The following is a 56600-nucleotide window of genomic DNA, read 5'->3' on the forward strand; positions in this document are numbered from 1 at the left end:
GACGCCGATGGCCCCGCCGGTCAGCCAGGAGGCCTGCACGGAGCGCCGGCCGGGGTCGCGCAGGGCGGTGGCGAGCAGGATCTGCCCGTCCACCGAGAGCCGTTCGCCGGCGATCCGCAGTGCGGGCTCGGCCTGGACGGCGAGGTCGAGGCGGACGGGTCCGGCCGGGCCGTCGACGGTGCAGCCGATGCGGAACCCGCGCCGCCGCTCGCCGTCGGGCACGGCCCGGTCGGGGATCCTGGCCCGCGGGTCGGGAAACGCCTCCTCCAGGGTGGCCCCGGATCCCAGCGCGGCCAGGGCCTCGTAGGCCGCGAGGGCCTGGGACTTGCCGCTGCCGCTGGGCCCGGTCAGGAAGGTCACGGGCCCGAGCGGGAAGACGGCCGCGCGGTGCGCCCCGAAGGCGGAGAGCCGCAACTCGGTGACGACAGGCCGGTGGTGAACGACGGGGCGTGCGGCATCGTCCGCCGGCGCGGCGGCAGGGTCATCGGATAACGCGGCGGGGGCAGAGGCCTCCGCCGCGCCGAAGGTGGCGTCCATGCGCCGGACGGTACGGGCCGCCGGACCCCCGGTGGGCCCGGCGAACCGTTCCGCCCCGGCGACCTTCCTACGATCGGGGGACGGCGGCGGCCGCGATCCCCTCGACCTCGGTCCCGACGGGCGCCAGCAGGAAGACGTTCCGGTCGACCCGGTGCATCCCGCTGCCCAGTCCGAAGACCACGCCGCTGCTGAAGTCGAGGATCCGCTTGGCCACTTCGCTGTCCGCGCCGGTGAGGTCGAGCAGCACCGGGATCTGCGCGATCAGGTACTCGGCCACCTCTCTGGCATCGGCGAAGATCTGGACCCGGATCACGACGAAGCGCCGCTGTTCCGCCGCGACGGCTCCCGGCGCCGTGGGGATCGTGCGGTGGTCCACCCGGGAGGGCCACTCGTTGCGACTGCGCAGGGGGACCACCTGCGCGAGCCCCTCCCACTGTTCGTCCGTGACGTCGTACCTGCTCACCGGGCCGCCTCGGCCGTGCGCTTCATGTGCATCCCGCCATCCTCTCGCGTTTCACCCGTTCAGCCCAACAACGACACGAACGACGCGTGGTACTCCTGCGAAAGCGAATAGGTTAGGTTAGGCATACCTAAGTCATTCGCCCAGGACGATGGAGAGATCCGCATGCGCATGTCCGGTGCCGCCCCTGCCACCCCGGCCGCCGGCCGGCCCACCGACGCCGAACGGGTCCGGTCGATCCTGGTCGCCGCCCACTCCATGACCGTGGTCACCGACGGGCTGCGCAGCGAAGTCCGCCACCTCGACGGGGCGGACCCGATGGGCAGGCTGCACCTGCACCCCGCCGAGCCCGGCGGCGACGGCGAGCACCGGCCGTCGATCCGCCTGGAGTTCACCGACATCGCCCCCACCCCCGTACGGGACCGGGTGCGCGCCCGCGTCACGATCCTGGGCCGGCTGCTGACGCCCTACACGGACGAAGGCGCCGGCTCCACCTGCATGGAATTCGGCCGCGCCGTCCTCGAGACCGCGCAGGGCCGCTCGTACGTCGGCATCGAGGAGCTCGACGCGGCCTGCCCCGACCCCCTCGCGCCGTTCGAGGCCGGGATGCTCACGCACCTCCTCGACGACCACGCCGAACTCGTCACCCTCCTGCTGCGCCTGGTCCGCCCGCTGCCCGCGGGGGCGATCCTGCGCGTACTGCCGCTCGCCATGGACCGGTACGGGATCACCCTGCGCCTGGAGCAGCGGCGCGGGCACCGCGACGTACGGCTGCCGTTCCCCTCGCCGCTCGACGACGTCGAGCAGTCCGGGGTGCAGATCCAGGCCCTGTTCAGCGCGGCCCGGCGCAGCTCGCACCGCAACAGCCTGCCCGCGTGAGGAATACGTCCGTACGGGGTTTCCGTTGGGGACGATCATGAAGGCAATCACGTACAGCGCATACGGAACTCCCGCGAACCTCACGCTCGTTGACGTACCGCAGCCCAAGGTCGGCCCGGGCGAGGTGCTGGTCCGGGTCAAGGCCGCCGGCGTGAACCCGGTGGACTGGAAGCTCGCCGCCGGATACCTCGACCCGGTCCTCGAGGTGCGCCACCCGGTCATACCCGGCTGGGACGTCGCCGGAACCGTCGAGGCCGTCGGCCCCGACACCTTCGACCACGCGGTCGGCGACGAGGTCTACGGGTACGTCCGCAAGGAGTGGGTCGAGCTCGGCACCTACGCCGAACTGGTCTCGGCCCCCGTCCGGACGCTGGCCCGCAAGCCGCGCGAGCTGACCTTCGAGCAGGCCGCGGGCATCCCGCTGGCCGGCCTCACCGCGTACCAGTCCCTCGTCCGCGCGGGCCTCCAGGCCGGCGAGACCGTCGTCATCCACTCCGCGGCCGGCGGCACCGGCTCCCTGGGCGTGCAGATCGCCGTCGCGCTCGGCCTGCGCGTCATCGGCACGGCCGGCGCGCACAACCACGACTACCTGCGCTCGCTCGGCGCCGAGCCCGTCCTGTACGGGGAGGGCATGGCGGACCGGATCCACGCGCTCGCCCCCGAAGGCATCGACGCGGGGCTGGACTTCTTCGGGGACGGCGCCGTCGAGATCCTCCAGTCTCTCGTCAGGGAGCGCAGCCGGGTGGTCTCCATCGCCGACTACGAGGCCGCGGCCAAGGGCGCGCACCAGCTGTGGGTGCGCCCGGACAGCGCCGACCTGGCGTTCCTCGGGGAACTGGCCGACGCGGGGAAGCTCACGGTCAACGTGGAACACGCACTGCCGCTCGCCGAGGCCGCGAAGGCCTGGGAGCTCAGCGCGGCGGGCCGCACGCGCGGCAAGATCGTCCTGACGGTCTGACCTCCGCCTCCGGCGTCCTGCACCCGGCGGGACGCACGGGTGTGCCCCCGGAGCACCGGGCTCCGGGGGCACACCACACCCGCGTTCAGGAGGTGATCGGCGGCGCCGCCGGGCCCAGCGGCGGGCCGATCGCCCGCAGCGCCCCGGGCGTGCGCCCCTCCCCCCAGCCGATCTCGCGCCGGTAGCTGCCGAGCAGCCCCCTGCGCACCAGCTCCGCCTCGTCCCGTACGGCCGGATCCTGCGGCACGGGCCGGGTCAGCGGCGCCACGAACAGCGCGTCCACCGGGCAGTTGGCCTCGCACAGGAAGCAGGTCTGGCAGTCCTCCTGGCGCGCGAGCAGCGGAATCCCCTCGGGACCCCGTTCGAACACATCGGTGGGACAGACCTCCACGCATTTGTCGCAGGCGATGCAGCGCTGCGCCGAGACCAGTTCGATCACGTCCTCACCCCGGCCTTCGGGGCCGGCCTGGTCCACACCCGGTCCAGTCCGCCCACCAGGATCCGGTGGTGCAGCCGGGGGTCCTGGTCCGGATGGTCGAGGCGCTTGGCCATTCCGCGGGTCTCCGGCCGGGCCAGCGCGGCCGTGTACATCCATCGCGCGTGCGCCGTCATCGCCGCCGCCTGCCGGGCCTTGACCAGGTCCGCGCCCTCTCCGTGCAGCTCCCTGCGCAGGTCGGCCCAGCCCGCGTCGAGCGCCCGCAGCGACGCGGCCAGCCGGTCACCGCGGCGCAGGTAGTTCTTGTCGTACGGGAGGACCTCCTGCTGTACGAGTTCCACGGCCGCCCGGTGGCCGGCGGCCGCGGCCGGACGCCCCGTCGGGCGCAGGCCCGCTCCGCCCGCTCCGGTGACGGGCCGGCAGGCCGCCCGGCCCGAGCCGATGGAGCGGGCGTGGGCGGCGGCGCCGGCTCCCGCCCAGCTGCCCGAGGAGATCGCCCAGGCGGCGTTGTGGCTGCCGCCTCCGGTGAAGCCCCCGCAGATCTCCTCGCGGGTGGCCGCGTCCCCGGCCGCGTACAGGCCGGGCACGCCGGTGGCGCAGTCGTCGCCGGTGATCCGGATGCCGCCGGTGCCGCGCACGGTGCCCTCGGCCAGCAGCGTCACCGCGAAGCGGTCGGTGAAGGGGTCGATGCCGAGCCGGTCGAAGGTGAGGAAGAAGTTGGGCTGCGCGCGGCGCATCGCGGCCCGCGCCGTGTCGTCGGCGCGGTCGAGGCGCGCGTACACCTTGGCGCCGTCGAGGAGCGTGCGGGCGATGACCGAGCGGCCGCCCTGGCTGGCTGCGCCCTCCAGCACGCTGCCGTCCTCCTGGTAGAAGGTGGCGAAGGAGTAGAACGCGGTCTTGGTGACCGAGGTGCCCTCGGGGGCGATGCCGTAGGCGTTGGAGAACTCCATGCCGGAGAGCTCCGCGCCCGCTTCGGCGGCGAAGAGGGCGCCGTCGCCGGTGTTGGTGTTCGTGCCGAGCGCCCCGCTGAGGAAGGCGCAGCCGCCGGTGGCGAGCACGACCGCCCCGGCCCGGACGCGGTAGTGCTCGCGGGCCTGGCGGCGGTAGCCGGCAGCGCCTGCGACCGCACCGTCCGCGTCGGTGAGGAGCTCGGTGACCGGGCTGTGGTCCAGGATGCGGACTCCGGCGCGGCGGATCCGGATGCGCATCCGCCGCATGTACTCGGGGCCCTGGAGACCACCCCGGAGCGGCTGTCCGTCGGGGCCGGTGGGGAACGGGTACCGGCCGTCGGTGGCCAGCTCGTTCATCCGCGCGTACGTCTCGTCGAGGACGCGGGCCATCCAGCGCCGGTCGGCGAGGTACCCGCCGAGGCCTTCGCGGCTCGCCATGGCGGCCTCGCGGGCGGCGGGTTCGGGGGGTACGTACCAGACGCCGGTGCCGCCGGCGGCCGTCGCACCGCTCGTACCGCAGTAGCCCTTGTCGGCGAGGACGACACGGGCCCCGGCCCGGGCCGCCCCGAGGGCGGCCCAGGCGGCGGCCGGTCCGCCGCCGACGACGAGGACGTCGGTGGCGAGGTCCGTCACGAGGCGGCCTCCGCGTACCGGTTCGCCGGGCGCGGGAGGCCGTAGTTCTCGCGCAGGGTCGTGCCGGTGTACTCCGTACGGAACAGGCCGCGCTCCTGCAGGATCGGCACGACGTGGTCGACGAAGGCGGTCAGCCCGGTCGGCAGGACGGGCGCCATGATGTTGAAGCCGTCGGCGGCGCCCTGCGTGAACCACTCCTCCAGCTGGTCGGCGATCTGCTCGGGCGTGCCGGCGAAGACGCGGTGGCCGCGGCCGGCGCCGAGGCGGGCGATCAGCTCGCGCAGGGTGAGGCCGTCGCGGCGGGCCAGTTCGGCGACGAGGGTGAAGCGGCTCTTGTTGCCGTTGATGTCCCGCTCCTCCGGGAGCTCGGGCAGCGGGCCGTCGAGGGGGTGGCCGGTGAGGTCGGTGCCGAGCATGCCGGAGAGCTGGGCGAGCCCGTACTCCGGCACCTGGAGGTCGGTGAGCTCCTGCTCCAGGGCCTTCGCCTCGGCCTCCGTGGAGCCGATGACGGGCGCGATGCCGGGCAGGACGAGCAGGTCGGACCCGGTGCGGCCGTACTTGGCGAGGCGCGACTTGAGGTCCTTGTAGAAGGTCTGCCCGTCGGCGAGGGTCTGCTGGGCGGTGAAGACGGCCTCGGCGTACTGGGCGGCGAACTCCTTGCCGTCCTCGGAGGACCCGGCCTGCACGAGGAGCGGGTGGCCCTGCGGGGAGCGGGGCACGTTGAGCGGTCCGGCGACGCCGAAGTACTCACCGCGGTGGGCGGCGGGGTGGAGCTTGTCGGTGTCGGCGTAGATGCCGCGCTCCTTGTCGAGGACGATCGCGTCGTCCTCCCAGCTGTCCCACAGCTTGGTGGCGACGTCGAGGAACTCGCGGGCGCGGTCGTAGCGGAGGCTGTGTTCGAGGTGCTCGTCCTGGCCGAAGTTGCGGGCCTCGTCGACGGTGCCGGAGGTGACGATGTTCCAGCCGGCGCGGCCGTTGCTGATGTGGTCGAGGGAGGCGAACTTGCGGGCGAGGTGGAACGGCTCGTTGAAGGTGGTGGAGACGGTGGCGATGAGCCCGATGTGCTCGGTGACGGCGGCGATGGCGGAGAGCAGGGTCAGCGGCTCGAACCCGCCGAGGGCGTTGTAGCGGGCCTTGCCCCACAGGGCGAGCCCGTCCGCGAAGAAGATCGAGTCGAGCCGCCCCCGCTCGGCGGTCCGCGCCAGCTCCTGGAAGTACCGCAGGTCGGTGACCCGCTCGGGGCTGCTGCCGGGGTGCCGCCAGGCGGCGTCGTGGTGCCCGGCGTTCATGAGGAAGGCGTTGAGGTGGAGGGTCCGGGGTGCGGTCATGATGGTGTTCCTCGGGTCGGGGAGACGGATGCACGGCGGGGCGGGGACTGCGCGGGGCCGGGCGGGGGCCGGGCCGGGCGGGGCCGGCGAGGGCGTCAGGCTGCCGGAACGCGCCAGAGGCTGAGACGGCGTTCGATCGTGACCAGGAGCTGGTTGAAGCCCACGCCGATGGCGGAGATGGTGACGATGCCCGCGTACATCTGCGGGATCGCGAAGTTGAACTGCGAGGCGTTGATCAGATAGCCGAGGCCCGCCTTGGCGCCGATCATCTCGGCCGCCACGAGGACCAGGATCGAGACGGCTCCGGCCAGCCGGATGCCGGTGAACACGGCCGGTACGGAGGCCGGGAGGATCACCTTCTGGAACAGGCGGGGGGTGGAGAGGTCCATCGACCGCGCGAGCCGGATCAGGGTGGGATCGGCGTTGCGGACGGCGCTGATGGTGTTGAGCAGCACGGGCCAGACGCAGGCGTAGACCACGATCGACACCTTCGAGGTCTCCCCGATGCCGAGGAGCAGCACGAAGACCGGGAGCAGCGCGAGGGCGGCGGTGTTGCGGAAGACCTCCAGCAGGGGCCCGAGGAAATCGGCGAGGGGCCGGTACCAGCCGATGAGCAGTCCGAGCGGTACGGCGACGGCCACGGCGATCCCGAAGCCGCCGAAGGAGCGGATCAGGCTGGCCTGGGTGTGTTCGGCGAGCTGGCCGTCGCCGGCCAGCTCCCACCAGGCCACCGCCACCTCGCTGACGGGCGGCAGGAAGGTGGAGTCGACCAGGCCGGCCCGGGGGGCGATCTCCCAGAGGGCGATCAGGGCGAGGATCGCGGCGCTGCGCAGGCCGATGGCCTTCAGCACCCGTACGACGGCCCGCGCGCCGGCGACGGCACGGGTGCGGCCGGGAGCCGGGGCCTGGGCGATCCGGGGCTGGGCGATCGGGGGCTGGGCGATCCGGGCCGGGGCCTCGTCGACCGGGGCCTGCCGGGCCGGGGCACCGGCGGCGGCCGGGTCGGTCCCGGCGGTGGACCCGATGGTGGACCCGGACGGGGCCGGGTCCGGACTCGCGGCTGGCCCGGGCGCGGCCACGGCCCTGCGGGTCGCAGCGCCCTCCCGAGCGGGTTCGGCCGGGGCCGTGAGGCCTGCCGCGGCCAGGGCGGTGGTGTCGGTTCCGGTGGTCATGCCGCTGCCGCCTCCTTCTCCAGTTGCTGGGCTCGGGCCACCTCGTCGTGGAGGAGGTTCCAGATCTCGTGCCGGTAGCGGGCGAACTCCGGGCTGGACCGCAGGGCCTCCCCCACCAGTCCGTCGCTGTCGGCGAAGGAGACCGGGACGACCTCCTTGACCCGGCCGGGCCGGGAGGTCATGACGGCCACCCGCTGCCCGAGGTAGACGGCCTCCTCGATGCCGTGCGTGATGAACACGACCGTCTTGCCGGTGCTCTGCCAGATGCGGCGCAGTTCGTCCTGGAGCGATTCGCGGGTCTGCGCGTCCAGCGCCGCGAAGGGCTCGTCCATCAGCAGCACGTCCGGGTCGTACGCCAGCGAGCGGGCGATCGCCACCCGCTGGCGCATGCCGCCGGACAGCTGGTGCGGGTGCCGGTCCTCGAAGCCGGTCAGTCCGACCAGGTCCAGGAACTCCCGGGCGCGGGCGGCCCGCTGCCGGCGCGGGACGCCGGTGGCCTCCAGGCCGAACTCGACGTTTCCCTGGGCGGTCCGCCACGGCAGCAGCGCGTACTGCTGGAAGACGGTGCCCCGGTCCAGGCCCGGCCCGGTGACCGGCTTGCCGTCCAGCAGGATCCGCCCCTCGGTCGGCTTCGACAGGCCGCCGAGGAGGTCCAGGAGGGTGGACTTGCCGCAGCCGCTGGGGCCGACGACGACGAGGAACTCGCCGCTGTCGATCTCCAGGTCGATGCCGTCGAGGGCGGTGAAGTCCCCGAACGTCTTGTGCACTCCCTCGAACACGATCTTCGCCATTGCGGCCGTCACCCCTTTCCGTATGCGTTGAACTCGTTGGTGTAGAGGTCGGACGGCTTGAACTGCCCCTGCTTGATCTCGCCGCGCTCGCCGAGCCAGTCGAGCCAGAGCTGGAACTCCTTGTCGGGTATCCGGCCGCCGGTCTCCGCGATCCCGTAGGAGCGCCAGTACTGCAGGGCGGTGGTGTCCTCGTTGCGGCCCCGCTTCTTGACGATCTCGGTCATCCGGGCGACGGCCTCCTCGCGCGGGGTGGTGCGGGACCATTCGATGGCCTTGGCCACGCCCGTCACGAAGGTCCGTACGGTGTCCGGGTTCTGCTTGATGAAGCGCTCGGTCATGATGTAAGTGCCCGCACTGAACGGGCCGAGCAGATCCACATCGGTGAACAGCGGGCGGATGCCGCCGGCGGCGACCGCCTTGTCGCGCAGGATGCCGGTGAGCACCCCGACCTCGATCTGCTTCGCCCGCAGCGCCTGTTCGGTGTTGACGGGCGGTACGACCAGGGCCTCGACCTTGGCCGCGTCCGCCTTGGAGAAGCCGTTGCGGCTGAGGTAGGTGTCGAGCAGCGCCTGGTAGTGGGCGCCCAGTGTGTTCATGCCGACCTTCTTGCCGATCAGGTCCCGGGCGGAGCGGATCGGGCTGTCCTCCAGGACGAAGTAGCCGGCGTAGGAGTACTGGTCCGAGCCGTAGGAGGAGATGACCGCCTTGATCGGCGCCTTCCCGGCGGCGAGCTTGATGACCGCCCCGTTGAAGGCGCTGCCGAAGTGGGTCTGGCCGGTGGCGGCGGACTGGATGTCCTGCGGCCCGCTGATGGTGTTGCCGACCCATTCCAGGGTGACGTCCTCGAAGTAGCCGAGGTCGGCGGCGAGTTCGGGGAGCGTGACCGCGCCCACGGCGCCCTGGTACTTCAGGGTCTTGATCTGCGAGCCGGAGCCGGACCCGCCGCCGTTGGCGGTGGCCGTGCCGCAGCTCACCGCGGCCGCCGAGATGCCGAGCAGGGTGAGGAACTGGCGTCGGGAGGTACGCGTGGAGGTGAAGGCTGCGGGCATGGCGGTTCCTTGTCCGGTGTGCGGGATCGCGTGGTCGGGGGTGTCGTTACGGGGCGGTCGCGAGCGCGGCGCGTGCGGCGGAGGCCGCGGTGTCCAGCGCCCCGGCGAACTCGTCGACGGCCTGGAAGAGGTCCAGCTCCGCCTCGGGGCGCAGCCGGTCGGGGCCGGCCCCGCGCTCCACGGAGGAGTCCAGGACGAAGCGGCCGGCGGTGACGTGCCGGGCGCCGAGGGCGGCGAGTACCGGGCGCAGGGCGTAGTCGAGGGTCAGGACATGGGCGAGGCTGCCGCCGGTCGCGATCGGCAGAACCGTTTTGCCGGCCAGCCCGTCCTGCGGGAGCAGGTCGAGGAAGGCCTTGAGCAGGCCGGTGTACGCGGCCTTGTAGACCGGGGTCGCGACGATGATCCCGTCGGCGGCGGCGACGGCTTCGAGGGCCCGGCGGATCTCCGGCTCACCGCGGCGGGCGGAGAGCAGGTCGGCGGCGGGGAGTTCCCGTATGGCGAGGTGGGCGGTGTCGTACCCGGCGTGGGAGAGGCGGCGCAGGACGTGGTCGGCGACGACGGCGGTACGGGAGTGCGGGGAGGGGCTGCCGGAGAGGGCGAGCAGGGTGGGCACGGGGCCTCCTTGGGGCGTCGTACGGGTGGGGCGGGCGGAGCGGGGGGGCGGGCCGGGTGGGGCGGGTCAGGCGCCGGCGGATGCGCCGGAGGGGATGCCGAAGGACGGGTCGGGCACGGACTCCGGGCTGATCAGGTGGGACGGGACCCCGTCCGGGCCGACCGGGACGTCGCCGTCCACCGTCACGCGGCGCAGGGTCCGCTCGTGGTCGTCGGAGTCGTCGACGCCGTAGTGCTGGGTGGCCCGGTTGTCCCAGATCGCGACGTCGCCGGCCCGCCACTGCCAGCGGACGGTGTTCTCGGGGCTCTCGACGTGCGCCTGGAAGAGGTCGAGGAGGGCGCGGGAGTCGCGGCCGGTGAGGCCCGTGATCCGCTGGACGAAGTTCCCGAGGAGCAGGGTGCGTTCGCCGGTCTCGGGGTGGACGCGGACGACGGGGTGCTCGGTGAGGAACTCGGTGGAGGTGAACACCTCGCGGTACTGGGCCAGCGCCTCGGGGAGGGCGTCGGGCCTGAGGGCGGCGTAGTCGTACGCGTTGGAGTGCACGGCGCGCAGGCTGTCGGCGAGGCTGCGCAGCGGCTCGGGGAGGTTGGCGTAGGCGGTGGCGGTGTTGGCCCACAGGGTGTTGCCGCCGTACGGGGGGATCGTGACGGCGCGGAGGATGGAGAAGGCGGGGTAGGCGGGGACGAAGGTCACGTCGGTGTGCCACTGGTTGGCGCGGGCGCCGTGGTGGGAGTCGATGCCGAGGGCGTAACGGCCGTCGGCGGAGGGCACGGTCGGGTGGGCGACGGGCGTGCCGAGGAGCTGGGCGAAGGCTTCGTGACCGGCCTCGTCCAGGTGGTCCTGGTCGCGGAAGAAGACGACCTTGTGGGCGAGGAGCGCGGCACGGATCTCGGCGACGACATCGCCGCCGAGCTCCCCACCGAGCCGCACACCCCCGATCTCTGCGCCGATCCGCCCGCCGATCCGGGTGACGGTGAGCTGGGTACGGGTGGCAGTGCTCATGGGAACTCCCTTGGGTTGGTGTCCGTGGTGGAGGAACGGGCGCACGGGCGAACGTGACGACGGGCCGGGGCAGGCAGCCCTGGGCCGGGCCGGCTGGATGCCGGCCGGCCGAGGCCGTGGACGGGTACGGAGACGGCGCGGGCGAGGCCGGCCCCGCGCCGGTCGGCGGCGGGGCGGCCGCCGCGGGCCGGGGCGGGCCGGGAGGAGGCTGGTGAAGGGGAGGCCGGGTCAGCTGTGGGCTGGGTGGCGGGGACCGGGCCGGTGGCCGGTGGGCCGGGGCCGTACGGATCGGACGCCGGTCGGCCGGGGCCGACAGGCGGAAGGCCGGTGGGCCGTGGCCGGTCGGACCGGACGCTCGTGGAGCGGGGCCGGCGGGCGGTCGGCGAGAGGCCGCAGACGCCGGTGCGGAGCCGGGCGGTTGCGGGCCGGGTGGCCGACGGCCGGTTCGGCGGCAGGCCGAACGGTCATCGGTCGGGGCCCGGGGCGGCGCTTAGGCGCGGCGCGGGGCCGGACAGCGGCCCGGACACGAACCCGGCGCGGTACAGGAGCCGGGGGTGCGGAGCCGCGGGGCGGGAAGCTCGAACGCGGACATGGCTCGGAGACTGTCAGCGGCCCGGGCACGGGTCAAGCCCCGCCCGAACTGCCGCAGCGGCCTCCGCCCGACCCTCCCGGCCACCCCGACACGCCCGGCCTGACCTGGCCCTATGTCGCCCCCGGCACACGCCGTACGACACCCCGGGGCGGCCGAAAACCGTGGCCGGATTTCATGCCCCTGCAACGCGACCGCCACGCGCGCACGCGGGGCGCTCTTTCGTGCCCCCTCCCATCTCACATGAGAGGGGGAGATCACATGCTGTCGTTATAGTCGTTCCCAAGGTGACCCCCCTAGCATTCGAGCCATGACGGTCCTGCCTGATGACGGGCTCTCCTTGGCCGCCGAGTTCCCTGACGCGACGCATGAGCAGTGGCAGCGCCTGGTAGAGGGCGTTCTACGCAAGTCCGGCAAGGATGCATCCGGCGATGCCGCAGAAGACGCGTTGTCCACAAAGCTCGAGGACGGGCTCACCACCCGCCCGCTGTACACCGCGCCCGAAACGGCCGACGAGACCGGTTTCCCCGGGTTCGCCCCGTTCGTCCGGGGCGGCAGCCCCGTGGGCGGTTCCGCCGGCGGCTGGGACGTGCGGCAGCGGTACCTCGGCAGTGATCCCGCACGGGTGAACGAGGCCGTCCTCACCGACCTCGAGAACGGGGTCACCTCCATCTGGCTGTCCCTGGGCGGACCCGGCGGACTCCCGGTCGACGCGCTCCCGCGCGCCCTCGACGGCGTCTACCTCGACCTGGCGCCCGTCTCCCTGGACGCCGGAGCCGAATACGCCGACGCGGCCCGCGCCTTGCTGCGCCTGTACGCCGAGCGCGGGGTGGCCCCCGCGGCCGCCCGCGCGAGCCTCGGCGCCGACCCGCTGGGCCACGAGGCCCGTACGGGTGAAGTCCTGGACCTGGCCGGCGCCGTCGGGCTCGCCCGGGAGGCGGCCGCCCACTGGCCCGGCGTCCGCGCCCTCGCCGTCGACGCCCTGCCGTACCACGAGGCCGGCGGCAGCGCGGCCGAGGAGCTGGGGCTGTCCCTGGCCACCGGCGTCGCCTACCTCCGCGCCCTCACCGATACCGGTGCCGCGCCCGCCGACGCCCTCGGCGTCCAGGCCGCCCTCGGCCAGCTCGAGTTCCGCTACGCCGCGACGGCCGACCAGTTCCTCACCATCGCGAAGTTCCGCGCCGCCCGCCGGCTGTGGGCCCGGATCGCCGAGGCCTGCGGGGCCCCCGACGCCGGCGCCCAGCGCCAGCACGCCGTCACCTCGCCGGTGATGATGACCCGCCGGGACCCCTGGGTGAACATGCTGCGCACCACCGTCGCCTGCATGGCGGCGGGCGTGGGCGGGGCCGACTCGGTCACCGTGCTCCCCTTCGACCACGAGCTGGGCCTGCCGGACGCCTTCGCGCGCCGCATCTCCCGCAACACCTCCACCATCCTGCTGGAGGAGTCACACCTGGCCCGCGTCATCGACCCGGCCGGCGGCTCGTACTACGTCGAGCAGCTCACCGACGAACTCGCGCACGCCGCCTGGGAGTTCTTCCAGACGATCGAGAAGGCCGGCGGCCTGGCCGCCGCCCTGCGCTCCGGGCTGGTCGCCGACCGGCTCGCCGCGACCTGGGCCGAGCGCTCCAAGAAGCTCGCCAAGCGCCGCGAACCCATCACGGGCGTCAGCGAGTTCCCGCTGCTCTCGGAGAAGCCCCTCGACCGCGAGCCCGCCCCGGCGGGTCCCACCGGCGGGCTGCCCCGCGTACGGCGCGACGAGGCGTACGAGGCGCTGCGCGCCCGCAGCGACGCGCACCTGGCCGCGACCGGGAACCGCCCGCGGATCTTCCTCGCCGCGCTGGGCCCGGCGGCCGCGCACACCGCGCGCGCCACCTTCGCCGCGAACCTGTTCCAGGCGGGCGGCGTCGAGCCGGTCCACGACCCGGTGTCGGTGGACCCGGCGACGGCCGCCGAGGCCTACGCGGCGAGCGGCGCGGACGGCATGGCAGTGCTGTGCTCCAGCGACGCCCTGTACGAGGAGCAGGCCGAGGCGGTGGCCGCGGCCCTGCGCTCGGCCGGTGCGACGACCGTGTTCCTCGCGGGCAAGCCCGGCACGTCGGCCGACGCCGTGGACGAGTACGTCTTCGCCGGCTGCGATGCGGTCGCCGTGCTGTCCTCCGTACTCGACCGGATGGGAGTGTCCTCGTGAGCGGCACCGCAATCCCCGATTTCTCCGCCCTCCCGCTGGGCGGCGCCTCCGCGGCCGGATCCGAGGACCAGTGGCGTGCGGCGGTGAAGGAGTCCACCGGGACCGCCGCCGGCGACCTGCTGTGGGAGACCCCCGAGGGCATCGGCGTGAAGCCGCTCTACACCGGGCGTGACCTCGAGGGCCTGGACTTCCTGCGGACCTACCCGGGCATGGCCCCGTACCTGCGCGGTCCGTACCCGACCATGTACGTCAACCAGCCCTGGACGATCCGCCAGTACGCGGGCTTCTCCACGGCCGAGGAGTCGAACGCCTTCTACCGGCGCAACCTCGCGGCCGGCCAGAAGGGCCTGTCGATCGCCTTCGACCTGCCCACGCACCGCGGCTACGACAGCGACCACCCGCGCGTCACGGGCGACGTCGGCATGGCGGGCGTGGCGATCGACTCGATCTACGACATGCGGCAGCTGTTCGACGGCATCCCGCTGGACAAGATGACGGTGTCGATGACGATGAACGGCGCGGTGCTGCCGGTCCTCGCCCTCTACATCGTGGCGGCGGAGGAGCAGGGCGTCTCCCCCGAGAAGCTCGCCGGGACCATCCAGAACGACATCCTCAAAGAGTTCATGGTCCGCAACACCTACATCTATCCGCCCAAGCCCTCGATGCGGATCATCTCCGACATCTTCTCGTTCACCTCGCAGAAGATGCCGCGGTACAACTCCATCTCGATCTCCGGGTACCACATCCAGGAGGCCGGGGCCACGGCCGACCTGGAGCTCGCGTACACCCTCGCGGACGGTGTGGAGTACCTGCGCGCCGGGCAGGCCGTCGGGCTGAACGTGGACGCGTTCGCGCCGCGCCTGTCGTTCTTCTGGGCGATCGGCATGAACTTCTTCATGGAGGTCGCGAAGCTGCGCGCCGCCCGGCTGCTGTGGGCGCGGCTCGTCAAGCAGTTCGACCCGCAGAACGCCAAGTCGCTGTCGCTGCGCACCCATTCGCAGACCTCCGGCTGGTCGCTGACCGCGCAGGACGTCTTCAACAACGTGACGCGCACGTGCATCGAGGCGATGGCGGCGACCCAGGGGCACACCCAGTCGCTGCACACCAACGCCCTCGACGAGGCGCTCGCACTGCCGACGGACTTCTCGGCGCGCATCGCCCGCAACACCCAGCTGCTGCTCCAGCAGGAGTCGGGGACCTGCCGGTCGATCGACCCGTGGGGCGGCAGCGCGTACGTCGAGAAGCTGACGTACGACCTGGCGCGCCGGGCCTGGCAGCACATCCAGGAGGTCGAGGCGGCCGGCGGCATGGCGCAGGCCATCGACGCGGGCATCCCGAAGCTGCGCGTGGAGGAGGCCGCGGCCCGTACGCAGGCGCGCATCGACTCGGGGCGCCAGCCGGTGATCGGCGTGAACAAGTACCGGGTGGCGAACGACGAGCAGATCGACGTGCTCAAGGTCGACAACTCCTCGGTGCGCACGCAGCAGATCGAGAAGCTGCGCCGACTGCGCGAGGAGCGCGACGAGGCGGTCACGCAGGACGCGCTGCGGGCGCTGACGAACGCGGCCGAGCGGGGCGCCGGGCAGGGTATGGAGGGCAACCTCCTCGCGCTGGCGGTGGACGCGGCGCGGGCCAAGGCGACCGTGGGTGAGATCTCGGACGCACTCGAGAAGGTGTACGGGCGGCACGCGAGCCAGATCCGTACGATCTCGGGTGTGTACCGCACCGAGGCAGGGGAGTCCCCGAACGTGGAGCGCACCCGTGCGCTGGTCGACCGGTTCGAGGAGGCGGAGGGCCGCCGTCCGCGCGTGCTGGTCGCCAAGATGGGCCAGGACGGGCACGACCGCGGCCAGAAGGTGATCGCGACCGCCTTCGCCGACCTGGGCTTCGACGTGGACGTCGGCCCGCTGTTCCAGACCCCGGCGGAGGTGGCCCGCCAGGCCGTCGAGGCGGACGTCCACGTGGTGGGCGTGTCGTCGCTGGCGGCCGGCCACCTGACCCTCGTACCGGCGCTGCGCGAGCAGTTGGCGGAGGAGGGGCGCGAGGACATCATGATCGTGGTGGGCGGGGTGATCCCGCCGGCCGACGTGCCGACGCTGCTGGAGATGGGCGCTGCGGCGGTGTTCCCGCCCGGCACGGTGATCCCGGACGCGGCCCACGACCTGGTGACGCGGCTGGCCGCGGATCTGGGCCACGAGCTGTAGGCGCGGCCGATGCCTCCGAAGATCGACATCGAGGCCTACGCGAAGGGGGTGCTCGACGGGAAGCGCGCGTTCATCGCGCGCGCGATCACGCTCGTCGAGTCCACCCTGCCCGCTCACCGGGCGCTCGCGCAGGGGCTGTTGACGGAGCTGCTGCCCCACTCGGGGCGGGCCCGCCGGATCGGCATCAGCGGGGTGCCGGGCGTCGGCAAGTCCACGTTCATCGATGCGTTCGGCACGATGCTGACGGGGCTGGGCCACCGGGTCGCGGTGCTGGCCGTGGACCCGTCGTCCACCCGCACGGGCGGCTCGATCCTGGGTGACAAGACCCGGATGGAGCGGCTGGCCGTCGACGCCTCGGCCTTCGTCCGCCCGTCCCCTTCGGCGGGGACGCTGGGCGGGGTCGCCAAGGCCACGCGGGAGTCGATGATCGTGATGGAGGCGGCGGGCTACGACGTCGTCCTCGTCGAGACGGTCGGGGTGGGCCAGTCCGAGACCACGGTCGCGGGCATGGTCGACTCCTTCCTCCTCCTCTCCCTGGCCCGTACCGGGGATCAGCTCCAGGGCATCAAGAAGGGCGTCCTGGAGCTGGCGGACGTCCTCGCGGTGAACAAGGCGGACGGCCCGCACGAGCGCGACGCGAAGGCGGCGGCACGGGAGCTGTCGGGCGCGCTGCGCCTGATGCACCCGGCCGACGCGGCGTGGACGCCGCCGGTGCTGACGTGCAGCGCGCGGGAGTCGGCGGGTCTGGACGAGGTGTGGAACCGGCTGGAGCAGCACCGGCGGCTGCTGGACGCGGGGGGCCGGCTGGCGGCCAAGCGGGCGGCGCAGCAGGTGGAGTGGACCTGGTCGATGGTCCGCGACGAGCTCCTGGAGCGGCTGCGCGCCGACCCGTCGGTCCGGGACCTGGCCCCGGGCCTGGAGGCCGCCGTCCGCGCGGGCACCGTCACCCCCACGTCGGCGGCGGACCGCATCCTCTCGGCGTTCGGCCGGGGGTAAGCGCGCAGCGCCACCCGGCCGGGGTCAGACGGTGACCAGGGCGGCCGGGTCCGCCGAGGACAGGGTGCGCTGCAGGATGCGCCCCTGCTCCGCCGGATCCGTGGCGGCCAGCAGCGCCGAGAGGACCGCGATGCGGGCCTGCGGGGCGCGCAGCGTGCCCGTCGGGACCGCTCCCGCCGCGACCAGGTCCACCGCACCGCCGTGGGTGTAGATCTCCGTCACCGGCCCGGCGGCCACCCGCGTGGTCAGCGCCACCAGCACGCCCCGCGCGACGGCGCCCTTCACCGCGGCCACGATCTCCGGCGTGGCGTTGCCCGCGCCCGTGCCGATCAGGACGACGCCCCGCGCCCCCGCCGCGAGCGCCGCGTTCAGGAGCACCGGGTCGCCGTCCGCGTGGTGCATCACCATGTCGACCCGCGGCGGCAGCTCCGGCATCGCGGGAAGCGGCAGCGGCTCCGGGCGCTGCGGGGTGCGCAGCATGGTGACCTTGCCGAAGCCGATCTTCCCGAAGAGCTCGGCGGACGGGTCGGCGAACGCGTCCAGCGCCACCGCCTGGGTCTTCACGGTGCCGCGGGCCGCGTGGACCCGCCCCCCGAAGGCGATCAGGACGCCGAGCCCGCGCGTGGTGGCGGCGGTGAGCAGCGCGTCGTACAGGTTGCCCGGGCCGTCGCCGTCGGCGGTGCCCATGGGGCGCTGCGCACCGGTGAACACCACGGTGCGCGGGTCGTGGTGGTGCAGGTCGACCAGGAAGGCCGACTCCTCGAGGGTGTCGGTGCCGTGCGTCACGACGATGCCGTCCACGTCCGGGTCCGCGAGCACCTCGTGCACGGTGCGCAGCAGGGTGAGCTGGTGGGCGGTGGTCAGCCGGGGGCTGTTCACGCTGAACAGGTCCACCACCTCGACGGTGACGTCCTCGGGCAGCGGCGCGGTGGCCATGACCTCGCTGCCGTCGGCGTCCGCCGCGAAGCCGGAGCCCTGCCAGCGGCTGGCTATCGTCCCACCGGTGCTGATGACGACGATCCGTCCCATGACCGCGGCCGCCCTTCCCTCGGATCACTCGTACACATGTGCTGAAAGCAGCAATGATACGGACATCTACGCGCAATGCGATTGCTTCTTCAGCCCGGCGGCCGCCAACTCTGTAGGTGATAATTGCGTGATGGACGCGATTGACCGGGATATCTTGCGCGAGCTCCAGGCGGACGGCCGCCTCAGCAACCAGGAGCTCGCCGCGCGCGTGGGTCTGACCCCCTCCCCCTGTATGCGCCGCGTGCGCCAGCTGGAGCAGGACGGGGTGATCCAGGGCTACCGCGCCGTGATCTCCCCCGAGGCGGTGGGCCGCGGCTTCGAGGTGCTCGTCTCGGTGGAGGTGCGCCGCGACCGCGCCGCGGTGGAGGCCTTCGAGGCCGCCCTCCAGGGCATCCCCGACGTCATCGAGGCCTACCGCCTCTTCGGCAGCCCCGGCTGCCTGCTGCGGATCGCCGTCGCGGACCTGCGCGCGTACGAGCGCCTGTGGATCGAGCAGCTGACGGCCCTCTCCGGGGTCACCGAGGTCAACTCGCAGATCATCATGAAGCGCATCAAGGAACCGACCGGCCTGCCCGTCGAGCGCTGACGTCGACCCGGACCCATCGGACCAAGCGAAGGAAGCAGCACCCCATGGAACCTCTCGGCCCCGGCGACCCGGTCCGGCTGGGCCCGTACCGACTCCTCGGCGTGCTCGGCGCCGGCGGTATGGGCAAGGTCTACTTCGGGCGGGACGACGGCGGGCGGACCGCGGCGGTCAAGGTGCTGCTGCCGGAGCTCGCGCACGACCCGAACCTCGCCCAGCGCTTCGTCCGCGAGGCGCACACCGCGCAGGCCGTCACCGGCTCCGGCGTGGCCCGCGTCCTGAACGCGATGAGCGAGGACGGCAACCGGCCCTGGATCGCCACCGAGTTCCTGACCGGGCCCACCCTCGACGACGCCGTCCGCCGGTACGGTCCGTTCGGCCCCGACGGGGTCCGCGCGCTCGCCGCCTCCCTCGCCGCCACCCTGCGCGAGATCCACGCCGCGGGACTGGTCCACCGCGACCTGAAGCCGGCCAACATCGTGCTCACGTCGGGCGGGCCGCGCGTCATCGACTTCGGCATCGCCCGCCCCGAGCACGGGCTGACGCTCACCACCACCGGCCAGGTCCCGGCCACCCCCGGCTACGGCGCCCCCGAGCAGGTGCTCGGCCGGCGCGTGGGTCCCGCCGCGGACGTCTTCTCCCTGGGCGCGGTGCTCGCGTACGCGGCGACCGGGCAGCGCGCCTTCGACGGGACGCACGTGGCCGCCGTGCAGTACGAGGTGGTGCACGGCGAGGCCCGACTCACCGGCGTTCCGGACGCGTTGCGGGATCTCATAGCGCCCTGCCTCGCCAAGGACCCCGCGCTGCGCCCGACCCCCGAGCAGATCGCGGGCGCCTTCGCACCGCCGCGCGGGGCGGACCGCGTCTGGCGTACGGGGCCGCTCGCCCAGGACATCGCGCGCCGCGGGAGCGAGGCCGAGCGGCAGGCCGCCACGGTGATCGGCCAGGGGCCCGGAACCGGACCGTCCCGCAGGCGGGTGCTGCGCGCCTCCCTCGTGGCCGGCGGTGCGCTGGCCGCCACGGGCGGCGCGGCGGGCGCCTGGTGGCTGATGCGCGAAGACTCCCTGCCTCCGGCCGGCACGGCCCGCAACGCCCAGCCCCTGTCCCAGCTCTCCACGCAGTCCGGAACGCCCCCGAACCCGCTTTGGGGGCCGCTGCCGGTGGCTGCGCAGGCGGTGGACGGTGTGGTCACCACCCCGCTCCCGCTGCTCGACGTGGTCGTCTTCGCCGCGAAGGAGGGCGGGCTGGCGGCCCGGCTGACGGCCGACGGCAAGGAGAAGTGGCGGCTGCCCGGCACCGTCCCCGCGACCGGCCTGGTCGCCCTGCCGGGCAACCGGTTCGTCACCGGCGGTCCCGGCGGGGGGCTGCTCTGCTTCGAAGCCTCCACCAGCAAGCGGCTGTGGACGGTCGCCGCCGACACCCACCGCATCCTGGCCGCGGACGCGTCTGCCGTGTACCTGGTGACCCGGGACGGGCGGCTGCGCGCCGTGGACACCGGCACCCGCAAGGTCCGCTGGACCGTGGCGCTGGAGCAGGACGCCCTGCGGGCGCCCGGCTCGAAGGCCGCACCCGGCGCACGGGCCACGGCCGGCCCGGACCGGCTCGTGGTCTGCGGCGCGTCCGGCACCGTCTTCGCGGTCGACACCGCGTCGGGCGCCACCGCCTGGGAGGCCGTCGGTCAGGCGCGGTCCGCCGTACAGCCGCTGGTCGTGGGGGATGCGGTGTACCTCGGCGGCCGGAACCTGAAGGGCCTGAACATCCGGACGGGCACCGAGCTGTGGGACCCGACCGACGCGAAGGAGCCCCCGAACGAGGACAGTGCCGGCTGGGGGCCGCCGGTCCGGTACGGCGATTCCCTGTGGGCCATGGACGGTACGGCGATGAGCCAGGCGCGGCTCGCGACCGGGGTGCCCGCCGCGTACGGCCGCGCCGTCCACGGCCCCCTGCCGCACGTCCCCCCCGTGGTGCAGGCCCGTACGGTCTTCGCCGTGGAGGGCGAGGGGCAGGGCGTCTCGGCCTACTCGGCCTTCGGAGGCAAGCGGTACTGGACCTGGTCGCCCGAGTCGCGCGGGGTCTGGGCGATGGCCGGCGCCGGGAACCGCCTGTTCACCGTCAACAGCTGGAAGCTGACCGCTCTGCCGGTCGTGGACTGACGATCGCCTAGGCTCGGGCCCAGCAACCGAACCGGGAGACCGCGCACATGGAACGCCTACGGCAGGACGACCCCCCGCAGATCGGGCCGTTCACCACCCTGGCGCGGCTCGATGCGGAAGCCGCCGAGCGCTCCGTCCCCGAACGCCGGTACCTCGCGCGCAGCGCCGACGGGGAGCGCACCGTCCTGGTCGGCGTACCGCGGGTCGGCGCCGATCCCTCCCGGTGGGCGGTCGAGGCGGAGGGCGCCCGGCGGCTGCGGCTGCCGCGGTTCCTCGACGTCGCCGAGGTCGGCGGCACGGCCGGCTTCCCGTGGTACGCGGCCCCGTACACGCCGCTGCTGCCGCTGCCGGCGGTGCTCGCCGCCCATGGCGGTCCGCTGCCCGAGGACGTCGTCCGCGGGCTCGGCGCCGCCCTCGCGGAGGGACTGGCCGCCGCGCACGCCCAGGGGGTGGCGCACGCGGGGCTGTCGCCGGCCGCCGTGCTGGTCACCTCCGGCGGGCCGGTGCTGTCGTGCTCCGGCGCCGTGCGGGCCGCCGCTCCCGACGGGGTGCACCGGGCCGGGCTGCCGGGGCTCGACCCGGGCTGCCTGGCTCCGGAACAGGCCTCGGGCGCAGCCCCCGGGCCGCTCGGGGACGTCTTCGCGCTGGGGGCCGTACTGGCCTACGCGTCGACCGGCCACACGGTGCCCGAGCAGAGCGAACTGCCGCCCGGGCTGCGCGGGTTGGTGGGGGCGTGCCTGGCGCGCGATCCCGCGGACCGGCCCCGGTCGGCCGGGGAGCTGCTGCGCGGCCTCGTGGCGCCGGCGAGGGTCCCGGACCCGCGGCTGCCGCCCTCCCCCGGGCCGGCCACGGCCCTCGACGGCGCCGCTGCGCCGGTCGCGCTTCCGGGCCGCGTCGTCGCCGCCCTCGCCGGCCAGTCCGCGTGGCTGCTCGCCGCGGAACTCCCACCGGTGCAGCAGCTGTTCACGTCATCCGCATCACCCCGGAAAGTGCACTGACCCCGATGCCCCAGCTCCCGTCCCCGCTCGCACCGCTCACGCACGACGACCCGGAGCACCTCGGTGACCACCGGCTGCTGGCCCGGCTCGGCAGCGGCGGCATGGGCACGGTCTACCTGGCCCGTTCGGCGGGCGGGCGTACCGTCGCACTCAAGACCGTGCACACCCGGATCGCCGCCGACACCTCCTTCCGCACCCGGTTCCGGCTGGAGTCGGACGCGGCACGGGTCATCGGCGACCGGTACGGGGCGCGCGTGTTCGGCGCCGACCCGCTGGCGCCGACGCCGTGGCTGGCGACGGAGTACGTGATCGGCCCGCAGCTCGACGAGGCCGTCCGCCTCGGCGGCCCGCTGCCCGAGGCGTCGGTCCGGTCGCTGGGCGCCGATCTGGCCCGGGCCCTGGGCCAGTTGCACCGCTCGGACGTGGTGCACCGCGACCTCAAGCCCTCCAACATCATGGTCACCGCCGCCGGGCCCAAGGTCATCGACTTCGGCATCGCGCGCGCCCTCGGCGACGAGCGGCTGACCAGTACCGGGGCCGCGGCCGGCACCCCCGCCTTCATGTCGCCCGAGCAGGCCGGCGGCCTCGAGCACACTCCGGCCGGAGACGTGTTCGCGCTGGCGGGCGTCCTGGTCTTCGCGGCCACCGGGCACGCCCCGTTCGGCGGCGGCCAGGCCGCGGACCTCCTCTACCGGGTGCGGTACGCGGAGGCCGACCTCGGCGGCGTACCGGCCGGGCTGGCACCGCTGCTGGCCCGCTGCCTGAGCAAGGACCCGGCGCTGCGGCCGGGCACCGGCGAGCTGGCGGAACTCCTCTCCCCCGGCGGGGCGGCCGGCTTCGCCGACGGGCTGCCGCAGCCGGTCCTCGCGGACATCGCCCGGCGCGCCGCGGCGGTGTGGCAGGCGCCGCCGGCCCGGCTCGCGGCGCCCGCAGCGGAGCCGGAGACCGTCGCTGCGGCGCAGGTCGGCATGTCGCGGCGCCGGGTCCTGGCGCTGAGTGGCGGCGCGGTGGCCGCCGGGGCCGCAGTGGCCGCGGGCGGCGGCTGGTGGGCCTGGCGCCGCAGCCGGCCGAACGGCGCGGCGAAGAAGAACCCCGTCCTCCAGCCGCCGCCCGAGCCGCTGTGGTGGGTCGACGCGGCGATCCCCCCGGTCCTCCCCGAGCCCCTGTTCGCGGGCGACGCCCCGGTCGCGGTCATGGGGACCACGGTCCATGTCCTCAACCCGCGGACCGGCGGCAGCGTGACGGAGTTCCTCGGGTACGCGAACCGCTGGCGCGTCGGCACCGACGGCAAGGTCCTGTACGGGCTCGGGAGGCTCGAGGACGGCACCGCACCCGACAAGGCGGTCGCGGTCTCCGTGCTGCCCATGGAGTACGTGGAACCCGGCAAGGAAGCGCCGCCACGCCTGCGCCTGCCCGCGTACGACGGCACCCACCCCCTGACCCAGATCCTGGGCGCGAGCGGGGACACGGTGTTCCTGCACGCGAAGTCCGCGGGCGGCGAGCAGTGGTCCGTGGTGGCCGCGAGCCTGACCTCCGGCAAGGAGCTGTGGCGGCAGCCGGCGGCGGGCCCCACCGCGCACCAGGTCCGGCTGGAGCAGCCGGCCGTGGTGCGGCTCAAGGCCGTACGCGGCGGGGTGCTGCTGTGGCAGCGGGCCGAACTCGGCGACGACCTGCGGGTCTCCCTCCACGACGCGGCGACCGGCACCGAACGCTGGTCCGCGACCCCGGCGGCGCCGGGCGCGACCCCGGACCAGCCGGCCACGGACGACGACCACGTCTACCTCGGGGCGGCCACGGTCCAGGCCCTCCGCCTCTCGGACGGCACGCCCGCCTGGTCCTTCGGCGAGGGCCGTGACGTGGGCCCGGTCGCGGGCAAACGCCGCTACGGCATCCCGACGGTCCGGGACGGCGTGGTCTACGCCGTCGAGGGCACCCACGGCGTCGTCGCCCTCGACGCCCGCACCGGAACCGAACGCTGGCGCGAGACCGCCCTGAAGAAGTCCGTCGCGCAGGAGTCCACCCCCAACCGCGACGTGGCCCCGGTGGCCACGCCCCGCCACGTCTACGTCCTGGATTCGCTGGGCGTCCGCGCCGTCGACCTCGCCGCCCGGCGCCCGGTCTGGCGGTACGAGACCAAGGCCGCCACCCTGACCGCGGACCCGTCCGGAACCCGGCTCCACGTCCGCGAGAAGAGCCGGATGACGGCCCTCCCGGCCGACTGAGGCCGAGTCACCCCGGGCCGTTGGCCGAGCCCACCCCCGTGAAGCTCGACCCCGGCCCGGCCGGCATCGCCACCACTCTCCCGTCGACACTTCAGTGGTGACGAAGCGTTGGTAACGTACACCAGAGTAACCATCCGGCGTCAACCAAAGTGTTGCCGGGGCCGGCCCGAGAGGCTTCGAAAAACACTGTGGTGGGCAATGACTCGACATCACGCCAAGGAGGTCGTGTACGTGGAGGAAGACCAGTCGCCCACCTTCGCCCAACTCCTGGACCACCTCTTCCGCGAGGTGCACCCCCCGTCCCGGGGCCCCTACACCTACGCGGAGGTCGCCGAGGGAATCCGCAAGGCCGCGACGGGCGAGGGGCGCGGAGTGACGGCGAGTGCCATCCAGCAACTGCGCACGGGCGCCAAGCGGAACCCGACGCGGCACACCATCAAGGCCCTGGCCGACTTCTTCGGCGTCCCGGCGGGCTACTTCGTCGACAGCGCGGCGGCCGAACGCACCAAGGCGGAGATCGACCTCCTCGCCGCCATGCGCGACCAGGACGTCCGCAAGGTGGCGCTGCGCGCCAACGGCCTGAGCGTCGACAGCCTGAAGATGCTGTCCACCGTGATCGAACAGGCCCGGAAACTCGAAGGGCTCACCACCGACGACCCCGCGCAGGACCTCGACCTGGACGACTGAACCGCGCTCCGGGCGGCGATCACACGGTCCCGCCCCGAGACGACACCCCCCTGTGGCCGCTCATCGCCAGGGGGGCATCCGGCGTTTCCCGGCACAAGCCCGGCATCCCGATCCGCACGGCGCCTCGCGGCGGCACCCCCGCCCTCGAAGCGGGGTCGCGAACATGTCAGCATGGGGTCGCCGTACGGGCTTCCAGGGGAGGTTCGCCGCGGCCGAGCGCTCCCTGACCCGGCGTCACCAGAGTGAGAACATGGACCTTGAGCAGCTTCGCGCCGCGTGTGAGGCACGCGTCGAGGCGCTTCGACTCCCGCACCGCTTCAGCACGCGCGACCTCCGCGACGCCGTGGCCGAACAACGCGGACGCCCCATCATCCTGCGCCCCCTGAGCACCCTGGGCGCCATGGACGCTCCGTGCGGCATCCGTCTGGAGACCCCGGACGCCGACCTGTTGTTCTACGAGGAGGCCACCTCCCCCCTCCACCAGAACCACATCCTCGCCCACGAGATCAGCCACATCATCTGCGACCACCCCGGCAGCCTGGAACTGGACCGGGACACCCTGCGCGCGATCGGGTTCAACCCCACCCTCGTGCAGCGCATGTCCGGCCGGACCAGCTACACCAGTGAGGACGAACGCGAGGCCGAGGTCATGGCCAGCGTGATCCGACAGCTCATGTACCGGGGACGCGAAGGCCCGTCGAGCCGGCCCGCCAGCGGCGCCGAGAGCTGGGACGCGCTGTTCGCCGAGCCACACAGGAAGAAACGCCACCGGAAATGATCAACATCCTCTTCACGGGCACGGCCGTCGTGCTGCTGTGCTTCGCCGCCTACTGGGTGCGAGGACGCGGCGGACACCGCCCCACGGGCACCTGGGCGATGGCGGCACTGCTGACCTCGTTCGCCCTCGCCTTCGCCTCCTACGCCCCCGCCGTGGAGCGCGCGGTCGAATCGGTGGTCCCCCACGTCGCCCGACTCCTCAGCAACACCTTCACCCTGACGGCGGCCACCGCGGTCCTCGCCTTCCTCTTCCAGCTCAACCTGGACCGCGAACGGGCCCACCGGCAGATCCGACTGCGCGTCATCGCCCTCGCGATCTGCGTCGCCGGCATGACCGCCTTCTTCGCCGCCGAGCAACTGACCGGACGAAGCCCGGTGTTGTACGCGTGCTACGTACTCATCTACATCTCCTACCTGGGGTACACGGCCAAGGACTTCCTGCTGCAGACCTGGGCCCAGTCCAAGCGCTCGACCCGCCGCAGCCAGCGCTGGGGCCTGCGCACGACCTCGGTCGGCTGTGGTTTCGCCCTCGTCTACGCCGCGTACAAGCTCTTCGCGCTGGTCTCCATCGGCCTCGGCCTGGGACTCGTGCCCGACCACGCCCGGTGCTCGAGCCCGCTGACCCCCTTCCGCTGCACGTTCAGCGTGACCGCCCCCGCCGTCGCCGTCCTCCTCATCACCGTCGGACTCACCCTCCCCGCCCTGCTGTGGCCGCTCAGCCAGCTGCGCCGCCGCCGCTGGGAGCGGAACTCGTTCACCGCGCTGGAACCCCTGTGGCGGGAGGTCACCTCGGCAGTGCCCGAAGTCGTGCTCGACCCGGGCAACACGGAGGCCGACACCCACGACCTCGACTTCCACCTCCACCGCCGGGTCATCGAGATCAACGACTGCGTGCTGGCCCTGCGCCGGTACCGTCAAGCGTCGGTACGGGACGCCGCGGCCGCCGAGGTCGCCCGCCGGGGCGGGGCCGACACCCCCGAGGGCGAGGCCGAGGTGGAGGCGGCGGTCATCGCCGCGGCCGTCCACGCCAAGCGCGTGGGCCTCCCCCTCGACGGCGACGAGGCCCCGCCCGCCGCCGGCACCCGCTCCCGCAAGGGCGACCTCCCGGCGGAGACCGCGTGGCTGCTGCTCGTGGCGGAGGCCTACGCGCGACACCCGGCGCCCGAGACCGCGGGCGCGGCCTCGTGACCGCCCCGCGGCAGGACCCCCTGCGCGACCCGCGCTTCTTCGCCGACCCCTACCCCACCTACGACCGGCTGCGCGAAGGCTGCCCGGTCCAGCGCATCCCCACCGGCTCCGGCGGACACCACGCGTACCTGATCACCGGCCACCCCGAGGCCCGCGAGGCGTTCACCGACCCCCGCCTGTCCAAGGACACGGCCCGCTTCTTCGCCGACCGGCCCTCGAACCGCGACCTGCACCCGGCGATCTCCCGCAACATGCTGGCGAGCGACCCACCCGCGCACACCCGCCACCGACGGGTGGCGACCCGGCTGTTCACGACCGGCCGGGTCCGCCAACTGCGCCCGTACATCACCCGGATCGTCGACGACCTCACGTCCACATGGCAGCGGGGCACCCACATCGACCTGGTGGCGGACCTGGCCGTCCCCCTGCCGGTCACTGTCGTCTGCGAACTCCTGGGCGTCCCCGAAGCCGACCGCACCACCCTCGCCGCCCGATCCCACGACCTCTTCGACGCGACCGACACGGACCGCATCGACGCCGCGTCGCACCACATCGGCGACTACCTCACCCACCTGATCGACACAGCCCGCGCCACCCCCGGCGACGGCCCGCTCGACTCCCTCCTGCGCGACTGCGACGGGGCCGGCCTCGACCGGGACGAGACGGTCTCCCTGGCCGCCCTCCTCCTGGTGGCCGGGCACGAGACCACCACCCACTTCATCGGCAACGCCGTCCTGGCCCTGCTCCGGCACCCCGAGGCCCTCGACCGGCTGCGCCGGGACCCCGACCTGATCCCCGGGGCCCTCGACGAACTGCTGCGCTTCGACTCCCCGGTGAGCGTGGCCACCTTCCGCCACAGCACCGAGGACCTGCGCGTCGGCGGGGTCGACATCCCGGCGGGCTTCCCGGTGCTCATCGCCCCCGGCGCCGCGAACCGCGACCCGTCCGCCTTCCCCGACCCGAACCGCCTGCACCTCGACCGCGACGCCACCGCCCACCTGTCCTTCGGCCACGGCATCCACCGCTGCCCGGGCGCCCCCCTGGCGCGGGCCGAGGCGGAAATCGCCCTCCGCGCCCTGCTGACCCGCTTCCCGAACACCCGCCTGGCCGTCCCCGAAGACGCCCTGACCTGGCGCCGAACCCGCCTCACCCGCGGCCTGACCACCCTCCCCCTCACCCTGTCCTGACCCACCGGGAAACCAAAAGCCCGCCGCGGACTCCCGTTTCAGGGAATCCGCGGCGGGCATGGAAGCGGGCCGGGGGTCAGGCGCCCTTTGCGATGGGCTCCAGGATCGCGACGCACTCCATGTGGTGGGTCATCGGGAAGAGGTCGAAGACGCGGAGGGTGCGGGGCTTGTAGCCGGCCTCCTTGAAGTACGCCAGGTCTCGGGCCAGGGCTGCCGGGTCGCAGGCCACGTACGCGATGCGGCGGGCCGAGAGGCCGGCGATGTGGCGGACCGTCTGCTTGCCCGCGCCCGCGCGGGGCGGGTCCAGGACGACCAGGTCGCACTCCGTGATGCCGGTCTTCGGGAGGACCGTCTCGACCTTGCCCTGCTCGATGCGGACCCGGGGGAAGTCCGCCAGGTTGTGCCGGGCGTCCTCCACCGCGCGCTTCGTGGACTCGATGCCGAGCACCGCGCCCGTCTCGCCCAGGCGCTCCGCCAGGGCGCCCGCGAAGATGCCGACGCCGCAGTAGAGGTCCAGGGCCATCTCGCCCTTGCGCGGCATCAGGCCCTGCATGACGGCCTTGATCAGGGTGTCCGCGGCCTGCGGGTGGACCTGCCAGAAGCCGCCCATGCCGACGCGGTACGTACGGCCGTCCGCGCGCTCCCGTACGAAGGGGCGGCCGTGGACGCGGTGGACCCCGCCGTCCTTCTCCTCGACCCGGAGGACCGAGACCGGCTTGTCCAGCTCCACCAGGGGGAGGCGGCCGCCGGGGCGGGGGGTCAGGACGACCTGGCGGTCCTGGGAGCCGGTCGCCGCGATCGCCTCGACCGTGGCCATCTGGGGCCAGTCCTGCTTCTCGATGCCCAGCTCGCTGACGCCCGGCGCCGCGATCATGCAGTGGTCGACCGGCTCGATGTCGTGCGAGCGGTGCTTGCGCAGGCCCGCGCGGCCGGTCTCGTCGATGGCGTACTGGACGCGGGTGCGCCACTGGGGGACCTGGCCCGCCGGGAGCTTGTCGCCCTCGGCCGGCATGACCGTGCCGTCCCAGCCGGCCTCCTCCGGGGTGAGCCCGGCGAGCCGCTGCAGCTGCTCGGCGACGACCTCGCCCTTGAGCCGGCGCTGGGCGCCCGGCTTGGCGTGCTGCCAGTCGCAGCCGCCGCACTTGCCGGGGCCGGCGTACGGGCACGGGGCCTCGACGCGGTCCTTGGAGGCCTCGAGCACGGTGACCGCGTCGGCGCGCAGGAAGCGGGAGTCCGTCTCGCCCTCGGTGACCTTGGCGATCACCTTCTCCCCCGGGAGGGTGTGGCGCACGAAGAGGACGCGCCCGTCGGAGGTACGGGCGATGCAGATGCCGCCGTGCGCGACGGGGCCGACCTCGACCTCGTACTCCTCCCCGACCAGTGACTGCTTCTCGTTCTGCTCGGTCATGGTGGGGAGACTCCAAGTTTCAAAGGTCGTCAAGGTTCACACTTCATGGTTCATGCACAACGGCCGGACAGCCGACCCACCAGTTTACGTGGATCCTGTCCGGCCGTTCGCCACGCCGTACGCGGCGCCCCGGGACTACTTCCCCGCGCGGTCCTTCGGGCGCGGGGCGTCCACAGGTCCGCGGCGCACTGCGCCGGGGGCGTTCCACTCCGCCCGCTTCTTCGCCCGCTTCTTCGCGAGCTCCGAGGACTGGAGCTGGTAGGGCACCGAGGTGACCATGACGCCCGGGGTGAAGAGGAGCCGGCCCTTGAGCCGCAGCGCGCTCTGGTTGTGCAGCAGGTGCTCGTACCAGCGGCCGACGACGTACTCCGGGATGTACACGCTGACCGCGTCGCGGGGGTTCTCGGTGCGCAGCCCCTTCACGTACTCGACCACGGGGCGGGTGATCTCCCGGTAGGGCGAGTCGAGGATCTTCAGCGGGACGTTGATCCCGCGCCGCTCCCACTCCTCCTTGAGGGCCTTGGTCTCGACCTCGTCGACGTTGACGCTGAGCGCCTCCAGCCGGTTGGCGTGCAGCAGCTTGGCGTAGGCGAGGGCCCGCAGGGTGGGCTTGTGGAGCTTGGAGACCAGGACCACGGAGTGCACCCTCGAGGGCCGCACGTACTCGTCGGGGCGCTCCTCCGCGGCGGCGATCTCGGTGGCGACCCGGTCGTAGTGCTTGCGGATCGCCGTCATCGTGCCGTAGAAGATCACCATGCCGAGCAGGGCGACCCAGGCTCCGTGGGTGAACTTGGTGGCGAGGACGACGACCAGCACGAGGCCGGTGAAGAAGGCGCCGAAGGCGTTGATCGCGCGGGAGCGGATCATGTGGCGACGCTTGGCGGGGTCGTTCTCGGCCTTCAGGTGGCGGTTCCAGTGGCGGACCATGCCGGTCTGGCTGAGCGTGAAGGAGACGAAGACGCCGACGATGTAGAGCTGGATCAGCTTCGTCGAGTCGGCCCCGTAGAGCCAGGTGAGCAGTGCGGCGGCGCCCGCGAGCAGCACGATGCCGTTGGAGAAGGCGAGCCGGTCGCCACGGGTGTGCAGCTGGCGCGGCAGGTAACGGTCCTGGGCGAGGATCGAGCCGAGCAGCGGGAAGCCGTTGTACGCGGTGTTCGCGGCGAGGAACAGCACGAGCGCGGTGGCCGCGGCCAGCATGATGAAGAGGAACGAGCCGTCGCCGAAGACCGCCTCGGCGACCTGGGAGATCACCGGGTTCTGGACGTATTCGGGGCCGACCGGCACACCGTTGTGGAGCAGGTCCTGCGCGGGGTTCTCGGCCATCCTGACGTCGGTGGCCATGGCCAGGCCGATGATGCCGCAGAACATGGTCACGGCCAGGGCGCCCATCAGGGCCAGCGTCGTCGCCGCGTTCCTGCTCTTGGGCTTGCGGAAGGCGGGCACGCCGTTGCTGATCGCCTCGACGCCGGTGAGGGCGGCGCAACCGGAGGAGAACGCGCGCAGGAGCAGGAAGACCAGCGCGAACCCGGCCAGCCCCTCGTGTTCCGCCTTGATCTCGAAATCGGCGGTCGGGGCCTTCATCGTTTCGCCGAGGACGATGCCCTGCCAGGCACCCCACGCGATCATGATGAATACGCCCGCGACGAAGACATAGGTCGGAATCGCGAAGAGCTTGCCGGATTCCTTCATGCCCCGGAGATTCATCAGCGTGAGCAGAAGGATCATCCCGACGGCGCAGAGCACCTTGTGCTCGACCACGAAGGGGATGGCCGAGCCCAGGTTCTCGACACCCGAGGCGATCGACACGGCGACGGTCAGGACGTAGTCGACGAGCAGGGCGCTCGCGACGGTGAGACCAGCCTTGGGTCCCAGGTTGGTGTTGGCGACCTCGTAGTCGCCGCCGCCGCTGGGGTAGGCGTGGACGTTCTGCCGGTACGAGGCGACCACGGTGAACATCAGCACCACGACGGCCACGGCGATCCACGGGCTGAATCGGTACGCCGACACACCCGCGATCGACAGGACCAGCAGGACCTCTCCGGGGGCATATGCCACCGAGGAGAGCGGGTCGGAAGCGAAGACGGGAAGGGCGATCCTCTTGGGGAGGAGCGTTTCCCCGAGGCGGTCGCTGCGTAGCGCCCGGCCGATCAGGATCCGTTTGGGCAGGTCGGTCAGTTTGGACACGCAGAGGATCGTATGCGTTCGAAATCCGGCTGACGAACCCCCCACCCCTTCCCGCCGCAATTCACCACCGACTGCGCACCAAGAGGTCACACTGGTGACCGCCCGTGTGTAGCTTGGGCCATGGTCTGAGACCCTGTTAAGCCAGAGCATGCAATGAGGCTGGGAACCAGCGAGCGCTGACAGCCGGAAGGACGGCCGTGCACATCGTCATTATGGGCTGCGGAAGGGTGGGCTCCGCCCTCGCGCAGACCTTGGAACAGCAGGGGCATACGGTCGCGGTCATCGACCAGGACCCCACCGCATTCCGCCGGCTGGGAGCCGGATTCGGCGGCCGCCGCGTCACCGGGGTCGGCTTCGACCAGGACACGCTGCGCGAGGCCGGAATCGAGGAAGCGGGCGCTTTCGCAGCCGTCAGCAGTGGTGACAATTCCAACATCATCGCTGCCCGTGTGGCGCGCGAGATGTTCGGTGTCGAGAACGTCGCCGCCCGCATCTACGACCCGAAGCGCGCCGAGGTCTACCAGCGCCTGGGCATCCCGACCGTGGCCACCGTCCGGTGGACCGCCGACCAGATGCTGCGCCGGCTCCTGCCGTCCGGGGCCGAGCCGCTGTGGCGCGACCCTAGCGGCGGGGTCCAGCTCGCCGAGGTGCACACCTCGGCGGCCTGGATCGGGCACAAGGTCAGCAAGCTCCAGGACGAGACCGGCGTCCGCGTGGCCTTCCTCACCCGACTGGGCGAGGCCATGCTGCCGACGTCCCAGACGGTGCTGCAGGAGGGCGACCTCGTCCACGTGATGATGCGTACGGACGAGATCGACAAGGTCGAGGCGGCCTTCGCAGAGGGCCCCGAGGAGGCACACGCATGAGGGTCGCGATCGCCGGAGCCGGCGCGGTGGGCCGTTCCATCGCGGGCGAGCTGCTGGAGAACGGGCACGAGGTGCTGCTCGTCGACAAGGCGCCGACCGCCATCTCCGTGGAGCGGGTGCCGCAGGCCGAGTGGCTGCTGGCCGACGCCTGCGAGATCACCTCGCTCGACGAGGCCGCGCTGCAGCGCTGCAACGTCGTCATCGCCGCCACGGGCGACGACAAGGTCAACCTGGTCGTGTCCCTCCTGGCCAAGACCGAGTACGGGGTCCCCCGGGTCGTGGCGCGCGTGAACAACCCGAAGAACGAGTGGCTCTTCAACGAGTCCTGGGGCGTCGACGTCGCGGTCTCCACCCCGCGCCTGATGTCGGCCCTCGTCGAGGAGGCCGTCAGCGTCGGCGACCTGGTGCGGCTGCTCCGCTTCAGCCACGGCGACGCCAACCTCGTCGAGCTGACCCTGCCCGCCGACTCCTCGGTGGCCGGGACCCAGATCAGCGAGATCACCTGGCCCGAGGACACCTCGCTGGTCACGATCATCCGCGGCAACCGGGTCCTCACCCCGCACGGCGAGGAGACCCTGGAGCCGGGCGACGAACTGCTCTTCGTGGCCGCGCAGGCCCGTGAGGAGCAGCTGGAGGACCTCCTCCAGGCCCGTCACTGACGGCACGCGACACGACGAAGGGGCGGGCCGACCATCGGATGGTCGGCCCGCCCCTTCGTCGTCGGAACCCGGAGCCGGGGGGATCCGGACGGGGGTCAGGCCCCGCGCTCCCGGGCGGCAGCGGCCTTGGCGGCCTCGGCGGCGGCGTCCTTGGCCTCCCACTCGGCGATCACGTCGATCGGCGGCGGCGCCTTCGCCAGGAACACCCACGTGAAGTACACCGCGAGCACCATCGGCGGCAGCTTCAGCGCGATGAGCACCCAGCCCAGCTGCGTCGCGTCCCCCCACCAGTACAGCGGGAAGAGGATCGCGTACTTCGCCAGGAAGATGAGCCCCCAGGCCAGACTGGCCTTGGTGTACGCCTTCTTGCGTCCGGGGTTGCGGGTGCGCCAGGACAGGTTCTCCTTGAACACCGGGCCCAGGATCACGCCCAGCAGCGGGAACCCGACGAGCGCGGACAGGGTGAAGGCCACGCCCAGCCCGGCGCCGTAGATCATGCCGGGCAGGTAGAAGCCCTTGGCGGTACCCGTGAACAGGGCGAAGGCCACACCGACCCCGACGCCGAAGACCCCGCTGAAGGCGTGCTTGACGGTGTCCTTGCGCAGCAGCCGCACGATCACGAGCAGGACCGCGACGGCGCCCGCCGCGATCGCGGACATCTTCACGTCCTTGTTGATCGTGTAGATCATCACGAAGAGCAGCCCGGGGAGCATCGTCTCCACGGTGCCCCGGATGCCGCCGAAGGCATCGAAGAGCGCGGCCTGGGTCACGGCCTTCTGGTCGGAGGCCGGATCCGGGGACGGCCCGCCCGCGGGGTCCGGGGTGGTCGGTTTGTCGAATGACGTCACCGGTCAGTGCTCCTGTCCGAGCGGTCGGAGTTCGTACTTCGGATTGAAGAGGACCCGGCGGCCGTGGCTCAGCGAGATCCGCCCGGAGGCGATCATGCGCCGGCCGGGCTCGATTCCCACGATCGAGCGACGCCCGAGCCAGACCACGTCCAGCGCGGCCGAGCCGTCGAAGAGCTCCGCCTCCAGGGCGGGCACTCCCGCGCGCGGCCGGAGGGTGACGGTACGCAGGGTTCCCGTCACCTTGACTATCTGGCGGTCGTGGCAGTCGCAGATCCGCGTGCACCCGGCGGCTTCTGCGTCCTCCTGCAGTTCCGCCGAATGCAGCTCCTCCTGCGAGGTGGACAGCCGCTCTATCATCCGCCGGAACCGGCCCGCCGGCCTGACCGGCTTGGCGGACTTCTCGGGACGCGGTTCAGCACTCATACAGGAAGCGTACCGGCGCCCCCGCTACCTCTCGAAGCGGTATCCCATGCCCGGCTCCGTGATGAAGTGCCGCGGGTGCGAGGGGTCCGCCTCCAGTTTGCGCCGCAGCTGCGCCATGTAGACCCGCAGGTAGTTCGTCTCCGTGCCGTACGAGGGCCCCCAGACCTCCTGCAGCAGCTGCTTCTGGCTGACCAGCTTGCCGCCGTTGCGGACCAGCACCTCGAGCAGGTGCCACTCGGTGGGCGTGAGCCGTACGTCGCGCCCCTCGCGCACGGCCTTCTTCGCGGCCAGGTCCACCGTGAAGCCGTCGGTCTCCACGACCACCTCGTCCTCGCCGGCGCCCGCGGAGGGCTCGGCCCGGCGGACGGCGGCGCGCAGCCGCGCCAGCAGCTCGTCCATGCCGAAGGGCTTGGTGACGTAGTCGTCGGCCCCGGCGTCCAGGGCCTCGACCTTCTCGTCGGAGCTGTGCCGGGCCGAGAGGACCAGGATCGGCACCCGGGTCCAGCCGCGCAGGCCCTTGATCACCTCGACGCCGTCCATGTCGGGCAGGCCCAGGTCGAGGACGACCACGTCGGGGTGGCGGGCGGCCGCGAGCTCCAGGGCGCCCGCCCCGTCGGCCGCGGCGTCGACCTCGTACTTGCGTGCCTTCAGATTGATCACGAGGGCTCGGACGATCTGCGGCTCGTCGTCCACCACGAGCACCCGGGTCATTGAGGTCCTGCCTTCTGTCGTATCGGGTCGAGATCCATGAGGTCGGTGCCGTCGGGGGCGCCGGGGCTGCCGGGCGGGCCGGGGCTGCCGGGCGGGCCGGGGCTGCCGGGCGGGCCGGCGGCGGTCTCCGGCGCGCCCGCGCGTGCCCCGCCGTCCGCCGCGGCGTGTGCCGGTCCACTGTCGCGTGTCACGGCCCGCAGCGTCAGCACCATCGTCAGGCCTCCGCCCGGGGTGTCCTCGGCCGCCAGGGTGCCGTCCATGGCCTCGGCGAAGCCCCGGGCCACCGCGAGGCCGAGGCCCACCCCGGCGCCGCGCGGGGCGTCCCCGTGCCGCTGGAAGGGGGCGAAGATCCGGTCCTTGGCCTCGTCGGGCACCCCGGGCCCGCGGTCCACGACGCGTACCTCGACCCGGTCGCCGAGGAAGCTGCCCGCGACCACCACCGGCTCCCCGGCAGGGCTGTACTTGACGGCGTTCTCCACCACGTTGGCGACGGTCCGCTCCAGCAGCCCCGGGTCCACCGCGACCATCGGCAGCGTCTCCGGGACGTCCAGCAGCACGCTGTCCTCCGGTACTCCGCCCAGCGCCATCGGGACCACCTCGTCGAGGTCGATCTCCCGGATCAGCGGGGTCACGGTGCCGGTCTGGAGCCGGGACATGTCGAGCAGGTTGCCCACCAGGTGGTCGAGGCGGTCGGCGCCGTCCTCGATGCCCTCGAGGAGCTCGGCCCGGTCCTCCTCGGACCAGTCCACGTCCTCGGAGCGCAGGGACGACACCGAGGCCTTGATGGAGGCCAGCGGTGTACGGAGGTCATGGCTGACGGCGGCCAGCAGCGCGGTCCGGATCCGGTTGCCCTCCGCCAGCCGGCGGGCCTCCTCGGCCTCCCCGACCAGCCGCTGCCGGTCGAGGACCACGGCGGCCTGGGCGGCGAAGGCGCCGAGCACCCGGCGGTCCTCGGCTGGCAGCACCCGGCCGGACAGGGCCAGCGCCATGTGGTCCCCGATGGGCATGTCCACATCGGCGTCCTCGGGGCGGCCGACCGGGCTCGGGCCGACGCTGCCGGTCGGCTTCCAGGGCTCGACGTCGCTCGCGCGCTCCAGCAGGGCCACGGATTCCATGGCGAAGGTCTCGCGCACCCGCTCCAGCAGCGCGTCCAGCGTGGTCTCGCCGCGCAGGACGCTGCCGGCCAGGAAGGAGAGGATCTCGGACTCCGCGCGCAGCCTGGCGGCCTGGTGGGTGCGCCGGGCGGCCAGGTCGACCACGGAGGCCACGGAGACGGCCACCCCGAAGAAGACGGCGATGGCCACGATGTTCTTCGGGTCTGAGATGGTGAGGCGGTGCACGGGCGGGGCGAAGTAGTAGTTCAGCAGCAGCGAGCCGAAGGCGGCCGAGGCCAGCGCCGGCCAGAGCCCGCCCAGCAGCGCGGCGGCCACGGTCAGCGAGAGGAACAGCAGCATCTCGTTGGCCAGGCCCGGGTCGGCGTTCACATGCGTGAGCAGCGCGGCCAGCAGGGCGGGGAGGACCATCCCGACGACCCAGCCCGCGATGATCCGGGGCCGTCCGAGCCGGGCCGCCGAGCGGACCACGGGCAGGCCGCGGCCGCGGGCGACCTCCTCGTGCGTGACGATGTGCACGTCGAGGTCGGGCCCCGAGTCGCGGGCCACGGTGGCGCCGACGCCTGGGCCGAAGACGTACTGCCAGGCCTTGCGGCGGCTGGAGCCCAGCACGATCTGGGTGGCGTTGACCCCGCGGGCGAATTCGAGCAGCGCGTCGGGGATGTCGTCGCCGATCACATGGTGAAACGTTCCGCCAAGATCCTCGACCAGCGTCCGCTGGACCGCGAGCTCCTTCGGCGAGGCCGCGGTCAGCCCGTCGCTGCGGGCGATGTAGACGGCCAGGATCTCGCTGCCGGAGCCCTTGGCGGCCATCCGGGAGGCGCGGCGGATGAGCGTACGGCCCTCGGGCCCGCCCGTGAGCCCGACGACGATGCGCTCGCGGGCCTGCCAGGTGGAGCGGATGTCGTGCTCGCCCCGGTACTGCTGGAGGTACTCGTCCACCCGGTCGGCCACCCACAGCAGCGCGAGCTCGCGCAGGGCGGTGAGGTTTCCCGGCCGGAAGTAGTTCGACAGGGCCGCGTCGACCTTGTCGGACCGGTAGATGTTCCCGTGCGCCATCCTCCGGCGCAGCGCCTGCGGGGACATGTCGACGAGCTCGATCTGATCGGCCCGCCGCACCACCTCGTCCGGCACGGTCTCGCGCTGCCGCACTCCGGTGATGGACTCCACCACGTCGCCGAGCGACTCCAGGTGCTGGATGTTCACGGTGGACACGACGTCGATGCCCGCCTGCAGCAGCTCCTCGACGTCCTGCCAGCGCTTCGCGTTGCGCGAGCCGGGCACGTTGGTGTGCGCGAGCTCGTCCACGAGCGCGACGGCGGGCCGGCGCGCCAGCACGGCGTCCACGTCCATCTCGGTGAAGGCGGCCCCCCGGTACGAGAGCTCCTTGCGCGGCACCTGCTCGAGCCCGTGCAGCATCACCTCGGTGCGCGGCCGCCCGTGGTGCTCGACGAAGCCGACGACGCAGTCGCCGCCCCGCTCGACCCTGCGGTGGCCCTCGGAGAGCATCGCGTACGTCTTGCCCACACCGGGTGCCGCGCCGAGGTAGATCCGTAGCTTGCCGCGTCCCATGCGCCCATTCTCCGGGACGTTTCCGCCGATCACGCACTTTTCCCGGCCGTCCGCCCATCCCTGACGGATCCCTGACACCCCGCGGGTACGACAGCGGGCCGTACCCCCGAAGGGGTACGGCCCGCGGCCGGAAACAGTCGCCGAGCAGGCGTCGCCGGGATCCGCCGGGTCAGCGGACCTCGGTGATCGTCGGGCCCTGCTCCAGCTGGCCCATGCCGCCGGAGAAGCGGGAGCCCTCCTGGTCCTCGGTCTGCACGCCGTCCGGCACCATCTGGGCGTCGTTCGGCAGCTTCAGCACGATCGGGTCGCGCGGAGCCATCGGGCCGTCGCCGCGCACGATGACGGTCTCCCGGAAGACGTGCTCCAGCACGCCCGCCGACTCGGGGCGCACCGCGCCCTGGCCGGAGATGACGCCCCGCAGGAACCAGCGCGGGCCGTCGACGCCGACGAAGCGGACCAGCTGGGCGCCGGTCTGGCCGTCGGGCATGGGGACGGGCACCTGGGCGCGCAGCTCCCAGCCCAGCGGACCCTCGACCTCGTCGATGATGCCGCCCTGCTGGGTGATGCCCGTGGCGATCTCCTCGCGGACCTCGCCCCAGATGCCTTCCTTCTTGGGCGCCGCGAAGGCCTGCAGCTGTACGGCGCTGTCGCCGAGGACGACCGTCGCGGCGACGATCGCGTCACCGGCGACCTCGACGCGCAGCTCCATGCCCTCGACACCCGGTACGAGAATGCCGCCCAGGTCGACGCGACCCTCCTCCGGCGCACCGGGCACCTCGGAGACGTCCCAGGGGCCGTCGGGCCGCGGGGCGGGCGGCAGATTCACCCTGCGGGGCGCGGAGTCCTGCTCCTCGCCGCCGTCCTGTTCATCGGCAGCCACGCCGTCCACGACCTGCTCGGCCGCGCCGCCGTCCTTGGCGGAGTCGTTCTTCTTGCGACGTCCGAACACGTCACTGTCCTTCCCGGTCGGATACGACCGAAGCGTAGCCATTCCCACCCTGCTGACCAGCGCCGGATCCGGCCACGGCCGCATGACCGCCGGTGGAGCCGAAACCCCCCTCGGCCCGGGCCGAGCCGGGAAGTTCCGCCACCTCGTGGAAGCGCACCTTCTCGACCCTCTGGACAACCAGCTGGGCAATGCGGTCGAAGCGCTCGAACCGGACGCTCTCGCGCGGGTCGAGATTGACCACGATCACCTTGATCTCCCCACGGTACCCGGCATCCACCGTCCCCGGGGCATTCACGAGCGCGAGCCCGCAGCGGGCGGCCAGGCCCGAGCGCGGGTGCACGAAGGCCGCGTACCCGTCGGGCAGGGCGATGGACACGCCCGTGGGCAGTACGGTGCGCTCGCCGGGCTCCAGTACGGCCGCCTCGGTGGTCACCAGGTCGCAGCCGGCGTCGCCGGGGTGGCCGTACGCCGGCAGGGGCACCTCGGGGTCGACGCGGCGGATCAGCACGTCGACGGGCGCGTGGTTGTTGTCAGACATCAGGGGTTCACCTCGAAGGCGCGTGCGCGCCTGACCTGGTCCGGGTCGGACATCGCCGCCCGGATCTCCTCGGGCCGACCGTTGTCGATGAAGTGGTCGACCTTCACCTCGATGAAGAGCGCGTCGGCGCGCACGGCGACCGGGCCCTCGGGCCCGCCTATCCGGCCGACCGCGGTGGAGTAGATCTTGCGCCCGGCGACGGCGGTCACCTCGGCCTCCAGGTACAGCACGGTGTCCACGGGCACCGGCCGCACGAAGTCCGTCTCCAGCCGTCCCGTCACCGCGATGACGCGCAGCAGCCAGTTCAGGGAGCCCAGCGTCTCGTCGAGCGCGGTGGCGAGAACGCCGCCGTGGGCGAGGCCGGGTGCACCCTGATGGGCGGGCTTGACGGTGAACTCGGCGGTGACGCGCACGCCCTCACCCGCACGGGCCTCCAGGTGGAGTCCGTGGGGCTGGCCCCCGCCGCAGCCGAAGCAGTGCTCGTAGTGCGCACCGAGCAGCTCGCCGGGTGCCGGGGCGTCGGGGTGCCGGACCGGCGCGGCGGCTTCGGCCGGGGGCGTCAACGCTGTGTTTCGTCCACTCACAGGCGCAGACCTTACCCGCGCCGCTACCCGCGGGTCGCCTCGTGGCAGGCTTGGTGGCATGCAGCTCTCCCCCGCGCACCACGACGAACGTCTGACCGCCCCCCGCTCGTGGTGGGCCATCGCCGTACTCATCGGCCTCGCGTGCGCGTTGATGCTGCTGCCGCTGGGCACGCTGCCGCTGCTGGCCGGGCTGGTGGGGGGCACCGCGCTGGCGGGGATGCTGGTGAGTTCGTACGGCTCCGCGCGCGTGCGCGTGGTGAACGGTGCGCTGGCCGCCGGTGAGGCGCGGATCCCGGTGGCGGCCCTGGGCGAGCCCGAGGTGCTGGAGCCGGAGGAGGCGCGCGCCTGGCGCTCGTACAAGGCGGACACCCGCGCCTTCATGCTGCTGCGCAGCTACGTCCCGACGGCGGTGCGCATCCCGATCACCGATCCCGAGGACCCGACCCCGTACGCGTACGTCTCCACCCGCGAGCCGCAGGCCCTGGCCTCGGCGATCCGGGCGGCCAAGGGCTGACCGGCCGGGGGTCGTGGGCCGGGCAGCGGCCGCACCGCGGGTCAGACCGGGGGCGGATCGCCGGCCGGACCTTCCAGGGCGGCTCTGGCGGCCTCGGGAAGGCGCTCGGGAAGGGGCTCTGAGGGCTGCTCAAGGGGCGGGAGCTGCGGCAGCGAGTCCCATGCCACGGCCCGGCTCCGCAGGTCGGCACGGACCTTCTCGGCGAGTTTTCGGGTGTCCCGGCGGTTCATGACCGCGCCGACGGCGGCGCCCACCATGAACGGCAGCAGCATCGGCAGGTTGCGGAACGTCCGCTTCACGATCTGTTGGCGCAGTTCGCGCTTCATCTGACCGCCGAGCGCGATGTTCAGCGTCGTCGGCTTCATCAGGTCCACCCCGCGCTCCTCCGTCCACGACGTGAGGTAGGCGAGGCTGCGGTCCTTGAGGTTGCCGGGGGCCCGCAGGCCGTACACCTCGTGGAGCTCCGCGATGAGCTTCAGCTCGATCAGTGCGACCCCGGTGACCTCCGCGGCCAGCTCGGCCGGCATCGCGGGCGGCACCGGCATCATGGCCGCGGCTCCGACGCCCGCGCCCACGGTGGAGGTGCCGTACGAGGCGCCCGCGATCAGCTTGTCGGCAAGCTGATCGGGACCGAGGCCCGGGAACTGCGCGCGCAGGGTCGCGAGGTCCCGAACCGGAACGCGCGGTGCGTTCTCGATGAGGCGGTCCGCGATGTGCAGGACGGCGGCCCTGGCATGTTCGCCGCCCTTGCGCACACCACTCTTGACCGCTTGCAGCCGACGAGCCCCGGACCTGTGCCGGGCCGCCTCGTCGGACTCCGTGGCCGACGGCACCGCCGCGGCGGTGCCGGAGGACACGTCGGCTACGCCGGGGGCTCCTGGGCCCGTTTCCGGGCCCGTGGCTCCCGCCTGCGTCTCCGCCGGATCACCAGCTTTTCGGAAGCGTCGCTTCCGAAACGGTGTCGAGCCGGTCACGGCCGACGCCTCTCAGTCGCAGTCGCGGCAGATCGGCTGACCGTTCTTCTCTCGTGCCAGCTGGCTGCGGTGGTGCACCAGGAAGCAGCTCATGCAGGTGAACTCATCGGCCTGCTTGGGCAGAACACGGACGGCCAGTTCCTCGTTGGAGAGGTCCGCGCCGGGGAGCTCCATGCCCTCCGCCGCGTCGAAGTCGTCGACGTCGACGCTCGAGGACGACTTCTCGTTGCGCCGGGCCTTCAGCTCTTCAATGCTGTCGTTGTCGACGTCGTCGTCGGTCTTGCGTGGGGTGTCGTAGTCCGTTGCCATTTTTCGCTCTCCCCCTCTGGGATTTAGCGGTGTCTCAGCGCACGTAACGCGCGAGAGGCCGGACTTGTGCCCGACCTGAGGCGGAGATTTTGCCTCACATCAAGGTCTGTTACTCAATCGACACCCAGCCGCACACCTGAAGGAGCGATTGGCTGGGATGACGACCGGGACCGTACACGGTCCGGGGGCCGTCTTGCACAAACGCCACCCCGTGTATTTCCCGCCGTTCGAGGGGCGGGAAACCCGGACTTCCCGGGCTTTCCGGCCCCCTTCGGGGTCACTGAACGCACATGACCCAACACTCGACAATGTGATCGATCACACAGTCACCACACTCCCACGCCCCGGCCATTCAGCCAACAGCGAACAGGCGGCACGGGTGCTCACAGGGGCAAAGTGACACGCATCACGAGGCCACCGCCCTCGCGCGGCGTCGCGGAGATCCGTCCGCCGTGTGCGCGCGCCACAGAGCGTGCGATCGACAGGCCGAGCCCCACACCCTTGTCGCTGCCCGTGCGCTCCGTACGCAGCCGCCTGAAGGGCTCGAACAGGTTGTCCACCTCGTACGCGGGAACCACGGGACCCGTGTTCGAGACCACGAGGACCGCCTGGCCGTGCTGGGACTCCGTGGTGACCTCGACCCAGCCGTCCTCCGGCACGTTGTACCGGACGGCGTTCTGCACCAGGTTGAGCGCGATCCGCTCCAGCAGGACGCCGTTGCCCTGGACCACGGCGAGCGCCCGCTCGCCGCGGATCTCCACGCCCTTCACCGCCGCCTCCCCGCGCGCCTGGTCGATGGCGCGCGAGGCGACCTCCGCCAGGTCCACGGGCTTGCGCTCGACTATCTGGTTGTCGCTGCGCGCCAGCAGCAACAGGCCCTCGACCAGCTGCTCACTGCGCTCGTTGGTGGCCAGCAGCGTCCTGCCCAGCTGCTGGAGCTCCACCGGCGCACCCGGATCCGACAGGTGCACCTCCAGCAGCGTCCGGTTGATGGCGAGGGGGGTGCGCAGCTCGTGCGAGGCGTTCGCGACGAACCGCTGCTGGGCCGTGAAGGCACGTTCCAGCCGGTCGAGCATCTCGTCGAAGGTGTCGGCGAGCTCCTTGAGCTCGTCGTCGGGGCCGTCCAGCTCGATCCGCCGGGTCAGGTCGGAGCCGACCACCCGGCGGGCGGTCCGGGTGATCTTGCCGAGCGGCTGGAGCACCCGGCCGGCCATGGCGTAGCCGAAGGCGAACGCGATGATGCTGAGGCCGAGCAGGGCCATCAGCGACCGGCTGAGCAGGTCGTCCAGGGCGTGCCTGCGCTGCTCCAGGATGCAGGTGTTGATCGCGGCGTTGAACTGGTCGTACATCTGGCCCTTGCCGACCACGCCGGGGCAGGTGCTGGTGACCTGGATGTCCGTGCCGCCCACGATCTTGAACGGCAGTCCGTTGCCCTCGCGCAGCGCCTGCGCCGCCAGCAGGTAGATGATCGACAGCAGCAGGATGCCGGCGATCAGGAACATCCCGCCGTACAGCAGCGTCAGGCGTATGCGGATGGTCGGCCGCAGCCAAGGGAAGGGACCCTCGGGCTGGCCGGGGTCCCAGGTCGGTCTCGGCGGCACCGTCGGTGGTGCCGGGGTCGCCGCCACCCGCGTCAGATCCGGTATCCGGAGCCGGGCACGGTCACGATGACCGGCGGCTCCCCGAGCTTGCGCCGCAGGGTCATGACCGTCACCCGCACCACGTTCGTGAAGGGGTCGGTGTTCTCGTCCCATGCCTTCTCCAGCAGCTGCTCGGCGGAGACGACGGTCCCCTCGCTCCGCATGAGAACCTCCAGCACCGCGAACTCCTTGGGCGCCAGCTGCACCTCTCTGCCCTCACGGAACACCTCGCGCCGGTTCGGGTCCAGCTTGATGCCGGCCCGCTCCAGCACGGGGGGCAGGGCCACGGTGGTACGCCGCCCCAGGGCGCGTACCCGGGCGGTCAGCTCGCTGAACGCGAAGGGCTTGGGCAGGTAGTCGTCCGCGCCCAGCTCCAGGCCCTCCACCCGGTCGCTCACATCGCCGGACGCCGTCAGCATCAGCACGCGGGTGGGCATGCCGAGCTCGACGATCTTCCGGCAGACGTCGTCGCCGTGCACGAGCGGGAGGTCCCGGTCGAGCACGACCACGTCGTAGTCGTTCACCCCGACGCGCTCCAAAGCCGCGGCGCCGTCGTACACGACGTCCACGGCCATGGCCTCCCGGCGCAGCCCTGTGGCCACCGCATCGGCGAGCAGCTGCTCGTCCTCGACGACGAGTACGCGCACGTCGTTTCCTTCCATCGAGCCCTGAGGGCACACGTGTATTGCGTCGTCCATCCTGCACGTTTCAGCCGTAAACCGGCTGTAAGGCGTCGCTCGGGGGCCTGCCCGGGCCGGAAGTGTGGATTCCCTCGTCTCTCGAGGTTTCTGGGCCCAGGGTGCCGGGGAGGACGTCACCACACCCCAACCACTCCCTGACGGCGGACTGCCACGTGCCGCCGCCGACCCACGAAGAGGGGGCGAACCCACCATGGACGCATTCACCGCGGGTCTCCTGCAGCGCATCCGGGCCACGCAGTCGGACCTCAAGCAGGCCCGTGAGACGGGCGACGACTTCCTCGTGGAAGTGGAGCAGGCGGAACTGGAAGATCTCCAGCGCCTCGCCGCGGAGCACGGGGTCCCCGTCTCCGCCTGCTGACACACCTCCCTGACCCCGCCAGTCCGACCCGAACCCCGGCGACCGCACGCGGCAGCCGGGGTTCCCTCATGCCCGGGCCCGGCCGTACGGGTCCCGCGCCGGCCGGGCGGGGACCGCCCCGGGCCTCAGTCGTGCCAGGCCCCGGCCTCTTCCAGCAGCGGCTGCAGCGACGCGAACACCGCCGGGGTGGCGGCGAGCGCCAGCTCCCCCGACGCCGGCCGGCCGGGCCGCCCGCCCGTGAGCGCCCCGGCCTCACGGACGATCAGCTCTCCCGCGGCCAGGTCCCAGGGGTTCAACCCCCGCTCGTAGTACGCGTCCAGCCGCCCGGCGGCCACGTCGCTGAGGTCCAGCGCGGCCGATCCGCCCCGCCGGATGTCCCGCACCTTCGGGATCACCCGCTGCGCGACGTCCGCCTGCTGCTCCTTGCGCGCCTGGAGGTACGCGAACCCCGTCGCGACCAGCGCCTGGTCCAGCGGGGCGGCCGCCCGGCAGGCGAGGCGGACCTCCCCGAGCCAGGCCCCTCCGCCGAGCACCGCGTGGTACGTCTCGCCCCGCATCGGGGCCGCCACGACCCCGACGACGGTCGCGCCCTCGTACTCGGCGGCGATCGACACGCTCCAGCTCGGCAGCCCGTACAGGTAGTTGACGGTGCCGTCCAGCGGGTCCACGACCCATCGCACCCCGCTCGTGCCGGGGCTGTCCGCGCCCTCCTCGCCCAACAGCCCGTCCTCGGGCCGCCGCCGGGCGAGGATGCCGGTGATCAGCTTCTCCGCCGCGATGTCCATCTCGGTCACCACGTCGATCGGGCTGCTCTTCGTCGCCGCCACCGCGAGGTCGGCCGGCCTGCCGTCCCGCAGCAGCTCCCCGGCCTGCCGGGCTGCGTCCAGCCCCACGTCCAGCAGTTCGGCCTTCAGCTCTTCGGAGATCACGCTCGCCCTTCCTCAGTCGGGTCGTCAAAGTACCTCCCCCAGCTACCGCCGGGAGGTGCCCCCAGGCCGGCGAGCCTGCCCCGCTCCGCGGGCGGCCGAGGCTCCCTAGGCGTACGGGCTGTCGGCGCCCGCGGCCGCCGGCCGGGGGCCGCGGGCCGGGCAGCAGCCCACCGCGCAGAGATCGTGGCTGGGCCCGAGCAGCCCGAGCGCGCACCGCTCCACCGGCTCGCCGCGCTCCGCGGCGGCCCGCTCGAGCACCAGGTCCCGTACCGCCGCCGCGAACCGCGGGTCGGCGCCGACCGTCGCCGACCGGGCGACCGGGAGCCCGAGCTCCGCCGCCTTCGCCGTGGCCTCCGTGTCGAGGTCGTACAGGACCTCCATGTGGTCCGAGACGAACCCGATCGGGACCATGACCACCGCGGGCGCCCCGGCGCCGTGCAGGGCCTCCAGGTGGTCGCAGATGTCCGGCTCCAGCCACGGGATGTGCGGGGCGCCGCTGCGCGACTGGTAGACCAGCTCCCAGGGCAGTTCCGCCCCCGTCTCGGCCCGCACCGCGTCCGCGATCACCTGCGCGACGTCCAGGTGCTGCCTGACGTAGGCCCCGCCGTCGCCGTCGGCGGTGTGCTCCTCGACCGGGCCGGAGGCGTCCGCGGCCGCGGTGGGGATCGAATGCGTGGTGAAGGCCAGGTGCGCCCCGGCGCGCACCTCCTGCGGCAGGGACCCCAGCGCGGCGAGCACCCCGTCGATCATCGGCTGCACGAAGCCGGGGTGGTTGAAGTAGTGCCGCAGCTTGTCGACCCCCGGCAGCTCGGCCACGCCCTCGTCGGCCAGCGCCGCCAGCGCGTCCGCGAGGTTCTCGCGGTACTGGCGGCAGCCCGAGTACGAGGCGTACGCGCTGGTGGCGAGCACCGCGATCCGGCGGCGCCCGTCGGCGGCCATCTCCCGCATCACGTCGGTGAGGTACGGGGCCCAGTTCCGGTTGCCCCAGTACACGGGCAGGTCCAGTCCGTGCTCGGCGAAGTCCTTGCGCAGCGCGTCCAGCAGCTCGCGGTTCTGCCCGTTGATCGGACTGACCCCGCCGAAGCCGAAGTAGTGCTGCCCGACCTCCTTCAGGCGCTCGCGCGGGATGCCGCGTCCGCGCGTGACGTTCTCCAGGAACGGCACGACGTCGTCGGGCCCCTCGGGGCCGCCGAACGAGAGCAGCAGGAGGGCGTCGTAGGGGCCGGCGAGGCCTTCGGCCGGTGGCGGGGCGGCGGCGCGGAGCTGGTCTGACATGGTTCGAATCCTGCCACCCGGCGTCCGCGCCGGGGAAACGGCCCGGCCACGCGTCCCGCACTGCGAAATAGGTAAGGTAACCCTAAGTTTCGATGTTCGAATCTTCCCCGTGCGGGTGCCCTGTCGGCGGTCGTAACCTGTATGGGCCAATGACGTCCCTTACGGAGAGACCTTGCCCAGTCCCTACCGCGCGATCTTCGCGGCGCCCGGCACCAGGGCCTTCAGCGCCGCCGGCCTCATAGGCCGGCTGCCGATATCCATGGTGGGCGTCGGCATCCTCACGATGATCTCCGAGATCACCGGGCGCTACGCGATGGCCAGCGCCCTCACCGGCACCCTGGCCCTGGCCGCCGCCTTCATCGGCCCTCAGGTGTCCCGGCTGGTGGACCAGTACGGGCAGCGGCGGGTGCTGCGCCCCGCGACCCTGATCTCCGTCGCCTCCGTCATCGCCCTGGTGCTGGCCGCGGCGAACGGACTCCCCGACTGGACCCTCTTCGTCTTCGCGGCCGTCGCGGGCTGCGTGCCGAGCGTCGGCTCGATGGTCCGCGCCCGCTGGACCGTGCTCTACCGTGACGCGCCGCGCGAGCTGCACACCGCGTACTCCTTCGAGTCCGTGGTGGACGAGGTCTGCTTCATCTTCGGCCCGATCCTGGCCATCGGGCTGTCCACCACCTGGTTCCCGGAAGCCGGGCCGGTGATCGCGGCCGGCTGCCTGTTCGTCGGCGTCTGGCTGCTCACCGCGCAGCGCTCCACCGAGCCGGCGCCGCACCCGCGCAGCCAGGGCGGCGACCGGACCTCGGCCCTGCGCTCCCCCGGCCTGCAGGTGCTCACGGCCACGTTCGTGGCGACCGGCGCGATCTTCGGGTCCATCGACGTGTCCACCCTGGCCTTCGCCGAGGAGCAGGGCCAGAAGTCCGCCGCCAGTTTCATCCTGGCCATCTGGGCGGCCGGATCCTGTCTGGCCGGCATCGTCTTCGGCCTGCTCCATCTCAAGGGCCGGACGGAACGCAGGTGGGTACTGGGCATCTGTGCGATGGCCGTGAGTATGATCCCCCTCCTACTGGCCGGGAACCTTCCGTTTCTGGCCGTGGCGCTCTTCGTCTCGGGCCTCGCCATCGCTCCCACGATGATCACCACGATGGCCCTGATCGAGGCGCACGTACCACGCGCGAAGCTCACCGAGGGCATGACGTGGATCACCACCGGCCTCGCCGTCGGTGTCGCGGTCGGCTCCTCCGTGACCGGTCTGGTCATCGACGCCGCCGGGGCCCAGCGCGGGTTCGTCGTCTCCATCTCGGCGGGGGCCGCCGCGGCGGCGGTCGCGTTCGCGGGTTACCGCCGGCTGACGAGGCCGGCGCAAGGGGAGGAGCCCTCTAGCGATGGGGACGGCGACAGCAGCAGGGAAGAACGGGCCGGCGACAGCGGGCGCGTGGCATAACTGGGCGGGGAACGTCACGGCGGCACCCGCGCGGACGGTTTCCCCGGCCTCGGTCGGGGAGCTTCAGGAGGCGGTCCGCCGGGCCGCCGAGGACGGGCTCAAGGTGAAGGCGGTCGGCACCGGCCACTCCTTCACCGCGGCCGCAGCCACCGACGGGGTGCTCGTACGCCCGCAGGCCCTGGCCGGGATCCGGGAGATCGACCGGGCCGCCGGCACCGTGACGGTGGGCGCGGGCACCGTGCTCAAGGACCTCAACCAGGCCCTGGCCCGGGAGGGCCTGTCGCTCACGAACATGGGCGACATCATGGAGCAGACGGTCTCCGGAGCCACCAGCACCGGAACCCACGGCACCGGCCGGGACTCCGCCTCCATCGCCGCCCAGATCCGCGGCCTGGAGCTGGTCACGGCGGACGGGCGGCTGCTCGCGTGCTCCGAGAAGGAGAATCCGGAGGTCTTCGCGGCCGCCCGGATCGGCATCGGAGCCCTCGGCATCGTCACCGCGATCACCTTCGCCGTGGAGCCGATCTTCTTCCTGACCGCCCGCGAGGAGCCCATGGCCTTCGACCGGGTGACCGCCGAGTTCGAGCAGCACTTCGCGGAGAACGAGCACTTCGAGTTCTACTGGTTCCCGCACACCGGCAACTGCAACACCAAGCGCAACAACCGCAGCCAGGGCCCCGCCGCCCCGCCCGGAGCAGTGAGCGCCTGGGTCGAGGACGAGCTCCTGTCCAACGGCGTCTTCCAGGCCGCCAACTCGCTGGGCCGCGCGGTCCCGGCGGCCATCCCCTCCATCGCCCGGATCGCGAGCCGCGCCCTGTCCGCACGCACCTACACGGACATCCCGTACAAGGTGTTCACCAGCCCGCGCCGGGTGCGCTTCGTGGAGATGGAGTACGCACTCCCGCGCGAGCAGGTCGTCGAGGCGCTGCGGGAGCTCAGGACGACGGTCGACCGCTCCGGGCTGCGGATCAGCTTCCCCGTGGAGGTGCGGACGGCCCCGGCGGACGACATCGCGCTGTCGACCGCCTCGGGGCGGGAGACCGCGTACATCGCGGTGCACATGTACAAGGGCACGCCGTACCAGGCCTACTTCACCGCCGCCGAGCGGATCTTCACCGCGCACGGCGGACGGCCGCACTGGGGCAAGGTGCACACGCGGGACGCGGAGTACTTCTCCCGGGTCTACCCGCGCTTCGGCGAGTTCACCGCGCTGCGGGACCGGCTGGACCCGGAACGGCTGTTCGGGAACGACTACCTGCGGCGGGTTCTGGGCGAGTAGCCCCGCTCACCGCTCGGCGGGAGGGCTGCCGCCCGGTCCGCCCGGTCCGCTCGGGGTGGGCGCGGGTGTCGCCGTCGGTGTCGCAGTGGGCTTCGGGCTCGGCGTCTGCGGGCTCGGACCCGGCGCCGGGCTCCCGGAGTCCGGGCCCGCGGAGCCCGTCGGGTCCGGGGACGACGGCCCGGGGCCGGGGCTCGTGCCCGGGTCCCGGCCGCCGTGCGGCGGCGAAGGGCTCGGGGAGGTCCCGGACTCCGGGGCTCCGCCGCCCTTCCCGCCGGTGCCGGGTTCCTTCGCGGGGCCGGCGGGCCGCTCCTCGTGCGCCGTGCGCGTGCCGCCGGACCAGATGGTTCTGCCGCCCTGGCTGATCGCCGTACCGGAGAAGGCCTCGTACGCGCCGAGGCCGCCGAGCGCGATGGCGAAGGCCGCGCCCGAGGCCACCGCCGTGCGCTTCCAGCCCCGTACGCGGGTGCCGTGGACGGTGGCCTCGCCGAACTCCTCGCCGGGTGGGACCGCACGGAGCAGCAGGGTGCCGTCGGAGGCCTTTTCCTCGCGGAGCAGCGGGACCCGACGACACCCCCCAGGCCGGGCGCTCTCGCGCAGCTGGTCGCCGGTGCGCTTGAAGAGGTGCTGGATGACGGGGCCGCCGGCGGTGGCCACCACGCTCACCACTCCGGCGCCGAGGATGGTCCCGTAGACGCCGAGCTTCGAGGCGAGCAGGGCCGCCGCGACGGTGGCGAGGGAGGAGCCCGCGATCTGGGCGACGCTCAGATCGAGCTTCCTCTCTTCCACCCCACCCGTCCCGTCCGTCCCGCCCGTCCCGGACCTCGGTTCGACTTCCGGCGCGGCCTTCTGACCCATCCTCATCCCCTGCGTGTGCTGCCTCCGGCGACCTCTCGCGCTTCACCGCTCTCAGCAGTTACTGACCGCCGAGCGAAACAGATGGTTCCGTTTCTGGGGATTCTGTGAAGCAAGACACCCGAAAACGGACGCGGTCGCAGGTCCGGCCCGATTCAGGGCAGCCCAACTCCCGCCGCCCACGACAAGTTCGGCGGCGCGGCGGTCCACCCAGGTGGCCCGAATGGAGTACTGTGGCGAGCCCTGGGGCCGTCCTTCCTTACGGATGTCCGGACTCGGGAGAGGGGGCCGACTGATGGAGAAACGGCACTCGAGACCGGTGATCCCGCGGCATTGCACGGATTCCTGCTGCGCACAGTAACCGTTCGGTCACTGTGTGTGCCCAACAGGTAACCGTGCCATAACGGCGATCAAGGGCGCATGCCCGACACGCCGGTTGAACTCGGCAAGGTTGTGGCAGGCTGCACCCGGGCAGGCCACACTCGACTAGCGGAAGCAGCGACGCACGTGACGTCGGCAGGCACCACCCGGGAGGTCCCCATGCCCGAACTGCGTGTCGTGGCCGTCTCAAATGACGGCACACGACTGGTGCTCAAGGCTGCGGACAGCACGGAGTACACGCTTCCGATCGACGAGCGGCTGCGGGCTGCCGTGCGCAACGACCGCGCGCGCCTGAACCAGATCGAGATCGAGGTGGAGAGCCACCTCCGCCCCCGCGACATCCAGGCCCGCATACGGGCCGGTGCCTCCGCGGAGGAGGTCGCTCAGCTCGCCGGCATCCCCGTCGACCGCGTACGCCGCTTCGAGGGCCCGGTGCTGGCCGAGCGCGCGTTCATGGCGGAGCGGGCCCGCAAGACCCCCGTACGCCGTCCCGGCGAGAACACCGGACCCCAGCTCGGCGAGGCCGTGCAGGAGCGGCTCACGCTGCGCGGCGCCGAGAAGGAGTCCGTCCAGTGGGACTCCTGGCGCCGCGACGACGGCACCTGGGAGGTCCTGCTGGTCTACCGGGTCGCGGGCGAACCGCACTCGGCCAGCTGGACGTACGACCCGCCGCGCCGGCTGGTCGTGGCCGTCGACGACGAGGCACGCTCCCTGATCGGCGAGGCGGACGACCTGCCGGCGACGCCGGAGCCGAGCTTCCCGTTCGTGCCGAGGATCGCCCGGCTGCCCCGGGACCGGCCGCTGGACCGCGCCCTCGACCGGCAGCTGGAGCGCCCCGTCGCACCGGCCCCCGAGCCCGAGGAGGAGCGGGACACGCTGACGAGCCTGCTGGAAGCGGTCCCGAGCTTCCGCGGCGACCTGGTGGTCCCGGAACGCACCGAGCCCCCGGCGGAGGAGCCGGAGGCCGAGGAGCCCCCCGCGGCGTCGGCGAGCGCCGGTGCAGGTGCCGCGTACGCGGACGTCCTGATGCCGCGCACGGTGGCGGGCCACCGCGACCGCCTGACGGGCACCACGGACCGCCAGGCGGAAGCCGACGGCGTCCGCCCGGGGCGCCGCGCGGCGGTCCCGAGCTGGGACGAGATCGTCTTCGGCACCCGCCGCAAGAAACAGGACTAGGGATCCGGCCCCGCGGGCGGGGCCGGATCGGCCGGCGGGCTACTGCGGGTCAGGGCCCGTGGCCACCGGGCGGGCCGGGTCCGCGGACCATTCCGACCAGCTGCCCGCGTACAGGGCCGCCGCAATGCCCGCCACCTCGAGCGCCAGCACCTCGTGCGCCCCCGAGACCCCCGACCCGCAGTACACCCCGACCGGCGCCCCGCCCGAGACACCCAGCGCGGCGAACCTCTCCCGCAGCGCATCCGCCGCGAGGAACCGCCCGTCGGCGCCCACGTTCTGCGTCGTCGGCGCCGACACCGCCCCCGGAATGTGCCCGCCGACCCGGTCGATCGGCTCGACCTCGCCCCGGTAGCGCTCCCCCGCCCGCGCGTCCAGCAGGATCCCGCTGCGCGCGAGTGCCGCCGCGGCGTCCGCGTCCAGCAGCCCCACCGCCCCCGGGTTTGGCTTGAAATCACCCTCCTCGACGGTCACCGCGTCAACCTCCAGCGGGCCGCCCGCCGCCGTCCATGCGGCCAGTCCCCCGTCCAGTACCCGCACGTCCGTGTGACCCGTCCAGCGCAACAGCCACCACGCCCGGGCGGCGGCCCACCCCTGACCGCCGTCGTACACGACCACCGGCACGTCCGCCGAGACCCCGGCCCTGCGCATCACCGCCCCGAACTCCTCCGGCTGCGGCAGCGGGTGCCGGCCGCCGGCCCCCGCCGGACCTGCCAGTTCGCGGTCGAGGTCCACGTACACCGCGCCCGGCAGGTGCCCGGCCTCGTACTCGGACCGCAGGTTCGGGCCGCCCAGCTGCCATCGGACGTCCAGCAGCACCGGCGGCCGGGACCGGGCGAGCTCGGCCGTCAGTTCGGGGACGGAAACGATCACGGAGGGTGCAGGGTTCGCAGTCATGCGGCCCATCTTCCTCCCCGCTCCACAGGCCGCGTAACAAGTCCGACATCGACAGGCCGCACCGATTCGGTCATCTCTGCCCGCTCCGGCGAAACCCGGCCGGTCGGGGCGCGCCGGACCCGCCGGAGTGGAAGCATCTGGTCCGGGATGAGCGACGACGGAGGAGACGGCTGACATGACCGAGGCACCGGAAGCAACGCGGCGCCCGGCCGGCACACCGTGCTGGTCGAGTCTGATGGTGCACGGCCTCGGGACCACCGAGGCCTTCTACACCGACCTGTTCGGCTGGGAGTACGAGCCCGGCCCCCAGCCCTTCGGCCCGTACGTCCGCGCCCTGCTCGACGGCCAGGAGGTGGCCGGTATCGGGGAGATGCCGCCGGACCGGCATCTTCCGGTGGCCTGGACGACGTACTTCGCCACCGACGACGCGGACTCGACGGCCGAGACGATCCGCTCCTGCGGCGGCACGGTGGCGGTGGGCCCGCTGGACGCGGGCGCCTCGGGGCGCCTGGCGATCTGCTCCGACCCGCTGGGGGCGATCTTCGGCCTCTGGCAGGCCGAGGAGCACATCGGGACCCGGCGGCCCGGGGTCCCCGGCACACCGGTCTGGAGCGAGCTGGTCACGCAGGACACGTCGACCGTCGGCAAGTTCTACGAGCATGTCTTCGGCCACGAGGCCGAGACGCACGGCACGGCCTCCGCCGACTTCGACTACGTGACGCTGGTGCTGGACGGGCGTCCGGTCGCCGCCGTGCACGGGGTCGGGCGCTCGCTCCCGCACGACCGGGGCCCGCACTGGATGACGTACTTCGAGGTCGAGGACGCCGACACGGCCGCGGCCCGCGTCGACCGCCTCGGCGGGCGCGTCGTCCAGCCGCCCCGCGAGGGGCTGACCGGCAGGGTGGCCACGGTCACCGACCCGGAGGGCGCGGTGTTCACCCTCCTGGAGTCGCGTCCCGGAAACGGCCACTGACCTGCGGCCCTCGTCGTGACTGGACTGCTACGAGGGCTCGGCCTCGCACAGGTGCATCAGCGCCTGGGCGGCCAGGCGATAGCCGAAAGCGCCCAGGCCGACGACGACACCGCTCGCCAGCGGGGCGATCACCGACTCGTGCCGGAACTGTTCGCGGGCCCATACGTTGCTGAGGTGCACCTCGATCCACGGCGGTGAATAGCTCGCCAGCGCGTCACGCAGACTCCATCCGGCAATCATCAGGGCGCCGGGATTGACGATTGCCCCGACCGTGGTGCCGGAATAGCGGTGAATGGCGCCGACGAGGTCGCCTTCCGAATCGTGCTGGACGGAGCGAACCTCCCAGCCCTTGACGCTCACTTCCCGGGCGACCGCCGCTTCGATGTCGGCGAGCGTATCCGTGCCGTATATCTCCGGCTCGCGTCGCCCCAGAATGCCCAGGTTGGGACCGTTCAAGAGAAGAACGACACTCAAGGGACACCTCGCTGTTCATTCCACCGGAGAGTTCCGGAACACCTCCATCCTGTCGGCGCCCTTCCCGGTGCGCCATCATCAGAATTGATAGTCCCGTCGGGTGCCCCGGGTGATCGTCGTCTGGCGGGTGGTGCTTCCACCCGGCGGCGGGCGGGCCGGGCCTGGCCGAGGGCCGCGGCAAGAGAACCGCTGGGGACCCGCTCGACACCGCGCGCGCCCGGCTCGAGGGCGATCCGCCGGGCTGCGGACGCGAGAGCCCGTGGTGGGCGGTGGCCTGCCCGTCCGGCCGGGCCACCCGGCCCTCGCGAACCGAACTTCGCCCTTCCGGCATCGGTCTTGACCTGCACTTGAGCCCGGCTGGAGCACTCCGGCCCCCGGGAGCCCGGTGCTGAATCATGACGGGCACGTCCACCGCCACCACTCGGACGAAGCGGCGCGACTGATGATCCGATGACAGGAGATGTGATGCTCGACTCTCTGATTCGCCTGCAGACGCCCCCGGTTTTTTCCGTCATGCGCACCTGCGACGGCAACTCTTGCAAGACGGTCAGGTTGTCCGAGCTCTCGTTTTCCGCCTGGTCGCGCGGGGAACTCGTCGAGGCGATCCGCTTGGCGGCCGTGGCCGCCCGGATCAACCCCGAATGCGCGGGCAATTGCGTGGGGCCGGCGATGGTCTGGCATTCCGTACTGCTCGTCCGGGTCCGCGAGCTTGCATCCGGGGCGCGTGTACTCGTCGGCGTGGAGGAGCTGACGGCCCGCGCTGCAGGAACCGGCGGACTCGTGGCGGCTGCGCTGATCTGTTCGGCAGAACTCGCGTTCACCCGAGGAGATGTCGACGCGGCTGCCGATCTGGCGGGCCGGGGCGTTCACAGCGCGCAGCAGGCCGACCTCAACTCCCTGCTTCCCGACGCGCACACCATGCTGGCGCTGAGCGCTCTGCGGCAGGGCAACATGAGCGTCAGCCTGGACTTCGTCGATCAGCTGCGGCAGGACGCCCTTCTCGGCCGGACGGTCGACAGGCCCGGTCAGTGCGCCTGGGCCGCGGCCCAGTTCCTGGAAGTCCAGGGTGGCGCGAAGACCGCTGCTCATCTCATCGCGGGCATCATCACGGACGACCAGCTCATCCTGGAGCTGCTGGCCTCGGAGCCGGCCGCTGCCGCCTGGCTCGTCCGGACCGCGCGCAAGCTCGGCGACGAATCACTCGCCGAGCGGGTGGCCTGCGAGGCTTCCGGGCTCGCCGCGCGCAACCGCGGGCTCCGGTCGATAGAAGCGGCGGCGGTACACGCCGACGGGCTGCTGGAGGAGAATCCCGAACGGGTCATCGCTGCGGCCGAATCGCATCTGGACCCGTGGGCCGGTGCCTCCGCCTACGAGGACGCCGGGACCCTCCTCTCCGAACGGGACCAGGAGCGGGATCGGGCCGTCGAGATCCTCGAGCGGGCGGTGGACGGGTACGCGCGTTCCGCGGCCCCGCGGGACGCCCGCAGGGTCGTGAGCAAGCTCCGCTCGCTCGGTGTGCGACGCGGCCGCTATCCGCAGTACGCCGGCCAGGAGGGTGTGAGCGCCGGCTCTCTCACCGTCACCGAGGCCGCGGTGGCCGAGTTGGTGAGCCAGGGGTTCACCAACTCCCAGGTCGGCGAGCACCTGTTCATCTCCGGTCACACCGTGGCGTTCCATCTGAAGAAGATCTTCCGCAAGATGAACGTGGCTTCCCGTGTGGAACTGACGCGGACGTGGAGCCGCATTTCGAGTCCGGCTCCTGAGCTCGCACAGGTCGGCTGACGTCCGTCGGGTGATCACCCGGTCACCCCCGTCACCCGGTCACCCGGCCTCCACGGGCAGGATCCGGCGCAGCCTTCCCGGCGGGCCCGGGCGCGTGCGCCACTCGCGGGGATATCCCACGGACACCTCTTCGAAGCGGACGCCCTCGTGGTAGGTGGTCCGCGGGATGTGGAGATGGCCGTAGACCATGGCGGCCACGTTGAACCTGCGGTGCCAGTCGGCGGTCAGCCGGGTGCCGCACCACATGGCGAACTCCGGGTACCACAGGACGTCCGTCGGGTGCCGGTCGAGCGGGTAGTGGTTGACGAGGACGGTGGGCAGGCCGTCGGGGAGTTCGGCGAGCCTGCGCTCGGTCTCGGCCACCCGGGCCCGGCACCAGGCCTCGCGGCTCGGGTAGGGGTCGGGGTGCAGGACGTACTCGTCGTTGCAGATGACTCCGGTGCTGTGCGCGTAGGCCAGCCCCTCCTCCTTGGTGGTGCAGTCCGCCGGCAGGAAGGAGTAGTCGTACAGCAGGAACAGCGGCGCCACGGCCACGGGGCCGTCCGGCCCCTCCCAGATCGGGTAGGGGTCCTCGGGCGTGGTGACGCCCAGTTCGCGGCACAGCTCGACCAGGTGCTCGTACCGGGCGACGCCGCGCAGGGTGAGGGTGTCGCTCGGGTGGGTCCACAGCTCGTGGTTGCCGGGGACCCAGACGACCTTGCGGAAACGGCTCGCGAGGGTCTTCAGGCACCAGCGGATGTCGGCCACGTTCTCCGACACGTCCCCGGCGACCAGCAGCCAGTCGTCCTCCGAGCCGGGTGTCATCCGCTCGACCAGGGCGCGGTTCTCGGCGTAGTTGAGGTGGAGGTCGCTGATGGCAAGCAACTGCCCCTTGCCCGTACCGCCGGCCTTCCCGGTCATCCCTCGTTCCCTTCCGTGCACACGACGGGTGCCAGGAGGGACCTCTGCGCCTGCTTCGCGCACGCAGCTGTCCGCGAGGGGGCGCAGGCCGCGTGCTGCGGCGAACTGGAAGTCATGCTTCTCTCCTCCTGGCACTCGTCGAGTGCCATCGTGCAGGCCCTCCGCTCGAGGGCGACGACGAATCCTCGGACGGTGGCGGGTGGTTGCGACGCCAGGTCGCACGGCTTGCCCGCGCCCCTACCCAACTCCGTCTCGGCGTTCTCTTCAACCCTGGCCATGGCGGCG

At 72.7% G+C, this 56600-nt stretch carries 52 protein-coding genes (1 of these 52 cut by a window edge); 22 read left to right on the plus strand and 30 right to left on the minus strand.

What is annotated here, in order from left to right; translation table 11 throughout:
- Together ACFYXK_RS08595 and ACFYXK_RS08600 are read right to left on the minus strand one after the other, a co-directional pair.
- On the minus strand, window positions 1–537 hold the beginning of the coding sequence (locus ACFYXK_RS08595; protein WP_389410415.1) for an ATP-binding protein. It extends 684 nt beyond the left edge of the window; 537 of the gene's 1221 nt are visible here — the first part of the coding sequence; it begins with the start codon at window positions 535–537; the stop codon falls past the left edge of the window.
- Window positions 538–604: 67 nt separating this feature from the next.
- Window positions 605–1000, minus strand: a complete 396-nt coding sequence (locus tag ACFYXK_RS08600) for a cell division protein SepF (RefSeq protein ID WP_383509204.1) — start codon at window positions 998–1000, stop codon at window positions 605–607.
- Window positions 1001–1162: 162 nt separating this feature from the next.
- Here ACFYXK_RS08600 and ACFYXK_RS08605 point away from each other — a divergent pair, with 162 nt between their 5' ends.
- Together ACFYXK_RS08605 and ACFYXK_RS08610 are read left to right on the plus strand one after the other, a co-directional pair.
- Window positions 1163–1876 carry a DUF2470 domain-containing protein gene (locus tag ACFYXK_RS08605; protein ID WP_389410416.1) on the plus strand — a complete coding sequence of 238 codons (714 nt, stop codon included), beginning with the start codon at window positions 1163–1165 and terminating at the stop codon, window positions 1874–1876.
- Window positions 1877–1913: 37 nt separating this feature from the next.
- Window positions 1914–2834, plus strand: a complete 921-nt coding sequence (locus tag ACFYXK_RS08610; RefSeq protein WP_389410417.1) for an NADP-dependent oxidoreductase — start codon at window positions 1914–1916, stop codon at window positions 2832–2834.
- Between the two features lie 85 nt (window positions 2835–2919).
- Here ACFYXK_RS08610 and ACFYXK_RS08615 read toward each other — a convergent pair whose 3' ends face one another.
- From ACFYXK_RS08615 to ACFYXK_RS08650, 8 genes are all read right to left on the minus strand, one after another.
- Window positions 2920–3273, minus strand: a complete 354-nt coding sequence (locus ACFYXK_RS08615) for a 4Fe-4S binding protein (protein WP_389410418.1) — start codon at window positions 3271–3273, stop codon at window positions 2920–2922.
- Window positions 3270–4853: an FAD-dependent oxidoreductase gene (locus ACFYXK_RS08620; RefSeq protein ID WP_389410419.1), complete on the minus strand. Its 1584-nt coding sequence runs from the start codon at window positions 4851–4853 to the stop codon at window positions 3270–3272. The genes ACFYXK_RS08615 and ACFYXK_RS08620 overlap by 4 nt, the downstream gene beginning before the upstream one ends.
- Window positions 4850–6181, minus strand: a complete 1332-nt coding sequence (locus ACFYXK_RS08625; RefSeq protein ID WP_389410420.1) for an LLM class flavin-dependent oxidoreductase — start codon at window positions 6179–6181, stop codon at window positions 4850–4852. Before ACFYXK_RS08625 ends, ACFYXK_RS08620 begins: the two co-directional genes overlap by 4 nt.
- Before the next feature lie 95 nt (window positions 6182–6276).
- On the minus strand, window positions 6277–7353 hold the full coding sequence (locus ACFYXK_RS08630) for an ABC transporter permease subunit (protein ID WP_389410421.1): 1077 nt from the start codon (window positions 7351–7353) through the stop codon (window positions 6277–6279).
- Complete coding sequence (locus ACFYXK_RS08635) at window positions 7350–8144, minus strand: ABC transporter ATP-binding protein (RefSeq protein ID WP_383509225.1); 795 nt, start codon at window positions 8142–8144, stop codon at window positions 7350–7352. Before ACFYXK_RS08635 ends, ACFYXK_RS08630 begins: the two co-directional genes overlap by 4 nt.
- Window positions 8145–8152: 8 nt before the next feature.
- On the minus strand, window positions 8153–9193 hold the full coding sequence (locus ACFYXK_RS08640) for an ABC transporter substrate-binding protein (protein WP_389410422.1): 1041 nt from the start codon (window positions 9191–9193) through the stop codon (window positions 8153–8155).
- A 46-nt stretch (window positions 9194–9239) separates the two neighbouring features.
- Window positions 9240–9806 carry an NADPH-dependent FMN reductase gene (ssuE, locus tag ACFYXK_RS08645; RefSeq protein ID WP_389410423.1) on the minus strand — a complete coding sequence of 189 codons (567 nt, stop codon included), beginning with the start codon at window positions 9804–9806 and terminating at the stop codon, window positions 9240–9242.
- Window positions 9807–9872: 66 nt separating this feature from the next.
- Window positions 9873–10808 carry a TauD/TfdA dioxygenase family protein gene (locus ACFYXK_RS08650; protein WP_389410424.1) on the minus strand — a complete coding sequence of 312 codons (936 nt, stop codon included), beginning with the start codon at window positions 10806–10808 and terminating at the stop codon, window positions 9873–9875.
- 899 nt (window positions 10809–11707) lie between these two features.
- Here ACFYXK_RS08650 and ACFYXK_RS08655 point away from each other — a divergent pair.
- From ACFYXK_RS08655 to meaB, 3 genes are read left to right on the plus strand one after another with little or no spacing between them, the layout of a single operon-like run.
- Window positions 11708–13588, plus strand: a complete 1881-nt coding sequence (locus ACFYXK_RS08655; protein ID WP_389410425.1) for a methylmalonyl-CoA mutase family protein — start codon at window positions 11708–11710, stop codon at window positions 13586–13588.
- Complete coding sequence (gene scpA, locus ACFYXK_RS08660; protein WP_389410426.1) at window positions 13585–15792, plus strand: methylmalonyl-CoA mutase; 2208 nt, start codon at window positions 13585–13587, stop codon at window positions 15790–15792. Before ACFYXK_RS08655 ends, scpA begins: the two co-directional genes overlap by 4 nt.
- Before the next feature lie 9 nt (window positions 15793–15801).
- Entirely contained in the window at window positions 15802–16788 is a 987-nt protein-coding gene (gene meaB, locus ACFYXK_RS08665) for a methylmalonyl Co-A mutase-associated GTPase MeaB (RefSeq protein ID WP_383509242.1), read from the plus strand.
- A gap of 24 nt (window positions 16789–16812) precedes the next feature.
- Here the strand turns inward: meaB and ACFYXK_RS08670 are convergent, their stop codons facing one another.
- Window positions 16813–17817, minus strand: coding sequence for an asparaginase (locus tag ACFYXK_RS08670; protein ID WP_389410427.1), 1005 nt, complete (start codon window positions 17815–17817; stop codon window positions 16813–16815).
- Window positions 17818–17947: 130 nt separating this feature from the next.
- Between ACFYXK_RS08670 and ACFYXK_RS08675 the strand changes: the two genes are divergently transcribed.
- The 8 genes from ACFYXK_RS08675 (at window position 17948) to ACFYXK_RS08710 (ending at window position 27612) form a co-directional block, all read left to right on the plus strand.
- Complete coding sequence (locus tag ACFYXK_RS08675) at window positions 17948–18403, plus strand: Lrp/AsnC family transcriptional regulator (protein ID WP_383509248.1); 456 nt, start codon at window positions 17948–17950, stop codon at window positions 18401–18403.
- A gap of 44 nt (window positions 18404–18447) precedes the next feature.
- The gene (locus tag ACFYXK_RS08680; RefSeq protein ID WP_389410428.1) at window positions 18448–20553 is read left to right on the plus strand and encodes a PQQ-binding-like beta-propeller repeat protein; all 2106 of its coding nucleotides are present in this window, start codon (window positions 18448–18450) and stop codon (window positions 20551–20553) included.
- Window positions 20554–20600: 47 nt separating this feature from the next.
- The gene (locus tag ACFYXK_RS08685) at window positions 20601–21551 is read left to right on the plus strand and encodes a serine/threonine protein kinase (protein ID WP_389410429.1); all 951 of its coding nucleotides are present in this window, start codon (window positions 20601–20603) and stop codon (window positions 21549–21551) included.
- A 5-nt stretch (window positions 21552–21556) separates the two neighbouring features.
- Window positions 21557–23773 carry a protein kinase gene (locus ACFYXK_RS08690; RefSeq protein WP_389410430.1) on the plus strand — a complete coding sequence of 739 codons (2217 nt, stop codon included), beginning with the start codon at window positions 21557–21559 and terminating at the stop codon, window positions 23771–23773.
- A 231-nt stretch (window positions 23774–24004) separates the two neighbouring features.
- Window positions 24005–24460: a helix-turn-helix domain-containing protein gene (locus tag ACFYXK_RS08695; RefSeq protein ID WP_389410556.1), complete on the plus strand. Its 456-nt coding sequence runs from the start codon at window positions 24005–24007 to the stop codon at window positions 24458–24460.
- A gap of 250 nt (window positions 24461–24710) precedes the next feature.
- Window positions 24711–25238 (plus strand): regulator component, encoded by a 528-nt coding sequence (locus tag ACFYXK_RS08700; protein ID WP_389410431.1) that lies wholly within the window; start codon window positions 24711–24713, stop codon window positions 25236–25238.
- Complete coding sequence (locus ACFYXK_RS08705; protein ID WP_389410432.1) at window positions 25235–26425, plus strand: MAB_1171c family putative transporter; 1191 nt, start codon at window positions 25235–25237, stop codon at window positions 26423–26425. The genes ACFYXK_RS08700 and ACFYXK_RS08705 overlap by 4 nt, the downstream gene beginning before the upstream one ends.
- The gene (locus tag ACFYXK_RS08710) at window positions 26422–27612 is read left to right on the plus strand and encodes a cytochrome P450 (protein WP_389410433.1); all 1191 of its coding nucleotides are present in this window, start codon (window positions 26422–26424) and stop codon (window positions 27610–27612) included. Before ACFYXK_RS08705 ends, ACFYXK_RS08710 begins: the two co-directional genes overlap by 4 nt.
- A 76-nt stretch (window positions 27613–27688) precedes the next feature.
- Here the strand turns inward: ACFYXK_RS08710 and ACFYXK_RS08715 are convergent, their stop codons facing one another.
- Both ACFYXK_RS08715 and ACFYXK_RS08720 read right to left on the minus strand, forming a co-directional pair.
- On the minus strand, window positions 27689–29020 hold the full coding sequence (locus tag ACFYXK_RS08715; RefSeq protein ID WP_389410434.1) for a class I SAM-dependent RNA methyltransferase: 1332 nt from the start codon (window positions 29018–29020) through the stop codon (window positions 27689–27691).
- Between the two features lie 135 nt (window positions 29021–29155).
- Window positions 29156–31204, minus strand: coding sequence for an APC family permease (locus tag ACFYXK_RS08720; RefSeq protein ID WP_383509271.1), 2049 nt, complete (start codon window positions 31202–31204; stop codon window positions 29156–29158).
- 197 nt (window positions 31205–31401) lie between these two features.
- On the opposite strand from ACFYXK_RS08720, the gene ACFYXK_RS08725 reads away from it, so the two are divergent.
- Together ACFYXK_RS08725 and ACFYXK_RS08730 are read left to right on the plus strand one after the other, a co-directional pair.
- Window positions 31402–32070: a TrkA family potassium uptake protein gene (locus tag ACFYXK_RS08725; RefSeq protein ID WP_030293876.1), complete on the plus strand. Its 669-nt coding sequence runs from the start codon at window positions 31402–31404 to the stop codon at window positions 32068–32070.
- Window positions 32067–32729 (plus strand): TrkA family potassium uptake protein, encoded by a 663-nt coding sequence (locus ACFYXK_RS08730; protein ID WP_030859497.1) that lies wholly within the window; start codon window positions 32067–32069, stop codon window positions 32727–32729. Before ACFYXK_RS08725 ends, ACFYXK_RS08730 begins: the two co-directional genes overlap by 4 nt.
- 95 nt (window positions 32730–32824) lie before the next feature.
- Here the strand turns inward: ACFYXK_RS08730 and ACFYXK_RS08735 are convergent, their stop codons facing one another.
- The 7 genes from ACFYXK_RS08735 to ACFYXK_RS08765 form a co-directional block, all read right to left on the minus strand.
- A complete protein-coding gene (locus tag ACFYXK_RS08735; protein ID WP_389410435.1) occupies window positions 32825–33577 on the minus strand; it encodes a DUF3159 domain-containing protein in 753 nt (250 codons plus the stop codon).
- Window positions 33578–33580: 3 nt separating this feature from the next.
- Window positions 33581–34000 carry an OB-fold nucleic acid binding domain-containing protein gene (locus ACFYXK_RS08740; protein WP_266633991.1) on the minus strand — a complete coding sequence of 140 codons (420 nt, stop codon included), beginning with the start codon at window positions 33998–34000 and terminating at the stop codon, window positions 33581–33583.
- Between the two features lie 24 nt (window positions 34001–34024).
- Window positions 34025–34711 carry a response regulator gene (locus ACFYXK_RS08745; RefSeq protein ID WP_383509277.1) on the minus strand — a complete coding sequence of 229 codons (687 nt, stop codon included), beginning with the start codon at window positions 34709–34711 and terminating at the stop codon, window positions 34025–34027.
- Entirely contained in the window at window positions 34708–37395 is a 2688-nt protein-coding gene (locus tag ACFYXK_RS08750; protein WP_389410436.1) for a DUF4118 domain-containing protein, read from the minus strand. The genes ACFYXK_RS08745 and ACFYXK_RS08750 overlap by 4 nt, the downstream gene beginning before the upstream one ends.
- Window positions 37396–37564: 169 nt before the next feature.
- The gene (locus ACFYXK_RS08755) at window positions 37565–38344 is read right to left on the minus strand and encodes a DUF3710 domain-containing protein (protein WP_389410437.1); all 780 of its coding nucleotides are present in this window, start codon (window positions 38342–38344) and stop codon (window positions 37565–37567) included.
- Window position 38345: 1 nt separating this feature from the next.
- Window positions 38346–38882, minus strand: coding sequence for a dUTP diphosphatase (dut, locus tag ACFYXK_RS08760; RefSeq protein WP_383509285.1), 537 nt, complete (start codon window positions 38880–38882; stop codon window positions 38346–38348).
- The gene (locus ACFYXK_RS08765) at window positions 38882–39466 is read right to left on the minus strand and encodes a PaaI family thioesterase (RefSeq protein ID WP_389410438.1); all 585 of its coding nucleotides are present in this window, start codon (window positions 39464–39466) and stop codon (window positions 38882–38884) included. The genes dut and ACFYXK_RS08765 overlap by 1 nt, the downstream gene beginning before the upstream one ends.
- A gap of 58 nt (window positions 39467–39524) precedes the next feature.
- Between ACFYXK_RS08765 and ACFYXK_RS08770 the strand changes: the two genes are divergently transcribed.
- Window positions 39525–39980: a DUF3093 domain-containing protein gene (locus ACFYXK_RS08770; protein ID WP_389410439.1), complete on the plus strand. Its 456-nt coding sequence runs from the start codon at window positions 39525–39527 to the stop codon at window positions 39978–39980.
- A gap of 41 nt (window positions 39981–40021) precedes the next feature.
- Here ACFYXK_RS08770 and ACFYXK_RS08775 read toward each other — a convergent pair whose 3' ends face one another.
- The 4 genes from ACFYXK_RS08775 to ACFYXK_RS08790 all read right to left on the minus strand — a co-directional run bounded on the left by ACFYXK_RS08775 (window position 40022) and on the right by ACFYXK_RS08790 (window position 43550).
- Window positions 40022–40954: a hypothetical protein gene (locus tag ACFYXK_RS08775; protein ID WP_389410440.1), complete on the minus strand. Its 933-nt coding sequence runs from the start codon at window positions 40952–40954 to the stop codon at window positions 40022–40024.
- A gap of 12 nt (window positions 40955–40966) precedes the next feature.
- Entirely contained in the window at window positions 40967–41263 is a 297-nt protein-coding gene (locus tag ACFYXK_RS08780; protein WP_030154344.1) for a DUF4193 domain-containing protein, read from the minus strand.
- A gap of 383 nt (window positions 41264–41646) precedes the next feature.
- Window positions 41647–42891, minus strand: coding sequence for a sensor histidine kinase (locus tag ACFYXK_RS08785; protein ID WP_389410441.1), 1245 nt, complete (start codon window positions 42889–42891; stop codon window positions 41647–41649).
- 5 nt (window positions 42892–42896) lie between these two features.
- On the minus strand, window positions 42897–43550 hold the full coding sequence (locus ACFYXK_RS08790; protein WP_030154340.1) for a response regulator transcription factor: 654 nt from the start codon (window positions 43548–43550) through the stop codon (window positions 42897–42899).
- Window positions 43551–43794: 244 nt separating this feature from the next.
- On the opposite strand from ACFYXK_RS08790, the gene ACFYXK_RS08795 reads away from it, so the two are divergent.
- Window positions 43795–43962, plus strand: a complete 168-nt coding sequence (locus ACFYXK_RS08795; RefSeq protein ID WP_383509303.1) for a hypothetical protein — start codon at window positions 43795–43797, stop codon at window positions 43960–43962.
- A 125-nt stretch (window positions 43963–44087) separates the two neighbouring features.
- Here the strand turns inward: ACFYXK_RS08795 and ACFYXK_RS08800 are convergent, their stop codons facing one another.
- Both ACFYXK_RS08800 and ACFYXK_RS08805 read right to left on the minus strand, forming a co-directional pair.
- Window positions 44088–44891: an inositol monophosphatase family protein gene (locus tag ACFYXK_RS08800; protein WP_389410442.1), complete on the minus strand. Its 804-nt coding sequence runs from the start codon at window positions 44889–44891 to the stop codon at window positions 44088–44090.
- 105 nt (window positions 44892–44996) lie between these two features.
- A complete protein-coding gene (locus ACFYXK_RS08805) occupies window positions 44997–46166 on the minus strand; it encodes a ferrochelatase (protein ID WP_389410443.1) in 1170 nt (389 codons plus the stop codon).
- Window positions 46167–46338: 172 nt separating this feature from the next.
- Between ACFYXK_RS08805 and ACFYXK_RS08810 the strand changes: the two genes are divergently transcribed.
- The gene (locus ACFYXK_RS08810; protein ID WP_389410444.1) at window positions 46339–47604 is read left to right on the plus strand and encodes an MFS transporter; all 1266 of its coding nucleotides are present in this window, start codon (window positions 46339–46341) and stop codon (window positions 47602–47604) included.
- Complete coding sequence (locus ACFYXK_RS08815) at window positions 47546–48883, plus strand: D-arabinono-1,4-lactone oxidase (RefSeq protein ID WP_389410445.1); 1338 nt, start codon at window positions 47546–47548, stop codon at window positions 48881–48883. Before ACFYXK_RS08810 ends, ACFYXK_RS08815 begins: the two co-directional genes overlap by 59 nt.
- Before the next feature lie 6 nt (window positions 48884–48889).
- On the opposite strand, the gene ACFYXK_RS08820 is transcribed toward ACFYXK_RS08815, so the two are convergent.
- Window positions 48890–49669, minus strand: a complete 780-nt coding sequence (locus tag ACFYXK_RS08820) for a hypothetical protein (RefSeq protein ID WP_389410446.1) — start codon at window positions 49667–49669, stop codon at window positions 48890–48892.
- A gap of 606 nt (window positions 49670–50275) precedes the next feature.
- On the opposite strand from ACFYXK_RS08820, the gene sepH reads away from it, so the two are divergent.
- Window positions 50276–51292 carry a septation protein SepH gene (gene sepH, locus ACFYXK_RS08825; RefSeq protein ID WP_389410447.1) on the plus strand — a complete coding sequence of 339 codons (1017 nt, stop codon included), beginning with the start codon at window positions 50276–50278 and terminating at the stop codon, window positions 51290–51292.
- 39 nt (window positions 51293–51331) lie between these two features.
- Here the strand turns inward: sepH and ACFYXK_RS08830 are convergent, their stop codons facing one another.
- A complete protein-coding gene (locus ACFYXK_RS08830) occupies window positions 51332–52186 on the minus strand; it encodes a sulfurtransferase (protein ID WP_389410448.1) in 855 nt (284 codons plus the stop codon).
- Between the two features lie 175 nt (window positions 52187–52361).
- Between ACFYXK_RS08830 and ACFYXK_RS08835 the strand changes: the two genes are divergently transcribed.
- Complete coding sequence (locus tag ACFYXK_RS08835) at window positions 52362–53159, plus strand: VOC family protein (protein WP_389410449.1); 798 nt, start codon at window positions 52362–52364, stop codon at window positions 53157–53159.
- A 27-nt stretch (window positions 53160–53186) separates the two neighbouring features.
- On the opposite strand, the gene ACFYXK_RS08840 is transcribed toward ACFYXK_RS08835, so the two are convergent.
- On the minus strand, window positions 53187–53633 hold the full coding sequence (locus ACFYXK_RS08840; RefSeq protein ID WP_389410450.1) for a type II 3-dehydroquinate dehydratase: 447 nt from the start codon (window positions 53631–53633) through the stop codon (window positions 53187–53189).
- 465 nt (window positions 53634–54098) lie between these two features.
- Between ACFYXK_RS08840 and ACFYXK_RS08845 the strand changes: the two genes are divergently transcribed.
- The gene (locus tag ACFYXK_RS08845) at window positions 54099–55415 is read left to right on the plus strand and encodes a LuxR C-terminal-related transcriptional regulator (protein ID WP_389410451.1); all 1317 of its coding nucleotides are present in this window, start codon (window positions 54099–54101) and stop codon (window positions 55413–55415) included.
- Window positions 55416–55454: 39 nt separating this feature from the next.
- On the opposite strand, the gene ACFYXK_RS08850 is transcribed toward ACFYXK_RS08845, so the two are convergent.
- Window positions 55455–56315 (minus strand): metallophosphoesterase family protein, encoded by an 861-nt coding sequence (locus tag ACFYXK_RS08850; RefSeq protein WP_389410452.1) that lies wholly within the window; start codon window positions 56313–56315, stop codon window positions 55455–55457.
- Window positions 56316–56600 lie beyond the last annotated feature (285 nt).

Source organism: Streptomyces sp. NPDC002209, assembly GCF_042890265.1.
Taxonomy (GTDB): Bacteria; Actinomycetota; Actinomycetes; order Streptomycetales; family Streptomycetaceae; genus Streptomyces.

Excerpts from the sequence above, each read along its gene's own strand:
- ACFYXK_RS08605 (WP_389410416.1), top strand. The coding sequence starts at position 1,163 with ATGCGCATGTCCGGTGCCGCCCCTGCCACCCCGGCCGCCGGCCGGCCC.
- ACFYXK_RS08610 (WP_389410417.1), top strand. The coding sequence starts at position 1,914 with ATGAAGGCAATCACGTACAGCGCATACGGAACTCCCGCGAACCTCACG.
- ACFYXK_RS08625 (WP_389410420.1), bottom strand. The coding sequence starts at position 6,181 with ATGACCGCACCCCGGACCCTCCACCTCAACGCCTTCCTCATGAACGCC.
- ACFYXK_RS08630 (WP_389410421.1), bottom strand. The coding sequence starts at position 7,353 with ATGACCACCGGAACCGACACCACCGCCCTGGCCGCGGCAGGCCTCACG.
- ACFYXK_RS08635 (WP_383509225.1), bottom strand. The coding sequence starts at position 8,144 with ATGGCGAAGATCGTGTTCGAGGGAGTGCACAAGACGTTCGGGGACTTC.
- ACFYXK_RS08640 (WP_389410422.1), bottom strand. The coding sequence starts at position 9,193 with ATGCCCGCAGCCTTCACCTCCACGCGTACCTCCCGACGCCAGTTCCTC.
- ACFYXK_RS08650 (WP_389410424.1), bottom strand. The coding sequence starts at position 10,808 with ATGAGCACTGCCACCCGTACCCAGCTCACCGTCACCCGGATCGGCGGG.
- ACFYXK_RS08655 (WP_389410425.1), top strand. The coding sequence starts at position 11,708 with ATGACGGTCCTGCCTGATGACGGGCTCTCCTTGGCCGCCGAGTTCCCT.
- meaB (WP_383509242.1), top strand. The coding sequence starts at position 15,802 with ATGCCTCCGAAGATCGACATCGAGGCCTACGCGAAGGGGGTGCTCGAC.
- ACFYXK_RS08670 (WP_389410427.1), bottom strand. The coding sequence starts at position 17,817 with ATGGGACGGATCGTCGTCATCAGCACCGGTGGGACGATAGCCAGCCGC.
- ACFYXK_RS08675 (WP_383509248.1), top strand. The coding sequence starts at position 17,948 with ATGGACGCGATTGACCGGGATATCTTGCGCGAGCTCCAGGCGGACGGC.
- ACFYXK_RS08680 (WP_389410428.1), top strand. The coding sequence starts at position 18,448 with ATGGAACCTCTCGGCCCCGGCGACCCGGTCCGGCTGGGCCCGTACCGA.
- ACFYXK_RS08685 (WP_389410429.1), top strand. The coding sequence starts at position 20,601 with ATGGAACGCCTACGGCAGGACGACCCCCCGCAGATCGGGCCGTTCACC.
- ACFYXK_RS08690 (WP_389410430.1), top strand. The coding sequence starts at position 21,557 with ATGCCCCAGCTCCCGTCCCCGCTCGCACCGCTCACGCACGACGACCCG.
- ACFYXK_RS08700 (WP_389410431.1), top strand. The coding sequence starts at position 24,711 with ATGGACCTTGAGCAGCTTCGCGCCGCGTGTGAGGCACGCGTCGAGGCG.
- ACFYXK_RS08705 (WP_389410432.1), top strand. The coding sequence starts at position 25,235 with ATGATCAACATCCTCTTCACGGGCACGGCCGTCGTGCTGCTGTGCTTC.
- ACFYXK_RS08715 (WP_389410434.1), bottom strand. The coding sequence starts at position 29,020 with ATGACCGAGCAGAACGAGAAGCAGTCACTGGTCGGGGAGGAGTACGAG.
- ACFYXK_RS08730 (WP_030859497.1), top strand. The coding sequence starts at position 32,067 with ATGAGGGTCGCGATCGCCGGAGCCGGCGCGGTGGGCCGTTCCATCGCG.
- ACFYXK_RS08740 (WP_266633991.1), bottom strand. The coding sequence starts at position 34,000 with ATGAGTGCTGAACCGCGTCCCGAGAAGTCCGCCAAGCCGGTCAGGCCG.
- ACFYXK_RS08745 (WP_383509277.1), bottom strand. The coding sequence starts at position 34,711 with ATGACCCGGGTGCTCGTGGTGGACGACGAGCCGCAGATCGTCCGAGCC.
- ACFYXK_RS08750 (WP_389410436.1), bottom strand. The coding sequence starts at position 37,395 with ATGGGACGCGGCAAGCTACGGATCTACCTCGGCGCGGCACCCGGTGTG.
- dut (WP_383509285.1), bottom strand. The coding sequence starts at position 38,882 with ATGTCTGACAACAACCACGCGCCCGTCGACGTGCTGATCCGCCGCGTC.
- ACFYXK_RS08770 (WP_389410439.1), top strand. The coding sequence starts at position 39,525 with ATGCAGCTCTCCCCCGCGCACCACGACGAACGTCTGACCGCCCCCCGC.
- ACFYXK_RS08780 (WP_030154344.1), bottom strand. The coding sequence starts at position 41,263 with ATGGCAACGGACTACGACACCCCACGCAAGACCGACGACGACGTCGAC.
- ACFYXK_RS08795 (WP_383509303.1), top strand. The coding sequence starts at position 43,795 with ATGGACGCATTCACCGCGGGTCTCCTGCAGCGCATCCGGGCCACGCAG.
- ACFYXK_RS08805 (WP_389410443.1), bottom strand. The coding sequence starts at position 46,166 with ATGTCAGACCAGCTCCGCGCCGCCGCCCCGCCACCGGCCGAAGGCCTC.
- ACFYXK_RS08815 (WP_389410445.1), top strand. The coding sequence starts at position 47,546 with ATGGGGACGGCGACAGCAGCAGGGAAGAACGGGCCGGCGACAGCGGGC.
- sepH (WP_389410447.1), top strand. The coding sequence starts at position 50,276 with ATGCCCGAACTGCGTGTCGTGGCCGTCTCAAATGACGGCACACGACTG.
- ACFYXK_RS08830 (WP_389410448.1), bottom strand. The coding sequence starts at position 52,186 with ATGACTGCGAACCCTGCACCCTCCGTGATCGTTTCCGTCCCCGAACTG.
- ACFYXK_RS08835 (WP_389410449.1), top strand. The coding sequence starts at position 52,362 with ATGACCGAGGCACCGGAAGCAACGCGGCGCCCGGCCGGCACACCGTGC.
- ACFYXK_RS08845 (WP_389410451.1), top strand. The coding sequence starts at position 54,099 with ATGCTCGACTCTCTGATTCGCCTGCAGACGCCCCCGGTTTTTTCCGTC.
- ACFYXK_RS08850 (WP_389410452.1), bottom strand. The coding sequence starts at position 56,315 with ATGACCGGGAAGGCCGGCGGTACGGGCAAGGGGCAGTTGCTTGCCATC.